Here is a 40,612-nt window from a genome sequence, read left to right as displayed (position 1 = left end):
TGAGATATGGTAGTCGCTTAGCAGGATAGGAAGTCGGAGTACTTCCTTTTTGGGAGTTTAGCTCAGCTGGGAGAGCATCTGCCTTACAAGCAGAGGGTCAGCGGTTCGATCCCGTTAACTCCCATATTCAAGCGGGTGTAGTTTAGTGGTAAAACTACAGCCTTCCAAGCTGTTGTCGCGAGTTCGATTCTCGTCACCCGCTTTGAACGATAGTTCATGCCAAGTTTTTATAACTTGGGCGCGTAGCTCAGGTGGTTAGAGCGCACGCCTGATAAGCGTGAGGTCGGTGGTTCGAGTCCACTCGTGCCCATTTGAATAGTAATATGGTCCGTTGGTCAAGGGGTTAAGACACCGCCTTTTCACGGCGGTAACACGGGTTCGAATCCCGTACGGACTATATATTTTGGAGGATTACCCAAGTCCGGCTGAAGGGAACGGTCTTGAAAACCGTCAGGCGTGTAAAAGCGTGCGTGGGTTCGAATCCCACATCCTCCTTAGATTAGAATATCGCGGGATGGAGCAGCTAGGTAGCTCGTCGGGCTCATAACCCGAAGGTCGTAGGTTCAAATCCTGCTCCCGCAATTTGGCTCGGTAGCTCAGTTGGTAGAGCAATGGATTGAAGCTCCATGTGTCGGCGGTTCGATTCCGTCTCGCGCCATTTTTGTTAAAATTGAGGAAGGGTAGCGAAGAGGCTAAACGCGGCGGACTGTAAATCCGCTCCTTCGGGTTCGGGGGTTCGAATCCCTCCCCTTCCATGCTTAACGGGCATAGTTTAAAGGTAGAACTAAGGTCTCCAAAACCTTCAGTGTGGGTTCAATTCCTACTGCCCGTGTTTTGGAATATGGCGGGTGTGGTGAAGTGGTTAACACACCAGATTGTGGCTCTGGCATGCGTGGGTTCGATCCCCATCACTCGCCTATTTCTTTTGATTATTGGGGTATCGCCAAGCGGTAAGGCAAGGGACTTTGACTCCCTCATGCGTTGGTTCGAATCCAGCTACCCCAGTTACTTTGCCGGCGTGGCGGAATTGGCAGACGCGCTGGACTCAAAATCCAGTGTCCGCAAGGACGTGCCGGTTCGACCCCGGCCGCCGGTATAGTAATAAAGACAAGGTTTTCGGATCTTGTCTTTTTTTACCAATTTTTATCTTGGAGTTATTTATAATTTCTTATGTTATGCTAGATCGTCTGATTTTTCTGCTTTTTGCTTTATTTCGCGCTAAATTAGACTGCTTATTTGTATTGTGAAATGACTTACCGAAGTCTTTCTAAAGGGAGAAAGTATATGGCAATGATAGAGGTGGAACATCTTCAGAAAAATTTTGTGAAGACGGTTAAGGAACCAGGCTTGAAAGGGGCTTTGCGCTCCTTTATTCATCCTGAAAAGCAGAACTTTGAAGCAGTCAAGGATTTAACCTTTGAGGTTCCAAAAGGACAAATTTTAGGCTTTATCGGGGCTAATGGTGCTGGGAAGTCGACAACCATCAAAATGCTGACAGGGATTTTGAAGCCGACATCTGGTTTTTGTCGGATTAATGGCAAGATTCCGCAGGATAATCGTCAAGACTATGTCAAGGATATTGGAGTAGTTTTTGGACAAAGAACCCAGCTATGGTGGGATTTGGCGCTGCAAGAGACCTACACGGTCTTGAAGGAGATTTACGATGTGCCAGACTCGCTTTTCCATAAACGCATGGACTTTTTGAATGAAATTTTGGATTTGAAGGAATTTATCAAAGATCCCGTGCGAACTCTTTCACTGGGTCAACGAATGCGGGCGGATATTGCGGCTTCCTTGCTTCACAATCCCAAGGTTCTCTTTTTAGATGAGCCGACCATTGGTTTGGATGTTTCGGTCAAGGACAATATTCGTCGGGCTATTACTCAGATCAATCAGGAAGAAGAGACAACCATTCTCTTGACCACTCATGACCTGAGTGATATTGAGCAACTCTGTGATCGGATTTTTATGATTGACAAGGGGCAGGAGATTTTTGATGGAACGGTTAGTCAGCTCAAAGAAACCTTTGGCAAGATGAAGACTCTTTCCTTTGAGCTGGTACCAGGTCAAAGTCATCTAGTTTCTCACTATGAAGGATTACCTGATATGACCATTGATAGACAAGGAAATAGCCTCAACATTCAATACGATAGTTCCCGCTATCAGTCGGCTGATATTATCAAGCAAACCCTATCTGATTTTGAGATTCGCGATTTGAAGATGGTGGATACGGATATTGAGGATATTATTCGTCGCTTCTACCGAAAGGAGCTCTAAGATGGTCAAATTGTGGCGACGTTATAAACCCTTTATCAATGCAGGGATTCAGGAGTTGATTACCTATCGAGTCAACTTTCTTCTTTATCGGATTGGCGATGTCATGGGTGCTTTTGTGGAATTTTATCTCTGGAAGGCTGTCTTTGATTCCTCGCAAGAGTCTTTGATTCAGGGTTTCAGTATGGCAGATATCACCCTCTACATCATCATGAGTTTTGTGACCAATCTTTTGACTAGGTCGGATTCTTCCTTTATGATTGGTGATGAGGTCAAGGATGGCTCCATTATCATGCGCTTGTTGCGACCAGTGCATTTTGCGGCCTCTTATCTTTTCACAGAACTTGGTTCCAAGTGGTTGATTTTTATCAGCGTTGGACTGCCATTTTTGAGTGTGATTATTTTGATGAAAATCTTATCTGGGCAAAGGGTTATAGAAGTACTAGGATTAACCATCCTTTATCTCTTTAGCTTAATCCTAGCCTACCTGATCAACTTTTTCTTTAATATCTGCTTTGGATTTTCAGCCTTTGTGTTTAAAAATTTATGGGGCTCTAATCTGCTTAAGAATTCTCTGATTGACTTTATGTCTGGAAGTTTGATTCCCTTGGCTTTCTTTCCAAAGATCGTATCAGATATTCTGTCCTTTTTGCCTTTTTCATCCTTGATTTATACTCCAGTCATGATCATTGTTGGGAAATACGATGCCAGTCAGATTCTTCAGGCGTTTTTGCTACAGTTCTTCTGGCTCTTGGTGATGGTGGGTTTGTCTCAGTTGATTTGGAAACGAGTCCAGTCTTTCATTACCATTCAGGGAGGTTAGTATGAAAAAATATCAGCGTATGCATCTGATTTTTATCAGACAATACATCAAGCAAATCATGGAGTACAAGGTCGATTTTGTGGTTGGTGTTTTAGGTGTTTTCCTGACTCAAGGCTTGAACCTCTTGTTTCTCAATGTACTCTTTCAACACATTCCATCGCTAGAAGGATGGACCTTTCAAGAAATTGCCTTTATTTATGGTTTTTCCTTGATTCCCAAGGGATTGGACCATCTCTTTTTTGACAATCTCTGGGCACTGGGACAACGCCTAGTCCGAAAAGGGGAGTTTGACAAGTATCTGACTCGTCCTATCAATCCTCTCTTTCATATTCTAGTTGAGACCTTTCAAATTGATGCCTTGGGCGAACTTTTGGTCGGAGGCATTCTGCTAGCAACAACGGTGTCTAGCATTGCTTGGACTCTTCCAAAATTCCTGCTTTTCCTAGTTTGTATTCCTTTTGCGACCTTGATTTATACTTCCTTGAAGATAGCGACAGCCAGTATCGCTTTTTGGACCAAGCAGTCAGGCGCCATGATTTACATTTTCTATATGTTCAATGACTTTGCTAAGTACCCGATTTCCATTTACAATTCGCTTCTTCGTTGGTTGATTAGCTTTATTGTGCCTTTCGCCTTTACAGCCTACTATCCTGCTAGCTATTTCTTGCAGGACAAGAATGGACTCTTTAACATTGGTGGTTTGATCCTGATTTCTCTTATCTTCTTTGTCATTTCCTTGAAACTCTGGGATAGGGGCTTGGACGCCTACGAAAGTGCGGGTTCGTAAGAGTGAGTATAAATAAAGGGTGATATTCATTCAGAAAGTCTATGAATAAGAGAACTATTAGATACGGTATAAAGACAAGGTTTGCTGCCTTGTCTTTTCTAATATATTTTAAGGCATCTATCTTTCAAATTTTTACTTTTGGAATGAATAAATTCGACTTATCTTTCTAAAATGGTAGAATAGGTTTAAGATTTGTTTGATAAGTAATAAGGAGACTCTAATGAAATTGAGATTGGAAAATAAAGAATCTGAACGAGCACAGGAACTTGGGAATTTAATCCGAGCTTATAATCGCTCTAAAAGGGAAGCTTCAATAAGTGAGCCTCTCAATATCTTTGTCGAAGATGAGGACGGAAATTTAATGGGAGGTCTGGTAGCCGAAACATTTGGTTATTGGCTTGAAATTGAGTATTTATATGTGAGTGAGGATTTACGAGGGCAAGGGCTTGGCTCGGATATTTTGCAAAGGGCGGAAGAGGAAGCTCGTGACAGGAAGTGTAAGTATTCATTTGTGGATACCTTTTATTTCCAAGCGCCAGACTTTTATAAGAAGCATGGCTATGAAGAAGTGTTTAGATTAAAAGAATATCCTTATACAGGTAAGCGATATTATTATACGAAAGAGTTATAATTTATCAAAGGACGGATAGCAGATTTCTACCTGACAAATGTAGCGATTTTTGGTATAATATCATGAGGTGATTTTATGGCAAATTTGAATAGATATAAGTTTACATTTGGAAACAAAACCTTAACTTTAACAACAGAACACGATAATCTTTTTATGGAAGAAGTGGAGCGGGTTGCTAAGGAAAAATATAAGGCTATTAAAGAGCAGATGCCTGCGGCAGATGATGAAGTCTTGGCCATTTTATTGGCGATTAATAGTTTATCTACTCAGCTCAGTCGCGAGATTGAATTTGATGATAAGGAAAAAGAATTGGAAAGTCTTCGTCGCAAAATGCTTAGCGAATTAAGAGAAAAGTCAGCTAATACAGGGGAAAGATAGTGTTTGCGATTATTATTTTACTAATATTAGCTTGGAGCTTTTATATTGGCTACTCGCGTGGGATTGTTCTGCAGGGATATTATGCTGCTATGACGATTGTATCCATGCTGGTGGCTGGAGCTCTATATCAGGACTTGGCTAAGTCTATCAGCTTGTGGGTGCCCTATGCTAGCGCTGTTAAAGGCAGCTCGACTTATTTCTTTGCAAATTCCCAACTTTTCCATTTGGATAAGGTTTTTTATGCAGGGCTGGCTTACCTACTTGTTTTCAGTCTTGTTTATATAGGAGGCCGCTTTTTTGGGATTTTCGTAAATTTAATTCCCTATCCGAATAAGTGGGATACCAAAGTTTTCAATATGGTTAGTGGGGCTATTGCAGTCTTCATCTCACTCTTTGTCATCGAGATGGGACTGACTATTTTAGCTACTGTGCCCATGTCCTTTATCCAAGAACGCTTAAATTCGAGTTTGCTGATTCGGTCTATTATCAATCACACGCCTGTAACTTCATCCATTTTACATGACCTTTGGGTCACAAAAATTATCGGATAATTAAGACTCAGTTGCTCTGTAGCTGAGTTTCTTTTTCAGTTTAAATCATATAGAAATAGAATGAACATGATGAATCATAAAATTTTAGAAACTTTGGAATTTGAGAAAATTAAGGAGCTTTTTTCTCCCTACCTACTGACTGAGCTGGGAGAGTTGGAATTAAAGCAGCTCCAGCCAAGCAGTAAAAAAGAATCAATTGCTGCTGCTTTTTTGGAAATGTCCGATATGCGGCAGATTTTTGTGCAACATCCGCACTTTAGTTTGGGAGCCATTCAGGATATTAGAGGCTTGACCAAGCGCCTAGAGCTGGATAGTGACCTTAATATTGAGGAGTTTTTAGCCCTCAAGCGGGTCTTGGCTGTGACGCATGAGCTGGTGTCTTTCTACGAGGACTTGGAAAATGTCCAATTGGAGCGTTTGGATCGTCTTTTTAACAATCTAGTAGAGTTTCCTAGTATTCAGGGAAGCCTGCAAGCTATCAATGATGGGGGCTTTCTCGAAAGTTTTGCTAGTGAAGAGTTGAGTCGTATTCGCCGGAAAATCCAAGAAAATGAAGTTCAGGTTCGAGATATTCTTCAAGAGATTCTCAAAACCAAGGGTGACATGCTGGCAGACCAAGTGGTGGCCAGTCGGAACGGCCGTAATGTGCTGCCTGTGAAAAATACCTACCGCAATCGTATTGCGGGCGTCGTTCACGATATTTCGGCCAGCGGTAGTACGGTTTACATTGAGCCGCGGGCGGTGGTTAATCTCAATGAAGAGATTGCCAGCAGTCGAGCAGACGAGCGCTATGAAATTCAGCGGATTTTGCAGGCCATGTCGGATATGATACGGCCTCATGCAGCTGAAATTGCCAACAATGCTTGGATTATCGGTCATCTGGATCTGGTGCGTGCCAAGGTCCGCTTCATGCAGGAGACGGGAGCAGTGGTGCCAGACCTGTCGGAAGAGCAGGATATTCAACTGCTTAGCGTCCGCCATCCCCTGATTGAAAATGCAGTGGCTAATGACCTGCATTTCGGACCTGACTTGACAGAGATTGTCATTACCGGGCCTAATACAGGTGGTAAGACCATCATGCTGAAGACCTTGGGGCTGGCTCAGATTATGGCCCAGTCAGGTCTGCCAATTCTGGCAGACAAGGGCAGTCGCGTCGGGATTTTCAGTCAGATTTTTGCTGACATTGGTGATGAGCAGTCCATTGAGCAGAGCCTGTCGACTTTCTCCAGTCACATGACCAATATCGTCTCTATTTTAGAGCAGGTTGATAGCGACAGTCTGGTTCTGCTGGATGAGCTGGGAGCTGGGACTGACCCGCAGGAGGGTGCAGCTCTGGCTATTGCTATCTTGGAAGATTTGCGGCTAAGACAGATTAAAACCATGGCGACGACCCACTATCCTGAGCTGAAAGCCTATGGGATTGAGACGGACTGGGTGGAAAATGCCAGCATGGAATTTGATACAGAGAGTTTGCGACCGACCTATCGCTTTATGCAGGGAGTGCCTGGCCGCTCCAATGCCTTTGAAATTGCTCGTCGTTTGGGCTTGTCGGAAGTTATCGTTGGCCATGCTCTAGAGCAGACCAACACAGACAGTGATGTCAATCGAATCATTGAGCGCTTAGAGGAGCAGACACTGGAAAGCCGCAAGCGCTTGGATAATATCCGCGAGGTGGAGCAGGAAAATCTCAAATTTAACCGAGCCCTAAAAAAACTTTATAATGAGTTTAACCGAGAAAAAGAAACCGAGCTCAATAAGGCGCGTTTGGAAGCTCAGGAAATCGTTGATATGGCTTTGTCAGAGAGCGAGAGCATTCTCAAAAATCTCCATGACAAATCCAGTCTCAAGCCGCATGAGATTATCGAGGCCAAGGCTCAGCTTAAAAAGTTGGCACCTGAAACCGTTGATTTATCAAAGAATAAGGTGCTGCAGCAGGCCAAGAAAAATCGGGCGCCCAAGGTGGGAGATGATATCCTAGTCACCAGCTATGGTCAGCGGGGAACCTTGGTCAAGCAGCTCAAGGATGGGCGCTGGGAAGCCCAGGTCGGTCTGATCAAGATGACTCTAGAAGAGCAGGAATTTAATCTTCTCAAGGCTGAAAAGGAGGCGCAACCTAAGCGCAAGCAGGTCAATGTAGTTAAGCGAACCAATACCAATGGTCCAAGAGCCAGACTGGATCTGCGTGGCAAGCGCTACGAAGAGGCCATGGAAGAGCTTGATGCCTTCATCGATCAGGCCCTCCTCAACAACATGGCTCAGGTGGATATTATCCACGGTATCGGAACGGGTGTCATCCGTGAAGGGGTGACTAAATATCTCCGTCGTAACAAGCAGGTCAAGTCCTTCGGCTATGCTCCGCAAAATGCCGGCGGCAGCGGCGCGACGATTGTCATCTTTAAGTAGGGAAGCATCGGACACTCCGTAGCAAATATTTTCTTTTCCTCTGTGTTTGGTGTACAATATTATCAAAAGTAAGCTATTCAAAGGAGAAGATTTATGGTAGCAGCAGTTACAGATGCAACATTCGCTGAGGAGACAAAAGACGGACTGGTTCTGATTGATTTTTGGGCAACTTGGTGCGGTCCGTGCCGCATGCAGGCGCCTATCTTGGAGCAGTTAGCAGGGGAAGTTCATGAAGATGAACTGAAAATCCTTAAAATGGATGTGGATGAAAATCCAAATACTGCCCGTGAATTCGGCATTATGTCCATTCCGACACTTCTGTTCAAAAAAGACGGTCAAGTTGTGAAGCAAGTAGCTGGTGTTCACACGAAGGAGCAACTGAAGGCTATTTTGGCAGAGTTAAGCTAAGAGAGAAGCCTCAGGGCTTCTTTTTGTATATTCAAGATCAAAAACGTTTACATGTTTAAAGTTTTTCATAAAACATTGACAAAAGCCGAATATTATTTTAAAATAATAGAAAATTTAGAATAAACACCGAATGAAGTTTTTCAGAAATAAGCGTTTGCACCTTATGACTGTGAAATGGACGGAACTCTGGAGAGACCATGATTGGCACCGAAGGGGCAAGGCAGGCAACTGCTCAAACTCTCAGGTAAAAGGACAGAGCAAGGGAAGGACAGAAGTCGGTCATTCTCAAGCATCCAGAGTACATGTGTAAACATGTACTTTTCTTTTTCTCGGTGTGGAAAAGGAGCATAAGACTTATGTTGAAGTTGCTGAATCAAATTGATTCTTTGGTCTGGGGGCCTCCCCTTTTGATTTTATTGGTTGGAACGGGAATTTATCTGACTTTTCGTCTGAAGTTGCTACAGATTTCGCGTCTTTCTCGAGCCTTTCGCTTAATTTTTGTATCCGGAGAGGATCATCATGGAGACGTGTCAAGCTTTGCTGCTCTTTGTACAGCATTGGCAGCCACGGTTGGAACGGGGAATATTATCGGTGTTGCGACGGCCATAAAAGTTGGTGGACCGGGTGCCTTGTTTTGGATGTGGTTAGCTGCTTTCTTTGGAATGGCAACCAAGTATGCCGAAGGTTTATTAGCGATTAAGTATCGTTCCAAGGATGCCCACGGAGCAGTTGCTGGTGGTCCCATGCACTATATTCTGTTGGGAATGGGAGAAAAATGGCGTCCGCTGGCCATCTTCTTTGCTGTAGCGGGTGTCTTGGTGGCTCTTTTAGGGATTGGAACCTTTACGCAGGTCAATTCCATTACAGAAGCTATGCAGAATACGATTCAGTTGCCTCCAGCTGTGACAGCCTCTATCTTGGCTATTTTGGTGGCTTTGGTTATTTTCAGCGGCATTCAGTCGATTGCTCGAGTGTCGACCAAGGTTGTGCCTTTTATGGCAGCTATTTATATCTTGGGGACTGTGACTGTGTTAGCAGTCAATCTAGATCGTCTGCTGCCAACTCTCCAGCTAGTCTTTAGTTCTGCATTTAGTCAGACGGCTGCTGTCGGTGGCTTTGCTGGTGCAACCATCCAGATGGCGATTCAAAATGGGGTAGCTCGTGGCGTCTTTTCAAATGAATCGGGTCTAGGATCAGCCCCCATTGCGGCGGCGGCAGCTAAGACCAAGGAGCCTGTCGAGCAAGGCTTGATTTCGATGACGGGAACTTTTATTGATACCCTTATTATTTGTAGCTTAACTGGTCTGACAATTTTAGTCACTGGCGTTTGGAATAGTGATTTGAACGGCGTTAGATTGACACAAGCAGCATTTTCTACGATATTCTCTAGTTTCGGTCCTGTTCTTCTCACTGTTTTTCTGGTTCTTTTTGCCTTTACTACAATTTTAGGCTGGAACTACTACGGTGAGCGTTGCTTTGAGTTCCTGTTTGGTGTCAAATATATTCGTTTGTACCGAATCATCTTTGTCGCTATGGTGCTTTTAGGGGGCTTTATCGAGTTAGAAGCAGTTTGGGTTATTGCCGATATTGTCAATGCCTTGATGGCCTTGCCGAATCTGATTGCTCTTTTGGTCTTATCTCCTGTTATTATTGCTGAAACCAGAAAGTATTTTGACAAGAAGGGCTGAGTTTCCACTTGCTGGATTTTTGAAAGGAGATTGCCTTGCTAAAGCTGCTTTGTCAGCTTTAGTTTTTTTATGGGCGAGAAATCTCTCGTCTTTTGTTATTGGTCAAAACATGGTATAATGAAGTATTAAGATTCTAGGAGGAAATGACATGCGTTGTCCCAAATGTGGCGGAAGCAAATCAAGTGTGGTTGACAGCCGGCAGGCAGAAGATGGAAACACAATCCGTCGTCGCCGTGAATGCGAGGAATGCCAGCATCGTTTTACAACTTATGAGCGCGTGGAAGAAAGAACCCTAGTCGTTGTCAAAAAAGATGGAACGCGTGAGCAATTTTCTCGGGATAAGATATTTAATGGCATCATCCGCTCCGCTCAGAAGCGTCCTGTATCAAGTGACGAGATTGAAGAATTGGTCAATCGAATTGAGCAAAAGCTCCGCAGTCAGAGTGAAAATGAAATTGCCAGCGAATATATTGGCTCTCTGGTCATGGATGAGCTGGCCGAGCTGGATGAGATTACCTATGTCCGTTTTGCCAGTGTTTATCGGAGTTTCAAGGATGTTGGCGAGCTGGAAAGCCTTTTGAAGCAGATTACCAAGGGTTCTAAGAAGAAAAAGGAAAAATAATGGCTTATGAAACCAAATGATCATTTTTCTTTCTTGTCTAATAACCAGGTCAGTCAAGATATGAGCGGGCTGGCCCGTTATTATCTACCCATTGTGGGTAAGGATGCAGTGGCACTTTATCTTTATCTGGTTTCTTTTTGGGATAATGGAGCTCAGCAGCGACTTTTCAGTCATATTTTAAATCATCTTGATTTTGGCATGGAAGTGTTGGAGAGAAGCTTGGAGCGTCTATCAGCTATTGGATTGCTAGAGCTTTTCCAGACTGAGACGGGATTTTCCATCCGACTCTATCCAACCTTGTCCGCTGAGGACTTCTTTGCTCACCATGTGTACAGTAGTCTTTTGGAGAAAAAGATTGGTCAGGCGGCGGTAGATAAGCTACGACCGGAAAATCCAGTTGGGCAAAAGATCAGTCCTTCTTTTAGCCAAATTTATGGCATGGAAGATGTCAGTCCGACGAGAACTAGTCGCCAAAATGATTTTGATTTGACGCATTTTAAACAGAGAATGGCTCAGGATGGCTTGCGTTTTGCAGATGAAAAAGCGGACCTCTTGGACTTGTTTGCCATTGCGGAGCAGAAGAAATGGACTTGGTATGAGACTTATGTCTTAGCGCGTGAAACGGCTGTGTCACATGTGATTTCAACGAAAAGGATGCAGCAAAAAATTCAGCAAAAGCCAGTTTCGGGAGACTTTTCTCAGCAAGAGCAGTCTATTATCCGTGAGGCCAAAAGCAAGCAGCCACTGCTCTTTTTGGCCGAAATCAAGAAAACCCGTCAAGCGGCCATTACGCGTAGTGAACGGAAGCTGATTCAGGATTTGGCAGAGATGGGACTTTTGGATGAAGTTATCAATATCATCCTGCTCTTGACTTTTAATAAGGTGGATTCGGCCAATCTCAATGAGAAGTATGCCCTCAAGGTGGCCAATGACTTTTCTTATCAAAAGGTGATCTCGGCTGAAGAGGCGGTTCTGAAAATTCGCGAGCGCAACCAGCAGACGAATACTCGTCCTGCGCAAGTCAGCCCAGCTTCTGCTAAAAGCAATGTGCCGAACTGGAGTCAGCCGGATTACAAAAATGAAACGAGCTTAGAAAAACAAGCTGAACTAAAAGAACAAAAAAGAAGACTTTTAGCGAGACTGGAAGAGGGAGGCGATTAAATGGAAAAAATAGGACAGGCGATGCCTCATATGAATAAGGTGAAGCAGTTTGATTATCAAAAATTAGTCCAGCAGATTTTAGCAGATCCAGATATCGCTGCCTTTATCAGTCGAGAACAACTGTCTCCAACCGAAATTCAGCGGAGCATTTCTAAGTTTAATCAATACATTACCGAACGCGATCGCTTCCTGCTAGAAGATCAGAACTATATTGCCAAGGGTTATAAGCCGATTTTGGTGAAAAATGAAGGCTATGCGGATGTTGCCTATGAGGAAACGCCTGAGTTGATTGAGCAGGAGAGACAGGAAGCGATTAGAAGCCGTCTCAACCTTATCAATCTGCCAGCTAGCCTAAAAGAAGCTAGTTTGGCCAAAGTGGATTTGGACGATGTCGGTCGCTACAAAGCTTTCGAGCTCTTGACCAGTTTTGTTGCGGACTTTCCGCATTATCAAAAGGCTGTTTATCTCTACGGAGATTTTGGCGTGGGTAAGAGCTACATGATAGCTGCGCTGGCGCATGATTTGTCAGAAAAACGCAGTGTCTCAACGACTCTGCTCCACTATCCGAGCTTTGTTTTGGATGTTAAAAATGCGATCAGTTCTGGCTTGGTCAAGGACAAGATTGCCCAGGTCAAGACAGCTCAAGTGCTGATTTTGGACGATATCGGTGCTGAGCAGTCCAGCCCCTGGATGCGGGATGAGATTTTACAAGTTATCCTCCAGCACCGTATGCAGGAAAATCTGCCAACTTTCTTTACTTCCAACTTTAGCTTTGCGGATTTGGAGCGTCACTTTGCCAGCTCTAAGAATGGCGATGAGACCTGGCAAGCCAAGCGGGTTATGGAGCGGATTAAGTTTCTGGCTCAAGAAGTGCATCTAGAAGGAGAGAACCGTCGATGAATGAAACAATTAACTTGATGAAGGCCTATACGTCTGTTCGGCGCTTTACAGAAGAGCAAATTTCGAATGAAGAACTACGCGCCATTATCAATGCTGGACGTGCTGCTTCCAGCTGGAAAAACTTCCAGTCCTACTCTGTCATAGTGGTGCGCAGCCAGGAGAAAAAAGAGGCTCTTTTTGACTTAGTTCCGCAGAAAGCAATTCTTCAAGCTTCAGCCTTTTTGCTCTTTGTTGGAGACCTCAATCGAGCTAAAAAGGGAGCTGCACTGCATACAGAAGATTTTTATCCTGAAGGAACAGAAAATATTCTCATTAGCTCGGTAGATGCTGCTTTGGCAGGGCAAAATACCCTTTTGGCAGCTGAAAGTCTGGGTTATGGCGGCGTTATTATTGGTTTAGTTCGCTACGAAGCTTCAAAAATTGCCCAGCTCTTTAATCTACCAGACTATACTTATCCAGTTTTTGGTATGGCTTTAGGAAAGCCAAATCAAAACCATGCTGTCAAACCACGTCTGCCTTATGAAGCGGTGGTCTTTGAGGAAGAATACTGCGAGCAACTCAGCTCAGTCATCGAGGCCTATGACCGTGTGCAGGCTGAGTATGCTGGTGAGCGAGCACAGGATACTTGGAGCCAGCGTTTGGCAGCCCAATTTGGTCAGGAGCCAAATCAAGCGATTGACCAACTGTTCAAAGAAAAGAAATTAGAAAACTAAGGCGGAGCTCAGCTCTGTCCCAAAGAATGAAAGAGGAAAAACATGGCTTTACCAACTATTGCCATTGTCGGCCGTCCCAATGTCGGCAAGTCAACGCTATTTAATCGGATTGCGGGTGAGCGGATTTCCATTGTCGAAGACGTGGAAGGGGTAACTCGAGACCGAATCTATGCGACGGCAGATTGGCTGAATCGTAAGTTCAGTATCATTGATACGGGCGGAATTGACGATGTTGATGCACCTTTTATGGAGCAAATCAAGCATCAAGCTGAGATTGCTATGGACGAGGCCGATGTCATCGTTTTTGTCGTGTCTGGTAAGGAAGGCATTACTGATGCGGACGAGTATGTCGCTCGCATGCTTTACAAGACCCACAAGCCGATTATTTTAGCGGTTAATAAGGTGGATAATCCTGAAATGCGCAATGAAATCTATGATTTCTATGCACTAGGCTTGGGAGATCCATTCCCAGTCTCTTCTGTCCACGGGATTGGTACAGGGGATGTTCTAGATGCTATCGTTGAAAATCTTCCACACGAGGAAGTCGTCGAAAATCCTGATATGATTAAGTTTAGCTTGATTGGCCGTCCTAATGTCGGTAAGTCTAGCTTGATCAATGCCATCTTGGGTGAAGATCGGGTCATTGCCAGTCCAGTGGCCGGTACTACCCGCGATGCTATTGATACCGTCTTTACGGACAGTGAAGGTCAGGAATTTACCATGATCGACACGGCTGGTATGCGCAAGTCAGGCAAGGTCTATGAAAATACGGAGAAATACTCTGTCATGCGGGCCATGCGGGCAATCGATCGCTCAGATGTTGTTCTGATGGTGCTGAATGCTGAAGAAGGAATTCGTGAGTACGACAAGCGAATCGCTGGCTTCGCCCATGAGGCAGGAAAAGGAATGATTATCGTTGTTAATAAGTGGGATACACTGGAAAAAGATAACCATACCATGAAAGACTGGGAAGAGGATATCCGCGAACAGTTCCAGTACTTGTCTTATGCCCCGATTATCTTTGTCTCTGCCCTGACCAAGCAGCGTCTCCATAAGCTGCCGGACATGATTAAGCAAATCAGTCAGAGTCAGAATACCCGTATTCCATCAGCGGTGCTCAATGATGTTATCATGGATGCCATCGCGATTAATCCGACACCGACTGACAAGGGCAAACGTCTTAAGATTTTCTATGCGACTCAGGTTGCGACCAAACCGCCGACCTTTGTCATCTTTGTCAACGAAGAAGAGCTCATGCACTTCTCTTACCTGCGTTTCTTGGAAAATCAAATTCGCAAGGCCTTTGTCTTTGAAGGAACCCCGATTCACTTGATTGCAAGGAAACGGAAATAGGACTCGCTTCAGCCTGTTTACAAAGAAAACAAGGTATATAGTAAGGAGTTTATGGAGGGAGGTGTATCCTTAAATCCATAAACTTGCTAGCTCAAAATTTGGAATAGATTGATGAGGGAAACTGAATTGGAAAAATTGGGTTTCTCTTATTTTTTGATGATGAGCTTTCTCCGTCTCAAGTCGGATTTGGGATTAAAAAATGGTTTTTAAAAGAGTTTTAGCCTTAATTATGGTAAAATAATGTCTGAATACTATTAGCTATCAAATGAATTGAATGAGGTCTTTATGATGAAAATCGGAATCGATCAAATCGGTTTTGCGACCAGCAATTATGTTTTAAAATTAGATCATCTGGCTGAGAAGCGGGGCATTGATCCCGACAAGCTCAGCAAGGGATTATTGATGAAGGAGATCAGCATTGCTCCTTTAACTGAGGATATTGTAACTTTGGGCGCAGCAGCGGCTGAGCAAATCTTGACTGCAGAGGACAAGAAGGCCATTGATATGGTCATTGTCGCAACAGAGTCTAGCATTGACCAAAGCAAGGCGGCTTCGGTCTTTATTCATGGTCTTTTAGGCATTCAGCCTTTTGCTCGTAGCTTTGAAATTAAAGAGGCCTGCTATGGAGCAACTGCTGCTCTAGACTATGCCAAGCTGCATATCAGACAATATCCAGAAAGCAAGGTCTTGGTCGTCGCTAGTGACATTGCCAAATATGGGAAGGAGACGCCAGGCGAGCCGACTCAAGGTGCAGGCGCAATCGCTATGCTGATTAGTCAAAGTCCACGAATCCTTGAATTCAATGAAGATAATGTGGCTCAGACTCGTGATATTATGGATTTCTGGCGCCCAAATTACTCTATGACTCCTTACGTCAATGGTGTTTACTCAACCCAGCAGTACCTGGATTGCCTCAAGACGACTTGGAACGAATACCAAAAGCGTCATGGTTTAGCTTTGGGAGACTTTGCAGCGATTTGTTTCCATCTCCCTTATCCTAAATTGGCGCTTAAGGGGCTGAATAAAATTATGGATAAAAGCTTGTCTCAGGAGGAGCAAAAAGGCCTGCAAGAAAACTTTGACAAGTCTATTCTCTATAGCCAAAAGGTCGGAAACATCTACACAGGCTCCCTCTTCTTGGGGCTCTTGTCCCTCTTAGAAAACTCTGAGAATCTTAAGGCTGGTGACAAGATTGCTCTCTTTAGTTATGGTAGTGGTGCTGTCGCTGAGATTTTCAGTGCCAATCTGGTAGAAGGTTATGAAAAACAGCTGACGACTAATCGTTTGGAGCTTTTGGATCAACGTCAAGAACTGACGGTTGCAGCCTATGAAGAGCTTTTCTGTGCAGAAGCCCAGCTGGATGAAAACGGCTCAGCTGTCTTTTCTGGCTACGATGACCAAGTTTACGCCTTGGTTCAAATAGACCAACACCAGCGTAAGTATAGCAAAGTTGAGAAATCATCATGAAAATAAATTGGACTGGATTTTCTAAAAAGACACCTGCAGAGCGGCTAGAGTTTCTGAAAGCCTATGAGCTACTCCAGGATGAGAATTGGCAAAATCTTGCTAATCAAAGCCATTTGCCGCTGGAGACAGCCAATCAAATGAGTGAAAATGTGCTTTCTGTTTTGGCTCTACCTTATTCGATTGCACCAGACTTTCTCATAGATGGGCAGGTTTATCAGGTACCTTTTGCAACGGAGGAGCCTTCTGTCGTTGCTGCTGCTAGTTTTGCAGCAAAAATCATTAAGCGCAATGGCGGTTTCAAAACCAAGATTCATAATCGGCATATGATTGGGCAGGTCGCACTCTATGATGTACCTGATGTAGCTAAAGCTCTAGAGCAGATCCAAAATGAGAAGTCAGCTTTGCTGGAGTTGGCAAATCAAGCCCATCCTTCCATCGTCAAGCGAGGAGGTGGGGCGCGTGATTTGAGAACGGATTTCCTAGAGGGAGAGACGGACTTTCTAGTTGTCTACCTTGTCGTGGACACTCAGGAAGCCATGGGTGCCAATATCCTTAATACGATGCTAGAAGCCCTAAAAGAACGATTAGAGGAGCTAACAGGTGGACAGAGCTTGATGGCCATCCTGTCTAACTATGCGACTGAGGCACTCGTAACAGCCTCTTGTGAAATTGATTTCCACTCACTCAGTCGAGACAAGGCAGAAGCCGAACGCACCGCTCAAAGAATCGCTTTAGCCAGTCAGTTTGCAAAGCAGGATCCTTATCGGGCCAGCACGCATAATAAAGGGATTTTCAACGGAATTGATGCAGTTCTTTTGGCGACAGGAAATGACTGGCGGGCCATTGAAGCCGGAGCCCATGCCTATGCCACTCGAGATGGCGGCTACCAGGGATTGAGTCAGTGGAAGGTCGATTTAGAGGAAGGTAAGCTCTATGGCCAGTTGACTTTACCCATGCCTGTTGCGGCCAAAGGAGGCTCGATTGGGCTTAATCCAATGGTTGTCGCTAGTTTTGATTTATTGGGGCAACCGACAGCCAAAGAATTGGCTTCGATTATCGTCTCTGTCGGCTTAGCGCAAAATTTTGCAGCTTTGAGAGCACTGGTGACTACGGGAATTCAGGCTGGGCACATGAAGCTCCAAGCCAAATCTCTAGCTTTATTGGCAGGTGCTCAGGAAGAGGAGATTGCTTCTGTCGTTGCAGAACTTCTCAAAGAGAAGCAATTCAATCAGGCAAAAGCCAAGGAAATTTTAACCAAAATGCGTAAAGACAATTGAGAGGCTGGGACAAAAGTCCTAGCCTCTCAATTGTCTTTGGATTGTCGAGCAAGACGCAGTGGTTGAGTGGGCTCTATTACGCTGATTTCATCAGCTTTTACAGCCCTACTCAACTGTGCGGAGGTGGGACGACGAAATCGAATTCTAACGAATTACCGATTTCTGTCCCACTCTCATTTTTTATAGTTAAGAGGATGTTTCTTAAGGTAGCTGTAGATCTTTAAGACGACAGTCCCGCTAGCCATGCCGATAGAGATGACCAAGGCTAGGATGACGACCAAGGTAGCATTGACCATGGCCTGACCATAATCGCCTGTCACAAAAAAGGCAGTTGTCCGGTAGGAAATATATCCAGGTACTAGAGGCGCTAGAATAGCCAAAATAAAGACGACAGCTGGCGTTCTGTAGATGATGCTGAGGATTTGGCTGGCACAGGAGCCAATGATAGCAGCCACGAAAGTTGCAATGATAACATTGGTCGGTCCCTTGAGTAGGAGATAGAGTAGCCAAGTGGCCATTCCTAAGACTCCGCCAGGAATCAGCATACTACGCTGGACATTTAGAACGATTAGAAAAGTGATGATAGCCAGTAGGCTGGCCAGAGCTTGTAGTAAGAAAGTCAAGATTGTCATAGGCTTATTTCATAAGAATGAGGGCGACAGAGGTGCCGGCGCCGAGAGCAAGGGTAATGAGGAGTGATTCAAAGAGTTTGCTCATTCCAGAGTTGATATGGTTGGTCATGATATCTCTAACTGAGTTGGTCAAAGCGATTCCTGGGACGAAGGGCATAACAGCTCCTGCGATGATCAAGTCTGCTGTTGAATCGAAGCCTGAGTAGCGAGCCCAAATCTGGGCTAATAATCCGAAGACAAAAGCTCCAGCAAAGGCTGAAACAAAAGGAATTCGAATATATTTATCGACATAAAGAGAGAAAGAGAAGCCAAATAGGGTCGCTAGACCAGCCCCAAGAGCATCGAAGAAATTCCCACCGAACATGATAGAAAAGAAAGGAGCACTGAGTGTGGCTGCTGTAATGAGTTCTCTCTTGCTATAGGGAACCCCTTTTGTTTTAAATGCTTTTAGTTGTTCAAGCGCTTCTTCCAGATTGATGGCTCCACTGACTAATTGCCGAGAAACCTGATTGACATCGCAGACTTTCTCGATATTGTAGTTCATATGGATATTTCGCTTCATTCGAGAAATATTAGTGTTTTCAATTGAAAAGAATATGGCAACGGGCATGGCTAAGGCATTGCAGTCCATGATGCCTTGCGAATGGGCAATTCGGATCATGGTGTCTTCGACCCGATAAATCTCTGAGCCGCTTTGTAATAGCAAGGTCCCAGCTAGCATGATAACATCAACGGCCAGATTAAGATTTTTTTCATCTGTAGACATTTTCTCAGCCATTATATCCCCTTTTTCATTTCACAATAACTCTATTATAACACAAATGCTCAAAGCTATCTCTCCAAAGCAAAAGAAAACCAGCTGATTTTCAGCTGGTTTTACAATTAGGAAAGAGGCTTAGCTAAGTGCGTCATCCATTGAAAGAACTTCGTGGAAGACACGTTGTGTCAATTCAGTTTTTTGTTCTGGAGTGAGGTATTTAGTGTTTACACAGTATCCAGAGATACGTACGATTACGTCTTCACCTGACATGATCTTGTCGTAAACATCTTGCAAGTCCATAACGTTCAAGTTAACGTGTTGTCCACCGTTTTCAAAGTAACCATCAAGGATTGTTACCAAGTTATCCACTTGTTCGTCACGAGTCTTACCAAGAGCACGTGGAGAAACTTGAGTTGTCAATGAGATACCGTCAGCTGCGTAACCAAAGTCAAGGCTAGCAAGTGAGTTCAAGTTTTGCAACCATCCACCTTTAGCTTTGTTAGAAGGGTTAGCACCTGGTGAGAAGAATTCAAGTTTAGACAAGTTCACAGAACCATCTTCGTTGAGGTATACACCTTTATGGACTGGTGAGTTACCAGTTTGTTTAGAGTAAGCAACGTTAGATGTGATTGTCAAAAGTGATACTGTAGCTTCTGCGTCTTTGTATAGTTTGTGGCTACGTAGACGAGTTGTATAAGCTTCGATCAACCATTCTGCCAATTCGTTTGAACGTGGGTCATCTTCACCCCAACGTGGGTATTCACCGATTGTTTCGTAATCGTAGATGTATCCATTTTCGTCACGGATTGGTTTAACTGTAGCGTACTTGATAGCTGACAATGTGTCAACAGTGTTAGCGAATCCACAGATACCGAATCCCATGTTAGCACGTTGTTTAGTTGGCAAGAAGGCCATTTGAACAGCCTCATAGTTGTACTTGTCAGTCATGTAGTGGATGATGTTCAAAGCATCTACGTAAGTGTCAGTCAACCAGTCAAGTGATTTTTCAAAGTTCGCTTTAACTGATTCAAATTCAAGAACTTCGTCACGGATAGGATCGATGTCAAATACTTTGTAGTCTTTATGTACATCATCGTAACCACCGTTCAAACCAGTAAGAAGAGCTTTCAATACGTTTACACGAGCACCGAAGTACTGGATGTTGTGGCGTTGTTCTTCGTTTTCTGGGTCAAGTGGAGACACACAGCATGAGATACAGCTCATTTCACCATATCCGTCTTTAGCCATTGTTGTTACACCTTCGTATTGGATAGAAGAGTGTTTGTGGCTCATATGCATACAGTAGCGACGGAAGTTGTATGGCAATTTATCAGTCCAAAGAACTGTCAAGTTTGGCTCTGGAGAGTTACCGATGTTGTCAAGAGTATTCAAGAAACGGTAGTCCATCTTTGTAACACGGTGACGACCGTCGTTACCCATACCAGCCATAGAAGTTGTGATGAAGGTTGGGTCACCTGAGTACAATTGGTCATAGGCTTTTGTACGAGCAAATTTAACTGTACGAAGTTTCATAACGAAATCATCAACAAATTCTTGGATTTCTGATTCAGTAAACGTACCACGAGCAAGGTCACGTTCTGCAAAGATATCCAATACGATTGGCACACGGCCTAGGGATGTAGCAGCACCGTTGATAACACGGCAGACAGCCATAAAGGCAATATTAACCCATTGGATCGCTTCTTTAACGTTCATCGCCGGTTTACGAACATCAACTCCGTAAAGATCACCCAAGCGAACAACTTGTTGCAAAGCTTGGTATTGAAGGTTTACTTCTTCACGAAGACGAATTGTTTCTTCGTCGATTTCTTTGATTGCATTCCAGTCGTTGACTTTTTCTTGCATCAAGTAGTCTGCACCGTAAAGAGCAAGACGTGCGTAAACACCGATGATACGTCCACGTGAGTAGGCATCTGGAAGACCAGTTACAGTGTGGGCGTGACGAGCACGACGAATGTTAGAAGTATAAGCACGGAAAATACCGTCGTTAACAGTTGTCACATATTTTGTGAAAATTTCGTGAACAGCTGGATCAGGTTCATAACCATTCTCCTTCAAAGTTGTTTCAGCCATACGGATACCACCTTTTGGCATGAAGTTCAATTTGAAGAGTTCATCGTTTTGAATACCGTAAATTAGTTCGTTATCTCTGTCAATATAACCAGCAGGGATATCTGCAATAGATGTTGGACGAGTGTCCATTGGGAAACGAGTTTCTTCGTAGTGAGCTTTTGTTTCTTCTACGATTTTTTTGATGTGGAGTGAGCGCTCAGTAGGACCTGCCAAGAAGCTTTCATCTCCATCGTAAGGTGTGTAGTTGGCTTGAACGAAGCGAGAGATACTTGCTTTCTCTTTCCAGTCTTCACCTTTGAAGCCTTCCCAGGCCTTGTCAAAAATGTCTTGAGCTTCCACAACTGTTTTAACAACCATTAGATTTTCCTCTTTATTCTAGCAACATAAACTGTTACATTTATAATTAAAGTATATCACAAGGTAATCGGTTTCACAAACGAATTTCAGTGCTAAAAGAGGCTTTCTTTTATAATACAGATTGATATTTTGTCGCAAATTGTTTTATAATTTTGAAAATGGTAAATGAAATAGTAGAAAGAAGCTGATAAGTTGAATTATTTTGTCCTTGCTTTGAACGTTACTATGGAAAAATTTGTCCAATACTGAAATTCCTATTTTAATACTGTGTCTATGTACCTCAGAAAGTTTATCACATTTTCCGGTCTTGCTTTTGAATAAAAATCCTTTGAAACTTTCTTTAAAAATGATAAAATTTGCTAAAGAGCTATTCTAACTTATAGGAGACGGCATGCTAATTTTTCCGCTAATCAATGATACATCGCGAAAGATCATTCATATTGATATGGATGCTTTTTTTGCTTCGGTCGAAGAGCGGGACAATCCTAAACTAAAGGGAAGGCCTGTGATTATCGGTAGTGATCCGCGTCAGACGGGTGGACGTGGTGTGGTTTCGACCTGTAATTATGAGGCCAGAAAGTTCGGAGTTCATTCAGCTATGAGTTCCAAGGAAGCCTACGAGCGCTGCCCGCAGGGGATTTTTATCTCGGGAAATTATGAGAAATATCAAACGGTTGGTTTGCAGATTCGAGAGATTTTCAAGCGCTATACGGATAAAATTGAGCCCATGAGCATAGACGAGGCTTATCTGGATGTGACGGAAAATAAGTTGGGTATCAAATCTGCAGTCAAAATTGCCAAGCTGATCCAGCACGATATCTGGAATGAATTGCAACTGACAGCTTCGGCAGGCGTTTCTTATAATAAGTTTCTGGCCAAGATTGCCAGTGATTATGAGAAGCCGCACGGTCTGACTGTTATTTTACCCGAAGAGGCTGAGGCCTTTCTGGCGCCTATGGATATTGCCAAGTTTCATGGAGTTGGTAAGAAGAGTGTTGAAAAACTGCATGAAATGGGAGTTTATACTGGTGCAGATCTACTCAAGATACCAGAAATGACTTTGATTGATAGGTTCGGTCGCTTTGGCTTTGATCTTTACCGAAAAGCGCGCGGCATCAGCAATAGCCCGGTCAAGTCCAATCGTATCCGTAAGTCTATCGGTAAGGAGCGGACCTATGCCAAACTGCTCTATAGTGAGGAGGATATTAAGAAAGAGCTGACCCTGTTGGCACAGAAGGTAGAAAATAGCTTGACTAAGCATGACAAGAGAGGACGAACCATCGTTCTGAAAATCCGCTATGCCGATTTCTCTACCTTGACTAAAAGAAAAAGTTTGGCTCTAGCCACTCAAGACAAGGAGCAAATCGAGCGAACTGCGCATGAGATATACGATAACTTGGAAGAGCAACCACGAGGTATTCGGCTGCTAGGACTGACAGTGACGGGGTTTAAATAAGATAGAAAAGAGTCTAAGGCAATTTTTCCCAGACTCTATTTTTATAGGAAACATTTGATAAGGCACTCTTGGTCGAATCTGAGCAAAGAACGACCTTACGAGGCTTTCCTTTTAAGCTTCTATGACAGCTTAAAAGGTAGACCTAGGCATCTGTTTCTATTTGGTTGCCATTGCTAAATATACTGTTGATATCTTCCTCAGTCAGTCCGATTAGAGGATCGATTGTTAGGAGATTTTCCTCAGTTAAGATATAGTTTTCCACAGGTGGTTCGGCGTTATCCACAGGAGTGTGGATAATTTCTTTGGGATTTCCAATATCTTCAAAACGTTGAATTAGATAGGTTTTTCGGGCTGTACCGGTATTTTTTGCGGCATAGTCAAAGGCTGCTTTTTCCCCAAGTAAGATCAACTTGCTCTTGGCGCGGGTGATAGCGGTGTAGATGAGGTTTCGCTGCAGCATCCGGTGACTGCTTCGGGTAATGGGAAGGATGACCACGGGAAACTCGCTGCCTTGAGACTTGTGGATGCTCATGGCATAGGCTAGGCGGATTTTGTACCATTCGCTGCGCTGATAGCTAATCTCGTTGCCATCAAAGTTGATGGTCAATTCGTCCTGCTTGGATTCGGTGTACTTGGCTGGCAGCAGGTCGGTGATATAGCCCAAGTCACCGTTAAAGACATTGCTTTCAGCATCATTGACGAGGTGGATGACCCGATCTCCCTGTCGATATTGGCAGTCAGGTGCCTCAAAGGTCAGCTGATCTTTTTCCACAGGATTGATGAGATTTTGCATGAGGTTGTTAATCTGGTCAATGCCAGCCTGTCCGCGGTACATGGGAGCCAGCACTTGCACATCCTGAGCTGGGATGCCGCTGCGAATAGCTGCGCTGGTAATTCGTTCAATCATGGGTGGGATGTGTTCATTTCGAGCTTCAAAATAAGAACGATCCGCTTTTTTCTCAGTAAAATCTGCTGGCAGCAGTCCTTTTTGGATCTGACTAGCCAAGGTAACAATGGTCGAATCTTGACTCTGACGGTAAATTTTTTCTAGCTTGGTCTGGGGAATGCTCGATATTTGCAGTAGGTCTGCTAATACCTGCCCAGGACTGACAGAGGGTAACTGCTCTGCATCGCCCACCAAAAGTAGTTTGGTATTGGAAGAGATATTGCTGAGGAGCTGATTGGCCAGCCAAGTGTCCACCATGGAGAACTCGTCCACGATGATAAAGTCAGCATCCAGATAATCATCCAAATGACTGGTATCATCATCTCCGGTCATCCCCAAATGGCGGTGGATAGTGGCGCTAGGAAGACCGGTCAATTCGTTCATGCGCCGAGCAGCACGACCAGTGGGAGCCGCTAGAAGAATGGGCAAATCGGCCTTCTTTTTCAAATCCAAGCCTCGAAGCTGGCTGTAGACTGCGATGATACCATTAATAACGGTTGTTTTTCCTGTTCCTGGTCCACCCGTCAGGATAAAGACTTTTTGTGTGATAGCGTCGAAAATGGCCTGCTTCTGAATCTGATCATAGTGGATGCCTAGGTCATCTTCAGCTTGGCTGATGGCGTCGAGGATTTTTCCCTCTTCAAAGCGATCCTGATGGCCTTTTTCCAAGAGGCGGACCAGATTGCTGCGGATGCCTTCCTCGGCAAAGAAGAGGCTGTTTTCAAAAATCTTGGTCTCAACATTTTGGACTTTGTCTTCTTCAATCAGGTGAGCCAATTCATCGGCTACCAGACTAGGATCTAGTTCTACTTGACGCGAACTTTCCAAAAGCTCAATCGTATGAGCCAATAGGTCTCTAGCCTCCAAATAGGTGTCGCCAGTTTCCATGGACTGGGTCAGAAGGGTATGAAGCAAGCCAGCTCGAAAACGCTCAGGGGCATCACTCTCAATGCCCAACTGCTGGGCCAGCTGATCGGCGATTTTAAAGCCGATACCTTGGATATCTTCAACCAGCCGGTAGGGATACTGCTCGACGATTTCCAGCGTTTCTTCCTTGTAGGTTTCCTGAATCTGAAAGGCTAGTTTATTGGGAATGCCGTAGGCTGCCAGTTTGGCTAAGACCAGTTCTGTCCCATAGTTAAGTTGCAGTTTGGCCACAAAGGCTTCTCGGTTCTTGGCGGAAAGGCCAGTGATTTCTTTGAGTTTTTCTGGCTCAGCTAAAATCTTGTCAATGGTTTCATCTCCATAGAGTTCCACGATTTTTTGAGCTGTCTTGACCCCAATACCTTTAAAGTGCTCACTGGAAAAATACTTAACCAGCCCCTTGCTAGTCGGTTTTGCCCTCTCGTAGCGGGAAATTTTTAGCTGCTGTCCGTACTTTGGGTGTTGGACTAGGTTTCCCCAAAATGTATAATCCTCGCCTTCGATAATATCGGCCATGGTTCCGGTCACGATAATCTCAAAATCATCAAAATCTTCACAATCCGTGTCTTGGATATCCAAGAGGAGGATTCGAAAGAAATTGCTGGGATTTTCAAAAATGATGCGCTCAATAGTGCCTGAAAAATAAAATTCTGTCATTGTTTCTATATGCTCTTTAAAAAGCAAACCCAGCTGAGTAGTCAACTGAGTTTGGATGGAGTATACTCTTAAGTATTAGTAAGTTTTGAAAGGTAGGATTGGCCAGATGCGGAATTTAGCCTCGCCTTGAATCTGACTAGATTTAAAGGCCCCGACTTGACGGCTATCCTTGGACACGATGCGATCGTCGCCTAAAAGCAGGTACTCATCATCTAGGAGTTTGATGGTAAAGACGGGGCTACCTTCCTTGTCCACGGTAAAGGCCTGGGCTTGAGAAGCTAGCTTACGGAAGAAAGTTCCGTTGTCCGTGTAATCCTTGCCCACATAGGTAGACTGGAGCTTGTCCTTTTGGAATTTCTTGATGTAATCTGTTAAATAAGGTTCATCAGTCTTCTTACCATTGATATAGAGGGTGTCGTTTTCGTACTGAATGGTATCACCCGGAAGGCCAATCACTCGCTTGACAACTTCTTTCTTTTTGCCATCGTCATCCTTTTCGGAGGCTACAACAATATCGAAACGATCAATGGACTGGTGTTTCAAAACCATCAAATACTCCCCATTGGCTAAGGTTGGATCCATAGAGTGGCCGTCTACCTTGACAGGTGCCCAGAGCAGCCAGCGAGTGAGTAAGAGAACAGAGAGAATCAGGGTAAAGACTCCCCACTCCTTGAGGAAGGCACGGAAGTCAAAGCGTTTGTTTTTCATAGTCTACCTTTCTAAGAGCTTTTTAGCTTTTTCTGTATTTTTAAAATGAAGTTTAGCGGTATGCTGGAGGCCAGCCATTCCATAGGCTTGGAGGATCTGGCAAGCAACTTGATCACTTTTGCTCCCAGCCCCGCTCGGAAGGATATAGCCAAGCTCTTGACTCAGATTTTCCAGATTTTCCAGAAAGAGATCGCGAGCGATAATGGAGCTAACGGCGACAGCTAGAAACTTCCCTTCGGCCTTTTCAATGAGGCTAACGAGATTTGGAAAATGATTCTTTTCATTTTGCAGGTATTTGTCATAATTCTGCTGACTGGTAAAGGCGTCAATGACGATTTTTTCTGGTGTCAGACCTTTTTGTAACAGCAGATAAATGGCTTGATTGTGAAGAGCCACCTTGACAGACACAGCGTTGTAACCAGAGGCAATCACTTCGTTATATTTTTCTGGTGACAGGAGCAGAGCCTGATGTTGGATTTCCTTTTTCAAAATCGGCGCCAGCTGCCGAATCTTAAGGTCGGTCAAGGTCTTTGAGTCGCCCACGCCTAACTTGCGCAAGAAAGCGTGCTGTTCTGGACTGACAAAGGAAGCAACAACTGCTAAACCACCAAAGTAAGAGCCATTTCCAACCTCATCCGTACCTATAAGGGAAATGTTCTGAGAGGTCTTGCTTGTTTCCTCGGCTTGATGGCCGAAAAAAGCAGCATAGTGACCAGCTTTTTCTCCTTGGAAAAGAACCTTGCCAGAAGTATAGATACTGACAGTTGCCTGGTTCAATTTCAGTAGATATTGGATATACTGATTTTTACTAGGCACAAGCTTGTCTTGATATTTCTGGACAAAAGCCTCAATTTCTCCTTGTTTAGGACTCAAAGTAATACTTTCCATAACCCCTATTGTACCACAAAATGAAACTAGGGAAAATGGGAAAAAGAGGATATTTCAAATATTATAAAAAAATTACACATTTTTCTCCCAAACATGACATCGATGTCATGTTAGACCCAGTATGGTTGTTGTATAATATAGGTGTTGAGTCAATGTTTAAATAAAACTGACCACAAACAATATATTAACAAGGTTAAGGAAACCTTGTAAAAAAGGAGAACACATATGGAAAACTTTGCTATGATGGACAACCAATTTGTTGCGTTGACTGAAGAAGAAATGATGATGATCGACGGTGGATGGTCATTCTACGGAGTCCCTGTTGATATTTTCACAGTATCATTGGCTATTTTGGGTGGCTCATTGGTTTCAGGCTTCTTTGTAGGACTTTTTAGCTAATTTAGTATTTCAAATAGAAGAAGGTGAATTTCATGAACAAAGATTTTAAATCATTAGATCAAAAATTTATGCCTCTTACTGAAGCTGAATTGGTTGAAGTAGAAGGTGGATGGGTCGGTGGTGACCTTGTACGTGCCGTATTTGATATCGGTCGTGAAGTTGGTCGCACTGTACGTGGACTTGCTATTCGTGCATATGGTCGCATCAGAGGTAGAATTGGATCAGGATCTGGTTCTAGCAATCGTGGTGGCGCTAACAACGGTGGTGCTGCAGGTACAGACGTTTTTAACTAATATTTTGTGTTTCGATATAGAGCCTCTTGTTCGTCTTGATTTGGACAAGAGGCTTTTTAGTGTAGAATGGTCTGATAAAGTTACATTATGTCTGTTTTTTAAGTAATTTTATGTTTACATGGAGTAAAACGACTGATACCATTGGAAAAATACGCCACATTAGTGTATGATAGAGATATCTATTTTTTGCTTGTTATGAAAGTTCTTCTCGCTAATTTATACTTGTTTTTTACTGGAGAGAACCGCTATGGATAAAGTTGACAAGCAGTTTGTGTTGAATAGTATGTTTACTAATTAGGAGTTTTTATGCGAGGGTTGCCCTCCATAAAAGCAAACTTACACTTTTGTGTGAATAAAGGAGTTTGTATGAGATTTACAAAGCGTCATTATAGGGCTCAAGTTGACGCGAGAGATTGTGGTGTAGCAGCGCTAGCCATGATATATGGTTATTATGGTTCCTATTATTCTTTGGCTAGTTTGCGTGAAATGGCCAAGACAACTTTAAGAGGAACAACTGCTTTTGGGCTAGTGAAGGTTTCGGAAGAGTTAGGTTTTGAAACACGAGCCTTTAAAGCGGATATGTCTTTATTTGACATGAAGGGCATCGTTTATCCTTTTATCGCCCATGTTATCAAAGATAAGAAATTGCTTCACTATTATGTTGTGACTGGGCACGATAAACATTCGGTTTATATTGCGGATCCGGATCCGGCTGTAAAAATGACCAAACTTTCTAAGGAACAGTTTGCGCAAGAGTGGACAGGTGTCTCTATTTTTATCGCCCCAGCGCCAGAATATAGACCACACAAGGAAAAGAAAAACGGTCTCTGGTCTTTTGTTCCGATTTTAATGAAACAAAAGGGACTGATTGCCAATATCGTTATCGCAACGATGCTGGTGACGATTATTAATATCGTGGGCTCTTACTACATGCAGGGGATTATTGATACCTACGTACCGAATCAGATGAGGAATACCTTAGGAATTATTTCTCTCGGTCTAATAGTCGTCTACATTTTGCAACAGGTCCTAACTTATGCTCAGAGCTATCTGCTTCTCATTTTGGGACAACGCCTTTCGATTGATGTGATTTTGTCCTATATTAAGCATGTCTTTCATCTACCCATGTCTTTTTTTGCGACGAGAAGGACAGGGGAAATCGTATCGCGCTTCAATGATGCCAATAGTATCATTGATGCCTTAGCTAGTACTATTCTGTCCATCTTTTTGGATGTGTCTATCGTTGTCGTCATGGCAATTGTTTTGTTCTCACAAAACTTCTATTTGTTCTTTATCAGTTTGCTCTCGCTGCCGATCTATATCGTCGTGATTTTCGCTTTCATGAAGCCATTTGAAAAAATGAATCGCGACACGATGGAATCTAATGCCATTCTGTCTTCTTCTATTATCGAAGATATCAATGGTATTGAGACGATCAAATCCTTGACAAGTGAAGATTTCCGCTATCAAAAGATTGATAGAGAATTTGTGGATTATTTGAAGAAATCATTCGCTTATAGTCGGATGGAGAATATCCAAATCGGCTTGAAGAAGACAGCTCAGCTCTTGCTGAATGTTGCAATCCTTTGGATGGGAGCCCTTTTGGTAATGGACAATAAAATGACCTTGGGGCAGCTGATTACTTATAATACTTTGCTGGTTTATTTCACAAATCCGCTGGAGAATATTATCAATTTACAAACCAAGCTTCAGACAGCACAAGTTGCCAATAATCGCTTGAACGAGGTTTATCTGGTTGACTCTGAATTTATGGATAAAAAAGCGATCCGTGATTTGAGCATGACCAAGGGTGACATTGAATTGAGAAATGTCAGCTACAAGTATGGCTATGGACGAAACGTTCTATCAGATATTAATTTGACCATTGAAAGAGGCAGCAAGGTAGCTTTTGTGGGAATTTCTGGTTCTGGAAAGACGACTCTTGCCAAGATGATCGTGAACTTTTACGATCCAAACGAGGGAGAAATTCTGGTTAATAATATCAACCTCAATCAGATTGACAAGCATGTCTTGCGCCGTCATATCAATTACTTGCCGCAACAGCCTTATGTCTTTAATGGTACCATCTTGGAGAATGTTCTCCTAGGTGCCAAGCCTGGAACGACTCAGAAAGAAATCATTCGGGCGCTGGAAATTGCGGAAATTCGTGAAGATATTGAACGGATGCCTTTGAATTACCAAACAGAATTGACATCAGATGGTTCAGGGATTTCAGGTGGTCAGCGTCAGCGTTTGGCCTTGGCTCGGGCTCTTTTGACCGATGCTCCTGTTTTGATCCTTGATGAGGCGACCAGCAATCTGGATATCTTGACAGAGAAAAAGATTATTGACAACCTTTTGGAGTTGGACAAGACCATTATTTTCATTGCCCATCGATTGACTATTGCAGAGCGATCTGAAAAAGTGGTTGTTTTGGACAAGGGTGAAATCGTGGAGCAAGGGACGCATGAAGAGTTGGTTGCTCAGGATGGCTTCTATGCTCATCTTGTGAATAGTTAGAAAGGAGAAAGAAGATGGAAGAACATTACTTAGAGAGTGCCGAATTTTATAACCGTAGATATTCTAGCTTTTCTGTGCGCGTGATTTTACCGACTTTCTTCTTGTTGATTTTTGTGGTCTTATTCTCCCTCTTTGCTAAAAAAGAAATCACTATTACTTCAGGTGCTTCTATTGAACCTAGCAAGATTCTAGCTAATATCCAATCAACTAGTAACAATGCTATTGTCACTAATAACTTGAAGGAAAACAAAGTTGTTAAAAAAGGGGATCTTTTAGTTCAGTATAAGTCTGATAGCGAAAATACTCAAAAAGAAACCTTCTCCTCTCAAGTAGAAAGCTTGAAGGAGCAAAAACGTCAGTTGGAGCTGTTGCAAGAAAGTCTGAAGACGGGGACTAGCCAGTTTTCAGGAGAGGATCGCTTCGGCTATGAGCAAGCATTTAATGATTACAAGAATCAAGCTGCGAGTATCCGTAGTAACACCGAGCAGCAAAATTCGACCATTGCTTCTCAAAACTCAGCAGCTAGTAATTCACAGGCAGAGCTGGGGAATTTGATCAATGAAACAAATGCTAAATTATCAGATTATCAGACTCTTAGAAATGCTATCCAAAATGGGACAAGTGTCCCTTCGACTAATGCCGGCTATAGTATCTATCAGGCTTATGAGACACAAGCAGCTGCAGATAGTCAAGGTCAGCTAAAGAGTCAGGTTCTTTCGCAAATTGATAGTCAGATTTCTCAGTTTGAATCAGCTCTTGCAGGTTATCGAGTGCAGTATGCGGGCTCTGGTGCTCAGCAAGCCTATTCTGGTAGCTTGGATAGCCAGCTTGAGTCCTTGAAAGCTCAGCAGTTGACTAAAGTTGGTCAAGAGTTGACGGCCTTGAATCAAAAGATTTTAGAAGTTGAAAATAATCTCAAGGTGCAAGGTGGTATCACTCAAAAGGGCATGATCACAGCAACTGAAGATGGTATTCTCCACCTAAATCCTGAAACAGCAGGAGCGAATCTGGTTCCCGAGGGAAAGTTGCTAGCTCAATTGTATCCTGTTTTGACCAAGGAAAAAAAGGTCGTCATCACAACCTATGTGACCTCGAAAGATGTAGCTAGTCTGAAAAAAGGTGAGACTCTGCGTTTCACTGCAATGGATGGAAATAATAAAGAATTTGTTCTCAAATCTAAAATTTCAAACATTGACAACAATGCGACGAAAACGGAAAAAGGCAACTTCTTTAAGGTGGAAGCTGAAATAAGCTTAACGGATGCCCAAGCCAAGAAGATACGTTACGGTATTGAAGGTCGTGCAGTAGTCATCACAGGAAGCAAAACCTACTTTGACTATTACTTGGATCAATTCTTGAGAAGAGACTAAAGAAAGAATGTTTAATAAGTCTTGATTGAAGTTCTTATCTCGCAAATATGAAAAAACCATGGTTGTGCCATGGTTTTTCTTGTTATGAGAAAGTTTTCTATTGCCAGATATCCTGTATTTGTGAAATTTGAGCTTGGGCTTGTTTTTCGAAAATCTTGTATTTATAAGTCAAGTCTTGAGCCATTTCCTTGATATTGTCTCGTTGTTCTTGGATAATGGCGAGATTGTGCTGGATGTTAGCTAAATTATCTTGAACTTTATCCAAGATATCGGATGTTTCGACGACTTCTTGGCTGATTGTCTTCCGACTTTTGACCAAATGGTAGCTGACCCAGGCTGCGCCTGTGAAAAGCATAAGATTTGAAAATTTCATAGTTCCTCCCTAGGCTTGAGCAATCTTTTCAGCCAATTGAGCTAAGGCTGGAAAATCTGGTTCGTGGGTTTCAAAGCTGATTTGTAAACCGTCTGTCTCTTCATAGCGAGGAGCTAGGTGGACATGGGTGTGAAAGACAGTCTGTCCAGCAATTTCTTCGTTGTTGTTAAGGATGTTCATGCCCTTGGCGCCTGTTGCTTTCATGACCTTACGGGCGATGTCTGGGACACGAGCGAAGAGCTGACTGGCACTGTCTGCATCCATTTCCAAAAGATTTCTGAAATGCTGCTTGGGAACGACCAAAGTATGGCCTGGAGTGACCTGAGAAATGTCTAGAAAGGCGACTACCTGGTCATCTTCATAAACTTTAGAAGAGGGGATTTCCCCTGCGATAATCTTACAAAAAATACAATCAGCCATAAATGATACCTCTATTCGCTAGATTTTTGTTATAATTTAAAATATAAGAACATTATACCAGAATTTGGAGAAAATATGTTAGAAATCAAAGGTCTTACAGGAGGCTATATTAACATTCCTGTTTTGAAAGATATTAACTTTGAAGTGGGCGATGGTCAGCTGGTTGGGCTGATTGGTCTCAATGGTGCTGGTAAATCCACCACCATCAATGAAATTATCGGTTTATTGACGCCTTACAAGGGAGAAATTCGGATTGATGGTTTGCAGCTGCGAGAAAATCCTAGTGCCTACCGTAAGAAGATTGGTTTTATCCCAGAGACACCGAGTCTCTACGAAGAGCTGACCCTGCGTGAGCATATTGAAACGGTGGCCATGGCTTACGATATCGAGCAGGAAGACGCTTTTGAGTGCGTGGAGCGTCTCTTAACTATCTTCCGACTCAAGGATAAGTTGGACTGGTTTCCAGTGCATTTCTCTAAGGGAATGAAGCAGAAGGTCATGATTATCTGTGCTTTCGTGGTAGATCCTAGTCTTTTTATCGTGGATGAGCCTTTTTTGGGGCTGGATCCGGTAGCTATTGCAGATCTTATCCAGCTCTTGGATGAGGAAAAGAAAAAAGGTAAGTCCATCCTCATGAGTACCCACGTTCTGGACTCGGCCGAGAAGATGTGTGATAGCTTTGTGATTTTACATAAAGGGCAGGTACGTGCTAAGGGCAATTTAGCTGAGTTGCGGCAGCAATTTCAGATGCCGGGAGCTAGTCTAAATGACATCTATCTTGCCTTGACGGAAGAGGCTGCGCTATGAAAGAAGTATTTGCTAAACGCAAGCAGGATTTTCGTCAGCGCTGCCTGAAGTATCTGCGCTATGTTCTCAATGATCACTTTGTCCTATTTTTATTGATTTTTCTCGGATTTCTGGCGGTTCAGTACAATCAATTGCTGCGGAATTTCCCTAGTCAGTCTTGGCCGATAATAGTAGGATTAGTTTTATTTTCTGTGCTCATTCTTCCTTTTGGACATATCGCAACCTATCTGGAGAAGCCTGATATGCTCTTCTTGCTGGTGCAGGAGCAAGCAGTCATTGAGTTTGTCAAGGGACAAATCCAGCGTTCGTATATTCTCTTTGGCCTGCTTCAAACCTTGTTGCTGCTTTTGTTAGCGCCACTGTTTTTGGCTCTAGGTTTGCCAATCTGGGGTTTTGGATTGTACTGCCTCTTTATGCTCTTGCTAAAATGGCTGGTCTTCCAGTTCAAGGGACGTCGCTTTTTCTTGTCTGACCGCCTCGATTGGCAGTATGCAATCGCAGCTGAGGAAGGGCGCAAGCAGAAAGTTCTGCGTTTCTTCGCCCTCTTTACAAATGTAAAAGGCATTTCCAATAGTGTCAAAAGAAGAGCTTACTTGGACGGGCTGACGAGACTTTTGCCTAAGATCCATGCCAAGACTTGGCAAAATATGTTTTTACGCTCCTATCTGCGTAATGGCGACTTATTCCCTCTGACCTTGCGTCTTCTACTTTTAGCCTTCTTAACGATTGTCTTCGTCAGTCAGTCTTGGATTGCTGCAGGTTTCGTTGTTCTCTTCAATTATCTTTTGCTCTTTCAGTTGTTGGCCTTGTATGAAGCTCTTGATTATCAGTATCTAACCCAGCTTTTTCCGCTGGATAGCAAGTCTAAAATCAAGGGTGTAAGACAGGTTATTACAGGGATTGGACATAGTGTCTTGCTTTTTGAAACGCTAGTGGCAGTGCTCTTTTTTCAAGATAAGATGGCAGTGTTAGCAATGCTTGGAGCGACAATCTTTTTGTATCTAGTCTATTTGCCATATAAACTAAAAAGATTGGTTGACTAAAAGAATGAAAATTAGTAAAATAGTGAGGAAACTTTTTAAGGAGGGGAATCATGGTCTTGGTTGATAACGAGCTAGCCCTGACACCAATAGCTGGTAAGAGCGGAAAGGCCTATATGGGAACTTATCCAGACGGGGGGCGAGTTTTCGTCAAGATGAATACGACCCCGATTCTGGCAGGCTTAGCCAGAGAACAAATTGCTCCGCAACTTCTGTGGAGTCGACGCTTGCCAGATGGCAATGTCATGAGCGGACAAGAATGGCTTTCAGGTGCCATTTTAACACCTAATGATATGTCTAAAAAGCAAGTGATCAATATTTTAACGCGTTTGCATCGGTCGAAGCCTCTGATGACTCAGTTGGCCAAATTGGGTTATATTTTAGAAACGCCGATCGATCTAATCAATAGCTGGCTCAATCAAGCGCCGGTTGTTTTGCGGAACAATCAGTACCTGCAATCAATTATTCGGGATTTGCGGCAAACGGTACCTGCTTTTCGTGAGGACTACGCGACGATTGTCCACGGTGATGTACGGCATAGCAACTGGTTTCAGACGGATAGTGGCTTGATTTATTTGGTGGATTGGGATTCGGTTCGCTTGACGGACAGGATGTTGGATGTTGCTCATATATTGAGTCACTATATCCCAGATACCAATTGGCAGGAGTGGTTGACCTACTACGGTTATAAGTACAATGACAAGGTTATCAAAAAACTGTATTGGTTTGGTCAATACTCTTATCTGATGCAGATTGCTAAATATTATGAAAACAATGATTTAGAAAATGTGAACCGGGAGATTTACGCTCTACGCAACTTCCGTTCTAAGTATGGAAAGGTAAGATGAGAGTAAGAAATCGTAAGGGGGCGACTGAACTATTAGAAGCTAATCCCCACTATGTGGTTCTAAATCCAGTTGATGCCAAGGGAAAGTGGCGGGAAACTTTTGGTAATGACCACCCTATCCACATTGAAGTAGGAAGTGGTAAGGGGGCTTTTATCACAGGAATGGCCAAGGCTAATCCAGCTATCAACTATATCGGAATTGATATTCAGAAATCTGTTCTCAGCTATGCTTTGGATAAGGTTTTGGCAGCTGATGTACCCAATATTAAGCTACTCTGGGTGGATGGTTCGGAATTGACCAATTATTTTGCAGATGGAGAAATTGACCGACTTTACCTGAATTTCTCTGATCCATGGCCTAAGAAACGGCATGAAAAACGTCGCTTGACCCATAAGTCTTTCTTGGATACCTTCAAGCAGATTTTGCCAGAAAAAGGTGAAATCCACTTCAAAACGGACAACCGTGGCTTGTTTGAGTACAGCCTGGTCAGCTTTTCGCAGTATGGCATGATTCTCAAAGGTGTTTGGCTGGATCTTCATGCCAGTGACTTTGAAGGCAATGTCTTGACTGAATATGAACAAAAATTCTCTAGCAAGGGTCAGGTTATTTACCGGGTCGAAGCAGAGTTTCAATAAAAATAAAGAGAGTCCTAAACAGGTTTTCTATCTCAATTGTCGGATTTTATGATCGATTTTTGTTGGATAGAGCCCTGTGGGGGCTCTTTTTTATTTTGTTTTGATTATCAAACTATAAAGATTATTTTTGTTGTTTTCATTCTCTTAAAACGGCGTCGCTAAAGCTTTTTGCTATCCCTATAATATGATATTACACTTTTGTTACAGAAAAAAATTAGATAGTAAAATCCTTGATATAATAGGAAAAAAGCGGTATAATTATTGGTATGGTTTAATGTCTAAACTTTGACATTAGAACCACCAATCATATGTTATAAAATACTTTGCTGCTCAGGCGTTAAGGTGTTGAGTAATAGGTGGTTGAACTATATTTTAAAAAGGAGAGATGTTCATGGATAAAAATGCGAGACGCAGATTAAACCGTGCGAGTGCTGAGAAACGACTTCGATACTCAGTCCGTAAGTTTAATGTGGGCGTGGCTTCTGTAGCAGTCGCAGCTTTCATGTTCTTTGGGGGGAATGTCGTTTCAGCCGATACGTTAGCTAAGACGGATTCTTCAAGCACCTCTACGGAGAAAACGACCTCTGTGCCAGATTCAGGAGAAGATTCGGGAGCGAATGATTCTGACTCCGAGTCGGCCATAGAAAAGAATTCTACCGTAGCAACTGTCGCTGAAAGCAACGCAGTTTCAAGTGCAGCATCTACAGCATCTTCTACCTCTGCTGAAGACCTATCAAGCAAAGTGGAAGAAAAAACTGTTAAATCAGAAGTTGCTTCAAAAAGTGAAGCAGCTTTAAAAGAAGCTACTTCACAAGTATCTAAAGCTTCAGTAGCGACTAGCCAATCAACTGCTGCAACTCAGTCTGAGGCTCGAGTTAGCCCAGCTACTTCAGCTACTGCAGAGTCAACTGCAGTTTCATCTGAAGCAGCTACAGAATCAGTTGCCGCTGTAGAACCTGCTAAGGTATCAGTTGAAAAGGCAGCTAGTCAAGCAGCTAGTTTGGCAACAGCTAGCCAAGCAACAAATGCAGTAGCCAAAAGTGAAGCTAATTCAACATTAGCAGCTGCTCAAAGCGAAGTAAATAAAGGTTACGCTGATTTCCGTAAATCAGGAGAAAGTGGCTTCCGTTCGTTTGACCCACAAACAGGAAAAACAACTGTAACGAAAGAAAACTTCCTTGACTACTTCAGATTGAATGGTTCAGCTACCTATAATTCATACGATGGTATCGTAACCCTTACTCCAGATGAAGAACACAAGACAGGTAACTTCAGTCTGAAGAGTAAGATCAATATGAACCAAAGCTTCAAGCTGACTGGTGGAGTTAACCTTGGTGATAAAACTCAAGATCGTTATGGTGCCGATGGTATCGGTTTTGCCTTCCATACAGGGAACACAACAGATCTAGGGGCAAATGGTGGTAACCTGGGTATCGGTGGTTTGCGTAACGCAACTGGTTTCAAACTGGATACTTTCTGGAACGTCTTCACACCACCAAGAGGGAATCGTTTTGATACTAGCAACACGGACTCCTTCGAATATGGTTGGGATAAAGACCCTCAACTGGGACAATTTGGTGCCTGGGTAAATACCACTCATAAAAAGGTTCGTGGTGGTGGTATCTTCACTGGTGGTGAATATGATCGTTGGTGGGCTGAGACAGATGCTAATAGTGCTCAACGTCTGGACTCAAGTGACCTAGATGGTCGTTTCCACAGATTTGCTATCCAGTATGATGGTGTAACCAAGGAATTAACTATCTCTTACGAAAGTAATCTTGGTATTAAGCAATGGAGGAAAACAGTTTCTACTCCAGAAGAGCTGATGTCCATGGTGGTTACGGCTACGACTGGTAACTACAAGAACTTGCAACAGTTCCAAATCAAACGTTTTGATTTCTATCAAAGTGCCTCTGTTGACGTACGTTATGAAGATGAGCAAGGTCGAGAAATCGCTGAAGGTTCAGTAACTTATCCAAAAGGTGCCTATAAAGGTAAGCCTTATACTACTGAACAAAAAACAATCCCAGGTTATGGCTTTGTTCGGATGAAGAATGGTAGTTTGCCACCTTCAGGAACTCTGGCTGACTGGGGTACCAATGGTACAGTAACCTACGTTTACCGTAAAGGTGCTACAGATGTTAAGACAGAGAAGAAGACTGTCACTCGTAATATTTATTATAAATACAAACCAGGTGTGACAGGACCAACACTTCCGCCAACTTACACTCAAACAGCTGAGTTCACTCGAACTGTGACAGGTGGTAGACCAGGTCCATGGAGCCCTTCATCTAAGAATTTTGCGCCTGTAGATTCTCTAAATGTACCAGGATATACACCAGATATAGCGACAGTTCCAGGACTTACAGTAAATCCAGGTTCTACTCCAAGTGATGTAACGGTTTACTACGACAAGAATGCTCCAAGAGTAACAACAGAAACAAAAGATGTTACTCGTACAATCGCTTACGAATATGAAGATGGTGTGACTTCAGGTCGTCCTGCCCTTCCACGTGAAGTACAACAAAATGTACAATTTACTCGTCAAGTGTCAGAAGACCCAGCGACTGGTAGAAAGACATACGGCAATTGGACACCAAGTCGTCAAACTGTAGATGCGGTTGATACACCAGCGATTAAAGGCTTTACACCGAATAAAACACGTGTAAATTCAGCTTCTGTTTCACCAACAGATCCAAGCTGGCGTGAAATCGTTTCATACCGTAAGAATGATCCGAAAGTAACAACTGAAACTAAGGATGTTACTCGTACAATCGCTTACGAATATGAAGATGGTGTGACTAGAAATCGCCCAACTCTTCCGCAACCGGTTGAACAAACAGTTCAATTTACTCGTCAAGTATCAGAAGATCCAGTAACTGGTAAGAAGACATACGGTAATTGGACTCCAAATACTCGTACTGTAGGTGCGGTTGACAGCCCAGAAGTGTCAGGATTCACACCAAATAAAGCACGTGTGAATTCAGCTACTGTTTCACCAACAGACCCAAGCTGGCGTGAAATTGTAAGCTATTCAGCTGCAACTCAAAAGGGAAGCATCGTTTACCGTACAGATGGTAAAAATGGTGTTCCGGCTAAGACCCTTCACACAGACAACGTAACTGGTAAATCAGATACACCTGTAAACTATACAACAACTGCGAAAATCAATGAATTTAAACAGTTGGGTTATGATCTTGTTAGCGACGGCTTTACTAAAGCTGGCGGGCAAAGATTTGACAGTAACAACAATGTAGATCAAACATGGGAAGTTGTTCTTACTCCACGTATTGAGACAAAACAAGAAACGAAAGATGTTACTCGTAACGTTCGTTACCAATACAAGGATGGAGTGACTACAGGTCGTCCAGCACTTCCTCGCCCAGTTACTCAAACAACAACATTTACTCGCCCAGTTTCTGTGAACAAGGTGACAGGTGTTGAAACTCCTGGTCAATGGAACAAGCCAAGTGAAGAACTTCCAAAAGTTGATTCTCCAGCAGTTACTGGTTTCACTCCAGACAAACCAAGCGTTCCAGCTGCAACTGTTACTCCAACATCTCCTAACGAAGATGAAGTAGTAAGCTACAGCCAAGATGATCAACGTGGTATCATTGAGTATGTAACAGATGGACAAAACGGTGTTCCAGCTAAGACTCTTTATACAGACGGTGTTACAGGTAAATCAGGTGAAGATGTTGCTTATTCAACTGCTAACCGTATCACCCAACTTCAACAAGCAGGTTACAAACTTGTAAGTGATGGCTTCACTCAACCAAATGGTCAGAAGTTTGATAACGATAAGACAAAAGACCAAGTATGGAAAGTTGTCGTTACTCCAGTTATTGAAACAAAACAAGAGAAGAAAGATGTTACTCGAACTATCCAATACCAATATGGTGACGGTGTAACAGCAGGACGCCCAGCGCTTCCTAAGACAGTTACTCAAACAACATCATTCACTCGTCCAGTTTCTGTTAACAAGGTAACAGGTGTGGAAACTCCTGGTGCTTGGGATAAACCAAATGCTAACCTTCCAGAAGTAAACACTCCTGCTATTACAGGCTATAGCCCAGATAAACCAAAAGTTCCAGGTGTAACTGTTGACCCTACTACTGGAGATTCAGTTGAAGTTGTCAATTACAACTTGGATGAACAACGTGGTTCTATTAAGTACGTAACAGATGGTAAGAATGGCGTTCCAGTTAAGACTCTTTATACAGATTCTGTTGCTGGTAAGTCAGGTGAACCAGTAGCTTACTCAACTGTAAATCGTCTCACTCAACTTCAACAAGCAGGTTATAAGCTTGTGAGCGACGGCTTCACTCAACCGAATGGTCAGAAGTTTGATAACGATAAGACAAAAGACCAAACTTGGACAGTTGTTGTAACACCACGCTTGGATGACAATACGAATCCAGCTGATTTGAACAGCAAGGTTACACGTACCATCAAGTATCAATACGCAGATGGTCAAACAGCGGGTCGTCCAGCTCTGAAAGCTCCTGTCACTCAAGAAGCAACCTTCACACGTACTGGTAAAATAAATGCTGTAACTGGTGAAAAGACCTTCACTGCATGGACACCAGCTACGAAAGAATTGGCTCAAGAAGCTACACCAGTTGTAACTGGATTCGTGGCAGATAAGGCCAATGTAGCAGCAAAGACAGTGAAAGCTGGCGACGCTAACAGTGAAGAAGTTGTACAATACAAGAAGCTCGGTTCATACGTACCAAATGTACCAGACGGACTTCCAAAAGTACCAAATCTTCCATATCCAAACAATCCAACAGATCCAACAAAACCAGGCACTGATCTTCCAGTGGTACCAAATGTACCAGGCACTACACCAGTAGGTCCAGATGGTACTACACCATTGACACCGAAAGATCCGAGCGATCCAAGCAAGGGATACAACCCACCACCAATTCCAAGTGATCCAACTCAGGATACACCAATCAATTACGTTAAAGATGGTCAAAAAGCGATTATCACATTCGTAGACCAAGATGACAACAACAAGGAAGTTGGTAAGGTCGTTGAAAGTGG

At 43.2% G+C, this 40,612-nt stretch carries 34 protein-coding genes, 12 tRNA genes and 1 riboswitch; of the genes, 38 read left to right on the top strand and 8 right to left on the bottom strand.

Annotated features, from left to right (window positions below; genetic code table 11):
- Positions 1–51: 51 nt before the first annotated feature.
- From FZ941_RS10420 to FZ941_RS10285, 28 genes are all read left to right on the top strand, one after another.
- Positions 52–124: transfer RNA gene (locus tag FZ941_RS10420), tRNA-Val, on the top strand.
- Positions 125–131: 7 nt separating this feature from the next.
- Positions 132–202, top strand: a tRNA-Gly gene (locus tag FZ941_RS10415).
- A gap of 34 nt (positions 203–236) precedes the next feature.
- Positions 237–310: transfer RNA gene (locus tag FZ941_RS10410), tRNA-Ile, on the top strand.
- Between the two features lie 15 nt (positions 311–325).
- Positions 326–397 (top strand) — tRNA-Glu (locus FZ941_RS10405).
- Positions 398–405: 8 nt separating this feature from the next.
- Positions 406–495 (top strand) — tRNA-Ser (locus FZ941_RS10400).
- A gap of 13 nt (positions 496–508) precedes the next feature.
- Positions 509–582 (top strand) — tRNA-Met (locus tag FZ941_RS10395).
- A gap of 3 nt (positions 583–585) precedes the next feature.
- Positions 586–658: transfer RNA gene (locus tag FZ941_RS10390), tRNA-Phe, on the top strand.
- Positions 659–674: 16 nt separating this feature from the next.
- Positions 675–755 (top strand) — tRNA-Tyr (locus FZ941_RS10385).
- 6 nt (positions 756–761) lie between these two features.
- Positions 762–832: transfer RNA gene (locus FZ941_RS10380), tRNA-Trp, on the top strand.
- Positions 833–844: 12 nt separating this feature from the next.
- A tRNA-His gene (locus FZ941_RS10375) sits at positions 845–917 on the top strand.
- Positions 918–933: 16 nt separating this feature from the next.
- Positions 934–1,005, top strand: a tRNA-Gln gene (locus FZ941_RS10370).
- A 7-nt stretch (positions 1,006–1,012) separates the two neighbouring features.
- A tRNA-Leu gene (locus FZ941_RS10365) sits at positions 1,013–1,096 on the top strand.
- A gap of 188 nt (positions 1,097–1,284) precedes the next feature.
- A complete protein-coding gene (locus FZ941_RS10360) occupies positions 1,285–2,277 on the top strand; it encodes an ATP-binding cassette domain-containing protein (protein WP_148887803.1) in 993 nt (330 codons plus the stop codon).
- A gap of 1 nt (position 2,278) precedes the next feature.
- Positions 2,279–3,097, top strand: coding sequence for an ABC-2 family transporter protein (locus FZ941_RS10355; RefSeq protein ID WP_148887802.1), 819 nt, complete (start codon positions 2,279–2,281; stop codon positions 3,095–3,097).
- 1 nt (position 3,098) lies between these two features.
- Entirely contained in the window at positions 3,099–3,884 is a 786-nt protein-coding gene (locus FZ941_RS10350; RefSeq protein WP_148887801.1) for an ABC transporter permease, read from the top strand.
- A gap of 220 nt (positions 3,885–4,104) precedes the next feature.
- On the top strand, positions 4,105–4,515 hold the full coding sequence (locus FZ941_RS10345) for a GNAT family N-acetyltransferase (protein ID WP_148887800.1): 411 nt from the start codon (positions 4,105–4,107) through the stop codon (positions 4,513–4,515).
- A gap of 75 nt (positions 4,516–4,590) precedes the next feature.
- Positions 4,591–4,893 (top strand): cell division protein ZapA, encoded by a 303-nt coding sequence (zapA, locus tag FZ941_RS10340; RefSeq protein WP_015604420.1) that lies wholly within the window; start codon positions 4,591–4,593, stop codon positions 4,891–4,893.
- Positions 4,893–5,444: a CvpA family protein gene (locus FZ941_RS10335; protein ID WP_148887799.1), complete on the top strand. Its 552-nt coding sequence runs from the start codon at positions 4,893–4,895 to the stop codon at positions 5,442–5,444. The genes zapA and FZ941_RS10335 overlap by 1 nt, the downstream gene beginning before the upstream one ends.
- A 69-nt stretch (positions 5,445–5,513) precedes the next feature.
- Complete coding sequence (locus FZ941_RS10330) at positions 5,514–7,847, top strand: endonuclease MutS2 (protein WP_148887805.1); 2,334 nt, start codon at positions 5,514–5,516, stop codon at positions 7,845–7,847.
- A gap of 93 nt (positions 7,848–7,940) precedes the next feature.
- Complete coding sequence (gene trxA / locus FZ941_RS10325; RefSeq protein WP_045498501.1) at positions 7,941–8,255, top strand: thioredoxin; 315 nt, start codon at positions 7,941–7,943, stop codon at positions 8,253–8,255.
- Positions 8,256–8,431: 176 nt separating this feature from the next.
- Positions 8,432–8,521, top strand: a riboswitch (glycine riboswitch).
- 90 nt (positions 8,522–8,611) lie between these two features.
- The gene (locus tag FZ941_RS10320) at positions 8,612–9,943 is read left to right on the top strand and encodes a sodium:alanine symporter family protein (RefSeq protein ID WP_148887798.1); all 1,332 of its coding nucleotides are present in this window, start codon (positions 8,612–8,614) and stop codon (positions 9,941–9,943) included.
- Positions 9,944–10,091: 148 nt separating this feature from the next.
- Entirely contained in the window at positions 10,092–10,565 is a 474-nt protein-coding gene (gene nrdR / locus FZ941_RS10315) for a transcriptional regulator NrdR (RefSeq protein ID WP_005591110.1), read from the top strand.
- 6 nt (positions 10,566–10,571) lie between these two features.
- Complete coding sequence (locus tag FZ941_RS10310; protein ID WP_148887797.1) at positions 10,572–11,726, top strand: DNA helicase; 1,155 nt, start codon at positions 10,572–10,574, stop codon at positions 11,724–11,726.
- Positions 11,727–12,626: a primosomal protein DnaI gene (gene dnaI / locus FZ941_RS10305; RefSeq protein WP_148887796.1), complete on the top strand. Its 900-nt coding sequence runs from the start codon at positions 11,727–11,729 to the stop codon at positions 12,624–12,626. It abuts the gene before it with no gap.
- Positions 12,623–13,339 carry a nitroreductase family protein gene (locus FZ941_RS10300; RefSeq protein WP_148887795.1) on the top strand — a complete coding sequence of 239 codons (717 nt, stop codon included), beginning with the start codon at positions 12,623–12,625 and terminating at the stop codon, positions 13,337–13,339. The genes dnaI and FZ941_RS10300 overlap by 4 nt, the downstream gene beginning before the upstream one ends.
- Before the next feature lie 42 nt (positions 13,340–13,381).
- A complete protein-coding gene (gene der / locus FZ941_RS10295) occupies positions 13,382–14,692 on the top strand; it encodes a ribosome biogenesis GTPase Der (protein ID WP_148887794.1) in 1,311 nt (436 codons plus the stop codon).
- Positions 14,693–14,980: 288 nt separating this feature from the next.
- Positions 14,981–16,159, top strand: a complete 1,179-nt coding sequence (locus FZ941_RS10290) for a hydroxymethylglutaryl-CoA synthase (RefSeq protein ID WP_148887804.1) — start codon at positions 14,981–14,983, stop codon at positions 16,157–16,159.
- A complete protein-coding gene (locus FZ941_RS10285; RefSeq protein ID WP_148887793.1) occupies positions 16,156–17,436 on the top strand; it encodes a hydroxymethylglutaryl-CoA reductase, degradative in 1,281 nt (426 codons plus the stop codon). The genes FZ941_RS10290 and FZ941_RS10285 overlap by 4 nt, the downstream gene beginning before the upstream one ends.
- A gap of 173 nt (positions 17,437–17,609) precedes the next feature.
- Here the strand turns inward: FZ941_RS10285 and FZ941_RS10275 are convergent, their stop codons facing one another.
- The 3 genes from FZ941_RS10275 to pflB form a co-directional block, all read right to left on the bottom strand.
- A complete protein-coding gene (locus FZ941_RS10275; RefSeq protein WP_148887792.1) occupies positions 17,610–18,068 on the bottom strand; it encodes a threonine/serine exporter family protein in 459 nt (152 codons plus the stop codon).
- A 4-nt stretch (positions 18,069–18,072) separates the two neighbouring features.
- Positions 18,073–18,846, bottom strand: a complete 774-nt coding sequence (locus FZ941_RS10270; RefSeq protein ID WP_148887791.1) for a threonine/serine exporter family protein — start codon at positions 18,844–18,846, stop codon at positions 18,073–18,075.
- Positions 18,847–18,963: 117 nt separating this feature from the next.
- Positions 18,964–21,279: a formate C-acetyltransferase gene (gene pflB, locus FZ941_RS10265; protein ID WP_148887790.1), complete on the bottom strand. Its 2,316-nt coding sequence runs from the start codon at positions 21,277–21,279 to the stop codon at positions 18,964–18,966.
- A gap of 391 nt (positions 21,280–21,670) precedes the next feature.
- Between pflB and dinB the strand changes: the two genes are divergently transcribed.
- A complete protein-coding gene (dinB, locus tag FZ941_RS10260) occupies positions 21,671–22,735 on the top strand; it encodes a DNA polymerase IV (protein WP_148887789.1) in 1,065 nt (354 codons plus the stop codon).
- Between the two features lie 142 nt (positions 22,736–22,877).
- Here dinB and FZ941_RS10255 read toward each other — a convergent pair whose 3' ends face one another.
- The 3 genes from FZ941_RS10255 to rnhC all read right to left on the bottom strand — a co-directional run bounded on the left by FZ941_RS10255 (position 22,878) and on the right by rnhC (position 26,858).
- Positions 22,878–25,262: an ATP-dependent RecD-like DNA helicase gene (locus tag FZ941_RS10255; protein ID WP_148887788.1), complete on the bottom strand. Its 2,385-nt coding sequence runs from the start codon at positions 25,260–25,262 to the stop codon at positions 22,878–22,880.
- A gap of 75 nt (positions 25,263–25,337) precedes the next feature.
- Positions 25,338–25,970 carry a signal peptidase I gene (gene lepB / locus FZ941_RS10250; protein ID WP_148887787.1) on the bottom strand — a complete coding sequence of 211 codons (633 nt, stop codon included), beginning with the start codon at positions 25,968–25,970 and terminating at the stop codon, positions 25,338–25,340.
- 3 nt (positions 25,971–25,973) lie between these two features.
- The gene (gene rnhC, locus FZ941_RS10245) at positions 25,974–26,858 is read right to left on the bottom strand and encodes a ribonuclease HIII (protein WP_148887786.1); all 885 of its coding nucleotides are present in this window, start codon (positions 26,856–26,858) and stop codon (positions 25,974–25,976) included.
- A 225-nt stretch (positions 26,859–27,083) separates the two neighbouring features.
- Here rnhC and FZ941_RS10240 point away from each other — a divergent pair, with 225 nt between their 5' ends.
- The 4 genes from FZ941_RS10240 (at position 27,084) to FZ941_RS10225 (ending at position 31,440) form a co-directional block, all read left to right on the top strand.
- On the top strand, positions 27,084–27,257 hold the full coding sequence (locus tag FZ941_RS10240) for a Blp family class II bacteriocin (RefSeq protein WP_148887785.1): 174 nt from the start codon (positions 27,084–27,086) through the stop codon (positions 27,255–27,257).
- 68 nt (positions 27,258–27,325) lie between these two features.
- The gene (locus FZ941_RS10235) at positions 27,326–27,550 is read left to right on the top strand and encodes a hypothetical protein (protein ID WP_262366301.1); all 225 of its coding nucleotides are present in this window, start codon (positions 27,326–27,328) and stop codon (positions 27,548–27,550) included.
- A gap of 366 nt (positions 27,551–27,916) precedes the next feature.
- Positions 27,917–30,070, top strand: a complete 2,154-nt coding sequence (gene comA / locus FZ941_RS10230) for a peptide cleavage/export ABC transporter ComA (RefSeq protein ID WP_005591091.1) — start codon at positions 27,917–27,919, stop codon at positions 30,068–30,070.
- A 14-nt stretch (positions 30,071–30,084) separates the two neighbouring features.
- Positions 30,085–31,440: a bacteriocin secretion accessory protein gene (locus tag FZ941_RS10225; protein ID WP_148887783.1), complete on the top strand. Its 1,356-nt coding sequence runs from the start codon at positions 30,085–30,087 to the stop codon at positions 31,438–31,440.
- Between the two features lie 97 nt (positions 31,441–31,537).
- On the opposite strand, the gene FZ941_RS10220 is transcribed toward FZ941_RS10225, so the two are convergent.
- On the bottom strand, positions 31,538–31,813 hold the full coding sequence (locus FZ941_RS10220) for a hypothetical protein (RefSeq protein ID WP_148887782.1): 276 nt from the start codon (positions 31,811–31,813) through the stop codon (positions 31,538–31,540).
- 9 nt (positions 31,814–31,822) lie between these two features.
- Positions 31,823–32,233 carry an HIT family protein gene (locus FZ941_RS10215; protein WP_148887781.1) on the bottom strand — a complete coding sequence of 137 codons (411 nt, stop codon included), beginning with the start codon at positions 32,231–32,233 and terminating at the stop codon, positions 31,823–31,825.
- 75 nt (positions 32,234–32,308) lie between these two features.
- Between FZ941_RS10215 and FZ941_RS10210 the strand changes: the two genes are divergently transcribed.
- The 5 genes from FZ941_RS10210 to FZ941_RS10190 all read left to right on the top strand — a co-directional run.
- The gene (locus tag FZ941_RS10210) at positions 32,309–33,040 is read left to right on the top strand and encodes an ABC transporter ATP-binding protein (protein WP_148887780.1); all 732 of its coding nucleotides are present in this window, start codon (positions 32,309–32,311) and stop codon (positions 33,038–33,040) included.
- Positions 33,037–34,083 carry an ABC transporter permease gene (locus tag FZ941_RS10205; protein ID WP_148887779.1) on the top strand — a complete coding sequence of 349 codons (1,047 nt, stop codon included), beginning with the start codon at positions 33,037–33,039 and terminating at the stop codon, positions 34,081–34,083. Before FZ941_RS10210 ends, FZ941_RS10205 begins: the two co-directional genes overlap by 4 nt.
- Positions 34,084–34,133: 50 nt before the next feature.
- Positions 34,134–34,928, top strand: a complete 795-nt coding sequence (gene ccrZ, locus FZ941_RS10200) for a cell cycle regulator CcrZ (RefSeq protein WP_005591081.1) — start codon at positions 34,134–34,136, stop codon at positions 34,926–34,928.
- The gene (gene trmB / locus FZ941_RS10195) at positions 34,925–35,563 is read left to right on the top strand and encodes a tRNA (guanosine(46)-N7)-methyltransferase TrmB (protein WP_148887778.1); all 639 of its coding nucleotides are present in this window, start codon (positions 34,925–34,927) and stop codon (positions 35,561–35,563) included. Before ccrZ ends, trmB begins: the two co-directional genes overlap by 4 nt.
- A gap of 391 nt (positions 35,564–35,954) precedes the next feature.
- Positions 35,955–40,612: mucin-binding protein (locus FZ941_RS10190; protein WP_187418421.1), on the top strand; the 4,658-nt coding region annotated here is incomplete at its 3' end.

This window comes from Streptococcus sp. Marseille-P6264 (genome assembly GCF_902460355.1).
GTDB lineage: Bacteria > Bacillota > Bacilli > Lactobacillales > Streptococcaceae > Streptococcus.
This window is presented reverse-complemented; position numbering and strand designations above follow the sequence as displayed.

Coding starts and splice junctions, on each gene's coding strand:
- FZ941_RS10360 (WP_148887803.1), top strand. CDS start 1,285: ATGGCAATGATAGAGGTGGAACATCTTCAGAAAAATTTTGTGAAGACG.
- FZ941_RS10355 (WP_148887802.1), top strand. CDS start 2,279: ATGGTCAAATTGTGGCGACGTTATAAACCCTTTATCAATGCAGGGATT.
- FZ941_RS10350 (WP_148887801.1), top strand. CDS start 3,099: ATGAAAAAATATCAGCGTATGCATCTGATTTTTATCAGACAATACATC.
- FZ941_RS10345 (WP_148887800.1), top strand. CDS start 4,105: ATGAAATTGAGATTGGAAAATAAAGAATCTGAACGAGCACAGGAACTT.
- zapA (WP_015604420.1), top strand. CDS start 4,591: ATGGCAAATTTGAATAGATATAAGTTTACATTTGGAAACAAAACCTTA.
- FZ941_RS10330 (WP_148887805.1), top strand. CDS start 5,514: ATGAATCATAAAATTTTAGAAACTTTGGAATTTGAGAAAATTAAGGAG.
- trxA (WP_045498501.1), top strand. CDS start 7,941: ATGGTAGCAGCAGTTACAGATGCAACATTCGCTGAGGAGACAAAAGAC.
- FZ941_RS10320 (WP_148887798.1), top strand. CDS start 8,612: ATGTTGAAGTTGCTGAATCAAATTGATTCTTTGGTCTGGGGGCCTCCC.
- nrdR (WP_005591110.1), top strand. CDS start 10,092: ATGCGTTGTCCCAAATGTGGCGGAAGCAAATCAAGTGTGGTTGACAGC.
- FZ941_RS10310 (WP_148887797.1), top strand. CDS start 10,572: ATGAAACCAAATGATCATTTTTCTTTCTTGTCTAATAACCAGGTCAGT.
- dnaI (WP_148887796.1), top strand. CDS start 11,727: ATGGAAAAAATAGGACAGGCGATGCCTCATATGAATAAGGTGAAGCAG.
- FZ941_RS10300 (WP_148887795.1), top strand. CDS start 12,623: ATGAATGAAACAATTAACTTGATGAAGGCCTATACGTCTGTTCGGCGC.
- der (WP_148887794.1), top strand. CDS start 13,382: ATGGCTTTACCAACTATTGCCATTGTCGGCCGTCCCAATGTCGGCAAG.
- FZ941_RS10290 (WP_148887804.1), top strand. CDS start 14,981: ATGAAAATCGGAATCGATCAAATCGGTTTTGCGACCAGCAATTATGTT.
- FZ941_RS10285 (WP_148887793.1), top strand. CDS start 16,156: ATGAAAATAAATTGGACTGGATTTTCTAAAAAGACACCTGCAGAGCGG.
- FZ941_RS10275 (WP_148887792.1), bottom strand. CDS start 18,068: ATGACAATCTTGACTTTCTTACTACAAGCTCTGGCCAGCCTACTGGCT.
- FZ941_RS10270 (WP_148887791.1), bottom strand. CDS start 18,846: ATGGCTGAGAAAATGTCTACAGATGAAAAAAATCTTAATCTGGCCGTT.
- pflB (WP_148887790.1), bottom strand. CDS start 21,279: ATGGTTGTTAAAACAGTTGTGGAAGCTCAAGACATTTTTGACAAGGCC.
- dinB (WP_148887789.1), top strand. CDS start 21,671: ATGCTAATTTTTCCGCTAATCAATGATACATCGCGAAAGATCATTCAT.
- FZ941_RS10255 (WP_148887788.1), bottom strand. CDS start 25,262: ATGACAGAATTTTATTTTTCAGGCACTATTGAGCGCATCATTTTTGAA.
- lepB (WP_148887787.1), bottom strand. CDS start 25,970: ATGAAAAACAAACGCTTTGACTTCCGTGCCTTCCTCAAGGAGTGGGGA.
- rnhC (WP_148887786.1), bottom strand. CDS start 26,858: ATGGAAAGTATTACTTTGAGTCCTAAACAAGGAGAAATTGAGGCTTTT.
- FZ941_RS10240 (WP_148887785.1), top strand. CDS start 27,084: ATGGAAAACTTTGCTATGATGGACAACCAATTTGTTGCGTTGACTGAA.
- FZ941_RS10235 (WP_262366301.1), top strand. CDS start 27,326: ATGCCTCTTACTGAAGCTGAATTGGTTGAAGTAGAAGGTGGATGGGTC.
- comA (WP_005591091.1), top strand. CDS start 27,917: ATGAGATTTACAAAGCGTCATTATAGGGCTCAAGTTGACGCGAGAGAT.
- FZ941_RS10225 (WP_148887783.1), top strand. CDS start 30,085: ATGGAAGAACATTACTTAGAGAGTGCCGAATTTTATAACCGTAGATAT.
- FZ941_RS10220 (WP_148887782.1), bottom strand. CDS start 31,813: ATGAAATTTTCAAATCTTATGCTTTTCACAGGCGCAGCCTGGGTCAGC.
- FZ941_RS10215 (WP_148887781.1), bottom strand. CDS start 32,233: ATGGCTGATTGTATTTTTTGTAAGATTATCGCAGGGGAAATCCCCTCT.
- FZ941_RS10210 (WP_148887780.1), top strand. CDS start 32,309: ATGTTAGAAATCAAAGGTCTTACAGGAGGCTATATTAACATTCCTGTT.
- FZ941_RS10205 (WP_148887779.1), top strand. CDS start 33,037: ATGAAAGAAGTATTTGCTAAACGCAAGCAGGATTTTCGTCAGCGCTGC.
- ccrZ (WP_005591081.1), top strand. CDS start 34,134: ATGGTCTTGGTTGATAACGAGCTAGCCCTGACACCAATAGCTGGTAAG.
- trmB (WP_148887778.1), top strand. CDS start 34,925: ATGAGAGTAAGAAATCGTAAGGGGGCGACTGAACTATTAGAAGCTAAT.